The organism is Nocardia sp. 852002-20019_SCH5090214 (genome assembly GCF_001665865.1).
Lineage (GTDB): Bacteria > Actinomycetota > Actinomycetes > Mycobacteriales > Mycobacteriaceae > Nocardia > Nocardia nova.
Genome location: NZ_LZMK01000270.1, coordinates 1 through 52,569 on the forward strand (window position 1 = coordinate 1; position 52,569 = coordinate 52,569).

A 52,569-nucleotide genomic window follows, 5' to 3' on the forward strand; every position below is an offset into this window, starting at 1 on the left:
TCACGCTACCGACCACCGAAGCGTCACCAGGCAAAACATCAACCAGCAACTTGACGAAAACCATAGGGACACCCCCCCGCGCTCATCGAAACACCTTCCATCTTGACTACATCCGTGTCCTGCATCAGGATTCCTTGTGGACACAATCGTTGTCAACAGCGCCGAGACGTGCCCCCGATCAACGGAGACGGAAACGATGACAGACAAGAACCCCGCTCAGCACCCCGCCTCGAACTACAGCCCGGAGAAATTCGAGCAGGCGATGGACCGCAGGATGCTGAAGAAGGCCCCTCCGAAACTCTTCCGCGGCAACCGCTCTCAGGCCGAGCGGGTCTTCACCGAGGACGAGCTCAACGCCAACGCGCGCACGTGGTTCCAGCAGTTCGAAGAGCAGATCGGCTTCTACGAGAAGCTCGGCCACGACCTGCAGTGGGTGGTCGACTGGACCAAGAAATGGTGGTGGTCGTGGCTGGTCCGCGACTTCGACGTCGTAGCCGAGCTCTGCACCCGGGACGTGACCTACAAGGACCCGGTGTCCTTCGGTAAGACCTTGGTCGGCCTGCAGGAGTTCATCGACTACAACGTCGCGTTCTTCGACGCCATCCCCGACTGGCGCTACGACCCGCTGCCGGGCGAATCCTTCCTTCAGGTCAACCCCGACGGCACCGTGCAGATGATGGTCCGCTACCTCGGCACCGGACACTGGGACGGCCCCCTCAAGGTGTACCCCTTCGACGAGACCGCCGCATCATTGCCCGGCAACGGCGCTTTCATGCAGTGCTCGGCAGTGGACCGCTACTACTGGAACGCCGATCACATGCTGTACAAGGGCGAAACCCTGTGGGACGCCTTCGAAGGACTGCAGGGATCCGGAGTCTTCCCGGAGGCCGGTTCGCTGCCGTTCAAGCTGCTCATGAACGCCCTCAGAGTTCCCAACACGGCCGCCCGGTTGCGCCGCAGTCTTCCCGGCGTGCACTGATCGAGCGTGCGGGCGCGCGTCCACCTCATGCTCCGTGCGCAGTCGCCCACACCGTGCTCGACCTCCACTTTCACGTGGCTCATGGCGAGACCAACCCGAGAGACCCAGCCGGAGAACAGCTCCGGCGTCGATCTCCTCAGCGAAACCGAGATGAAGCGTGCCGATCGAGAAGCATGTCACCTACTGCCGAATCTGCGAGCCCCTCTGCGGCCTGATCGCCACCGTCGAAGACGGCCGGCTCCAGTCGCTCAGGCCTGATCCCGACCATCCGCTCTCCCGGGGGCAGGCCTGTCCCAAGGGCATCGCCTTCACCGATATCCAGAACGACCCCGACCGGGTGCTGCACCCACTGAAGCGCAACGCGGCGGGCGAGTTCGAACGGGTCGCCTGGGAGCAGGCGCTCGACGACATCGCCTCGCGGCTGCGCGGGATCCCGCACGACGAGATCGGAATCTACTTCGGGAATCCGGCCGCCTTCTCCTACTCCCACGCCCTGTGGGCGATCGGCTTCGCCAAGGGGCTCGGGACCAAGCATCTGTACGGCCCGGGTTCCCAAGACACGAACAGCCGTTTCGTGGCCAGCAGCCTGCTCTACGGCAGCGTGGTCCAGCTGCCGTTCCCGGACCTGCCCCGCACCGACTTCCTGCTGATGGTGGGGGCCAACCCGCTCGTCTCCCACGGCAGCGCCGTCTGCGCCCCGCGCATCAAGGACCACCTCTCCGCGATCGTGCGGCGTGGCGGGCGGGTCGTCGTGGTCGACCCGCGACGCACCGAGACCGCGCGCGCCTACGAGCACCTGGCCGTGCGCCCCGACGGCGATGCCTGGCTGCTGCTGTCGCTGCTACACGTCGTATTCGCCGAGGGCCTGGCCGACGAGGCGGCGATCGCCCGCCAGTCGACGGGGATCGACCTGATCCGCACGGCGGCCGCTGCGTACTCCCCGGAGGACACCGAGGCGATCACCGGCGTCCCCGCCGACGATGTCCGCCGCGTCGCCCGCGACTTCGCCGCGGCGCGCAGCGCGGTGGCCTACGGACGCACCGGATCCTGCCTGGGGCGCAATGCCACCCTGGTGTGCTTCCTGATCGACGTGCTCACGCTGGTCACCGGCAATCTCGACCGGGCGGGAGGCGCGCTGTTCTCGCGTGGCGTCATCCCCGCCGAGGACATCGCCGAGCGCGCCGGTATGGCGAGCTACGCCGGCGCGAAGTCGAGGCTGGGCGGCTTCCCCGATGTGCTCGGCGCCTTCCCGGCCGCGCTCATGGCCGACGAGATCACCACACCGGGCAAGGGACGGATGCGCGCGCTCATCGTGACCGCCGGCAACCCGGTCCTGTCGGTACCCGACGGCAAGGCCCTCTCCGAGGCGTTCGGCCGGCTCGATCTGATGGTGTCGATCGACATCTATGTCAACGAGACCAACCGGCACGCCGACTACGTCCTGCCCGCCACCACGTGGCTCGAGCGCGAGGACTACCCCATCGGCGTCTCCTCCGCTGCGCCCACGACATTCATCCAGGCCACCGAGGCCGTCGTCCCGGCCTATGGTGAGGCCCGGCCCGACTGGCAGATCATCGACGACATCGCCCGCCGCGCCGGCATCGGCATGTTCCATATCGGTCCGCTGCGTCGCCTGGCCGGCCTGACCACCAAGGTCCCGATCCGGCTCACGCCGCGGCCGATGATCGAGACCCTCCTCCGCCTGGGTTCGTACGGCGACCGGTTCGGCCTGCGCCGTGGTGGCCTCAACCCGCGGAAGCTGCGGGAGAATCCGCACGGCATCGTGCTCAGCGAGCATGCCGCGACCGGCCGGATCAATGATGCTGTGCGCCACCGCAACCGGAAGGTCCGGCTCGACCCACCCGAGATCGCCGCCGAGCTCGCCCGGCTCACGCCGTATGTCGACGCCGACTTCCCGCTCAAGCTGATCGGCATGCGCGAGCTTCGCTCCCACAATTCCTGGCAGCACAACGCGCCCACCTTGATGAAGGGTAAGCGCCGGCACGCCGCCCGGATCAATCCCGCCGACGCGTCGGCGGCCGGCATCGTCGACGGCGCGCCCGTGCGCATCCGCTCCCGCTACGGAGAGATCGAGACGGTGGCGCTGCTCACCGACGAGGTCGGGCCGGGCACCGTCGCCGTGCCCCATGGGTGGGGACATGAGGGCGGCTCGTGGAAATTGGCCAACAAGTCCGGCGGCGCCAACGTGAACCAGCTGATGTCGACGGCCATCGAGGACATCGAGCGGCTCGCGGGCATGGCTCACCTCAACGGTGTGCCGGTGGTCGTGGAGGCCGGTGAGGACCGGCGCGAGCGCTGAGCTCGGCGAAATCCTCTGCGCCGCAGAGGATCACCGATCAGCGCACGCCACCGGCCGAGCGAGTTTCCGGGGGGAGGCCGGTTCAGGCGCCTTCTGTATCGACCGCCGACCGCACCGGCCCCTCACCCGTCAACGACGCCTCGCGATCATCCGGATCCCCTCCCTGGGACGCAGCGTGAAGGTGGTCTCCGCCTCCACCCGGTGTCCCGGAACGAGGTCGAAGACATAACTCTGGCTCAGCATCGCCGTGAGCATGACGGCCTCGAGCAGGGCGAAGTTGCGGCCGATGCAGATGCGCTTGCCGCCGCCGAACGGCAGATACGACGACCGCGGACGATCCCGATCAGCACCCGGCAGGAACCGTGACGGATCGAAGCGCTCGGGTTCGGGCCAGAAGCGCGGGTCCCGGTGAACATGCTCGATCACGATGGCGACCGTCTCGCCGGCCTCGACCGGATGCCCGCCGATGACGTCGTCCTCGACCGCTTGACGAGTGATCATCCACACCGGCGGGAAGATTCTCATCGCCTCTTCCAGGCACGCTGTCGTCCACTGCAGCTTGGGCACGTCTTCCAAGGTGACCACGCGCTTCTGCAGGACGGAGTCGACTTCGTCCAACATCCGCTGCCGCGCATCGGGATTCGACGCCAGCAGGTACCACAGCCAGCACATCGCGTTCGCGGTGGTTTCGTAGCCGGTCAGCATGAACGAAATCGCCTCGGCCCGAGTGCGTTCGGGAGTCAGCGGACCCTCGTCGTCGGCGACATCCAGCAGCAGGTTGAGCAGATCCGGCGAGTCGGAAGGGTTTTCCATGCGCTCGCGCAGGACTTTGTCGGCCGCACCGTCGATCACCCGGGCGACGCGCTGGAAGCGGCTGAACGGCGGCGGCGTCGGAATCCTGCGGCTGTGCATCACCTTCCACGCGGCCCTGGACATCCACTGCGGCGGGTCGACCAGGAAGAAGATCCGCGACAGCCAGGTCCCCTTGCGCAATCCGTCGGTGATCAGCTCCGCGGTGTCGTCGCCGAAATAGCCGCGGAAGCTCTGGCTGAACAGCGAATGGCCCGCGACCTCCAGCGTCAGGTCGGTCATCAGTCCGACCATCTCGATCTCGCTGCCGTCGGGCCGCTCGTCCAGGGCTTCGCAGAAATCGAGCGTCGTACCCACCATCAGCGGCAACAGCGCGTCGACGTGGCGCTTGGTGAACTTGGGGTTGATCATCTTGCGGTGCCGCGACCAGGAGGGGTCGTCATCGGTGAACAGGCTGAGTCCCAGCACGCCCCGCAGCGGCTCGTAATCCGGCGACTTCGGATAGTTCTCCCGGTGCCGGTGCAGGACGTGGTCGATGTCGTCGGGGTGCTGAATGGACACCCAGCGCCGCTGTCCGATGCGCCACCGTGCGAAATCGTGGCCCTCGAGCCGCGCGACCATGCCGTCCTCGCGCCCGAACCCCTTGCGCAGGACGTCACCGGTCATGGCGAGAGTGCCGAACCGCGTCACGGGCACCACCGCTCGTTCGGCCTGCCGCGGTGCTCCCCCACCGTGATCCACTGGACACACCGGCGACTTCGTTGTCGGCTCCGCGCTCATCGAATCTCTCCTCCATCTTGACTACAACCGTGTCCTGTATCAATATCGCTTGTGGACACAAACGTTGTCAACACGACCGCAGATACGCCCCGGCCGATCAACGGAGACGGAAACGATGGCAGATAAGAGCACCGCCCAGCGCCCTACCTCGAACTATTCCGAGGAGAAGTTCCAACGGGCACTGAAGAAGCGGCGCTGGCGGCAGCCGGCGCCGGAATTCGTCACCGGCAATCGCGGCGAGCCGGTGCGCTCGAGGTCCGAGGATCAACTGACCGCCGACGCGGTGCAATGGTTCGCCGAGTTCGAAGCGAAACTGGCGTTCTACGAGAAGCTGGGGGTCGAGCTGAGCTGGTTGCTCGAGTGGACCAAGAAGTACTGGTGGAGCTGGCTGGAACGCGATATGAGCATCAACCACGAGCTCTACGCACCGGACGTGCGATGGAAGGATGTTTCCTCGTTCGGCCGGACCATGGTCGGGATCGACGAGTTCGTGAAATACAACTTCTGCTTCTTCGACGCCATTCCGGACTGGCGTTACGACCCGATTCCGGGGCAGGTGTATCTCGACGTCACACCGGAAGGACAGGTGCGCTTCGCGGTCCGCTACGTCGGCAGCGGGCATTGGGACGGCCCGCTGCGGCTGTACCCGTACGACGACACGGCCCCGGCGATCCCCGGCACCGGCCGATTCGTCCAGGTCTCGGCCGTGGATCGCTACCACTTCGACAGCTCCGGTCGCATGTTCGAGGGGGAAACGCTGTTCGACATTCTGGATGGACTGCAGTCCTCGATGCTGCTGCCTCGCGACGACAGCTGGCAGTTCCACGCCCTGATGCGTACCGCCGCAGCAGGCGCGACGGTACGAAAGACGCTGGGCCGGTTGGGCACTGGGCGGTAGCCCACCACTGCGAACACGCGGGGCGGGTGACCGCATGCGGCCACGCCGGTATCGGTCACCCAGCCGCGCAGTGTCCGAACGACCGGACCACCCGGCGCGGCCGCCGCGGACACGGCCCCGTCATGAACGCGCGACCTTCGACAGCGTTCGGGCGCGCTACCAGACCGTGTGCAGACAGGTTTCGGCCACCGCGGACAGGATGTCGATCTGATCGTCTCTGCTCAATCCGCTGTCGTATGTCACAGACGATTGGATCGCCGCGATAGCGGCGTAGACCAGGGCTCGGGCCGCGGACTCGCTGAGTTCGGGCCGCAATTCCAGCAGCGTCGTCGTCCAGTCCTCGTTGTAGCGCCGCTGCATTCTGCGCAGGCGCCGCGCGTCCTCGGGCTGCAACGCATTCGACTCGTGGCGGTAGAGCTGGACGTGGCGGCGACGATCCAGGCAGAACTCGATCTGACTGCGGATCAGCCGGCGCATCGTCACCGCGCTGTCGGCGCCTTCGGCCAGGATGTCGTCGGCATCGGCCAGCAGTTGCGTCATCGCATCCTCGAGCAGCGATATGAGAACGGCGTACTTGCTCGAGAAGTGGCGATAGATGCCGGAGCCGACGATGCCCGCGGCCTGACCGACTTCGGCCAGGCTGACGGTGTGAAAGCCGTTGGCCGCGAACAGATCCGCGGCAGCGTCGAGAATTTTCGAGGCTCGTTCGGGGTCGCGGACCCGAGTCGCGGGTTCGTTGTCGACGCGCACGGTGGTGAGCTTGGCGCCCCGCGTCCTGCCGGCGTCAGCCACGACGCCCGTCCAGAAGAGACTCGGGAATCTCGACGAACCGGGAGCGAACGTATTCGCCCAAACCCTTCGCCTGCGGGTCCGGACGCGTGGACGCGGCGACGCCGTCGCCGAGCAGGCCGACGATCACGAAGTTGAGCGCGCGCAGGTTCGCAAGCTCGTAGCGGCGCACCTCGAGGCCCGCCGCCTCCGGGACCAACTCGCGGAAGCGCTCGACGTCGAGCCATGACGTGAGCCAGGAGTACACGTCGTCGTCTCGTGTCCACAGACCCACGTTCGCGTTGCCGCCCTTGTCGCCGGAACGCGCCCCGGCCACCATTCCGAGCGGCACGCGGCGGGTGGGGCCCGCCGGTACCTCGCGGGGCCGCGGTCGGTCGGTGGAAGTCGTTGCGCCGCAAGAGGAGTAGCCCAGGGGCGGATCCGCGATCACGTGACCGGTGCCGTCCGGAAGGGTGACGCGATGCTCGACGAGGTCGCGGCGGACCAACGTGGGCCAGTAGACGCCGAACGCACTGGCGGCTGTGGGCGGCGTGGTGGTGTGCAGACCGGGGTAGCCGCCGACCGCCATGGCGGTCGCGACGCCGGAGAACGCGCGACCGGCCACCCGCTCGTCGGAGCTCTTGACACTGACCCGCAGATGCGCCGTGGCCTCGGCGTTCTTGGCGGCATCGGTGTGATCGAACCGCAGCAGGTCGACGTCGACGGCGTCGAACCGGTCTTCGCCGCCGATGAGTTCGAACATCTGCCGGCGCGCCCAACGCGCCTTTGCCTCGATGTCGAGCCCGGTGATCACGAAGGTCATCGTATTCCGGTACCCGCCGAGGAAGTTCATCGCCACCTTGAGCCGGTCGGGTGGCGCCGACCCGCGGACGCCGCTGATCGATACCCGGTCCGGCCCCTGCTGTGTCAGTTCGACGGTGTCGAAATGGGATACGGCGTCCGGCCCGAGATAGGCGGGCGCGCCGATCTCGTAGAGCAACTGGGCGATGACCGTGCCCGTCGACACCATCCCGCCGGTGCCGGGGTGCTTGGTGATCACCGACGAGCCGTCGGCAGCGACTTCCGCGAGCGGAAATCCGGGATAGCGCCGATCGGTTATCTCCTCGTAAAACGGATAGTTGCCGCCACACGCCTGCGGACCGCACTCGATCACGTGGCCCGCCGCCATCGCACCCGCGATCCGGTCGAAGTCGTCCGGCGCCCAGTCGTGCCACCACGCCGCCGGACCCGAAACCAGAGCCGCGTCGGTGACCCTTCCGGTCACCACCACATCCGCTCCCGCCCGCAGCGCGGCCGTGATGCCCCAGCCACCGAGGTAGGCGTTGGCCGTCACCGGGGCATCGGTGCGATCGGCCAGCGGTCTGCCGGTGTCCAGGTGCGTGAAATCCGCACCGGCCGAACGCATGTCATCGAGCCGACCGGCGATGTCGTCGCCGTCGACGTAGGCGATCTTCGGAGAAAGCCCCAACGTCGCGGCGAGCGTGCCTATCTCGTCGGCCAGCACCGCGGGAGCCAGCCCACCGGCGTTCGCGACGATCCGGATGCCACGGTCCAGACATGTTCCCAATACCTCCTCCACCTGCGTGAGGAAGGTTTTCGCGTAGCCTCCGGACGGATCTCTGTGACGCGCCCGGTAGAGAATGAACATGGTGAGTTCGGCGAGATAGTCGCCGGTGAGTACGTCGATCGGGCCGCCCTCGACCATATCCCGTGCCGCCGAGAGGGTGTCACCGTAGAAGCCCGAGCAGTTGGCGATCCGGACGGCGCGCCGTGGCCGGTGGGCAGCGTGCTCCGGTCGCGGTGCCGAAGTGTGGTCCATGTGCACTCCCATCAGCCTCGGGTCGCATCCGCTGCCGGCGCTCGACCGGGTCCGGGCGGCCCGGCGAATATTTGCGCCAGACCGGCGTACTCCGTCGCCACGGGACCTGCGACGGTCAATCCGAGGTCGTCGCGGTGCCGGCGCTGGGTGACCAGCAGGCAGAAGTCCAGTGCCGACCCGCAGATCCGGTCGGCGGCGTCGTCCGGTCCCCACTGCCACCGCGCTCCGCCCGGTCCGTCGAGTTCGAGCCGCAGCTGTCGCTCGGGCTTCGGGCGGCCGTGCACGACGAAACTCCATGCGACCGTGGCATATCCGAGATGCGCGATATGGCGAAGCCGCGCACTGGTCACCGGCGGCAGCCCCAAGGTGTCGCGGATGTCCAGGCCGTGGGCCCACGTCTCCATCAGGCGCGCGGTCAGCGAGCTGGCAGCGCTCATCGGGGGGCCGAACCATGGGAGTTTCTGCGACGGATCGGCCTGGGCCATCGTCGTCAGGAGTTTGTCCCGTGCGCCGGCGAACCAGGTCAGCAGCTCGGCACCGGTCCGGTCGCGATATCGCGCCGCTACGTATTCGGCGAAATCCTCACCGCGCGCGACCAGTTCGTCCGCCTCCACCCGAAAGCGTTCCGGGTCGGTTGCCGCGAGGGTTGCCGCGTCGTCGAAGTAGGCGAGATGGCTGACCTGGTCGGCGATCGTCCAGCCGGTTGCCGGGGTGGCGAGACGCCATTGATCCGGGCCGAGGGCTTCCAGTACGTCGAGCACTACCGCGCCCTCCGCGCGCAAATCCTCACAAAGAACCGTCGAATCCACACTCATCAGTGGCCCTTCTCCTCGATGACGGCGAGCACCGCGCCGCCTTCGACCGTGGATCCGACCTCGATCGGCAGGCTGGTCACCAGACCGTCGTAGGGCGCGGTGACCGTGTGCTCCATCTTCATGGCTTCCAGCACCACCACGACAGCGCCCGCCGCGACCGGATCCCCCACGTCGACGGCCGTCCGGATCACGGTGGCGTGCATCGGGGCGAGCAGCGATCCCGCCTCCTGCGTATCGGCGGGGTCGGTGAACCGGGGTGATTCGATCAGCGTCGACGAGCCCAGTCCGCTGTCGACGTATTCGGTGTCGGCCACGCGAGACGATCGCACCACGGTCCGCACACCGTCGACGCTGAGATCGATTCGCCCACAGTCACAGTCGTGTACCACGACCGTGTGTTCGTCGTCGTCGACGCTGACCACACCGCGCCGCAGGTCGTAGGCGATGCGGTGTTCGGCATCGTCGTCGGTTCGAAACGCCGCCCAGGCGGCGCTGCTCGGCACATTGCGCCATCCGGCCGGCAGCTGAGGCAATATGCCGACGCCGCCTCTCCGGCGCGCCGCTCCGATCAGGGCAGCGGCGATCAGGTGCACGACTTCGGCACGTGGGTCGTTGCTGCGACTCATGGCGACATGGTCGTGGCGGTCCAGATAGCCGGTGTCGATCGCACCGGCCCGGAATTCGGGCTCGCGCAGGATCGATACCAGCAGTTGACGATTCGTGGTCACACCATGCACAACCGTCTCCGCCAGCGCCCGGCCCAGGCGGCGCACCGCCTGCTCACGATCGGCTCCGTGCGCGATGACCTTCGCGAGCATCGGGTCGTAGTGCACGCCGACCCGCGAGCCGGAGCGGATACCGGAGTCGACCCGGATTCCCGGCAGGTCGGGCACCTCGAAGCGGTGCACCGTGCCGGTCGAGGGCAGATAGCCCGCCGCTACATCCTCCGCGTAGAGCCGCACTTCCACCGCGTGTCCGCGCAGCGTCGGCGAAAGTACTTCGGGCGGTAGCGGTTTGCCTTCGGCGACCAGCAGCTGCGCGCGGACCAGGTCGGTCCCGGTCACCGCCTCGGTGACGGGGTGCTCGACCTGCAGACGGGTGTTGACTTCCAGGAAATAGAAGTCGCCGGCCGGATCCATGACGAATTCGACGGTCCCCGCACCTCGGTACCCGATGGCGCGCGCCGCGTCGACCGCGGCGCTACCGAGTTTGTCGCGCAGGCTCTCGTCGACTGCCGACGAGGGCGCCTCCTCGATGATCTTCTGGTAGCGACGCTGGATCGAGCACTCGCGCTCGAACAGGTGCACCGTATTGCCGTGATCGTCGGCGAAGACCTGGACTTCGATATGCCGCGGCCGCTCGACGTAGTGCTCGAGAAAGACCGCACCGTTGCCGAAAGCGGAAGCGGCTTCGCTCTGGGCGCGTTCGACGGCTTCCGGCAGCGACCCGAGCTCACGGACGATGCGCATGCCGCGGCCGCCACCCCCGTATGAGGCTTTCACCAGCAGCGGCAATTCCAGCGCCGCGGCGGCCTCCAGGAGTGGGCGGCCCCCGACCGTCCCGTCGGAGTCGACCACGAGGCCGTTGAGCACCGGTACTCCGGCGGCGGCCATCAGCTCCTTGGCCGCCGTTTTCGAACCCATCGTCTCGATGGCCTCGGGCGGCGGGCCGACGAACACGATCCCCGCCTCGGCGCAGGAACGCGCGAATTCCGCGTTCTCCGAGAGGAACCCGTATCCGGGATGGATGGCATCGGCGCCGGTCCGCTGCGCCGCGCGGATGATGAGATCGCCGCGAAGATAGGTGTCCGCCGGCGCCGAGCCGGGGAGAGCCACGGCCTCGTCGGCGAGCGTGACGAACGGTGCCGCCGCATCGGCGTCGGAGTAGACCGCGACCGTCGCGATATCCATATCGCGGGCGGTACGGATCACGCGCTCGGCGATTTCCGCGCGATTGGCGATGAGAAGTTTGTGAATCATGTGCTCACATCCTGAAGACGCCGTAGCCACGGCGGCCCTCAACCGGTCCGGAATGCGCAGCCGACAGTGCGATACCGAGTACAGTTCGCGTGTCGCGTGGGTCCAGGACGCCGTCGTCGTAGACCTTGCCGCTGATGAAGAAGGAATGTGATTCCGCGGCAATCTGCGCTTCGATCTCCTGGCGTCGACGCGTATCCGCTTGTTCGTCGAACTCTCGTCCCGAACTCGCCGCCGCGGCCTTGCCGACGATCGAGAGCACTCCCGCCAATTGGGCCGCGCCCATCACCGCGAGTTTGGCGCCGACCCAGGCGAACATGAACCGGGGACCATAGGCCCGGCCGGACATGCCGTAGTTGCCCGCCCCGAACGAGGCGGCCATGTTGATGGTGAAATGCGGGACCGTGCTGTTGGTGACGGCGTTGATCATCTTCGCGCCGTCTTTGATGATGCCGCGTTGCTCGTAGGTGGTCCCCACCATGTATCCGGTGGTGTTCTGCAGGAAGACCAGCGGGGTGTCGGTCTGGTTGGCCAGCAGGATGAACTCGGTGGCCTTCTCCGCTTCCTCGCTGAACAGAACGCCGTTGGCGTTGGCCAGGATTCCGACGGGAAATCCGTGGATGGATGCCCACCCGGTGACCAGGCTCGTGCCGTACTCGGGCTTGTACTCACCGAAGCGTGAGCCGTCCACGACGCGAGCGATGACTTCGCGCGGGTCGAACGGCACCCGGAAGTCCGCGGGCGCGATGCCGAGAAGTTCCTCGCAATCGTAGAGCGGTGGGTCGGCGGGCAACGTCGGTCCGGGACCCCGCTTGCGCCAATTGAGTTCGGAGACGATCCGGCGGCCGATGCGGATGGCGTCGTGCTCGTCCACCGCGAAATGGTCGGCGAGGCCGGACACGCGGGCATGCATCGCGGCGCCGCCGAGATCCTCGTCGTCGGCGTCCTCGCCGGTCGCCATCTTCACCAGCGGCGGGCCGCCGAGGAACACCTTCGCCTGCTGGTCGACGAGGACGGCGTGATCACACATGCCCGGCACGTACGCGCCGCCGGCGGTGGAGTTGCCGAAAACCAATGCGATCGTGGGGATTCCGCGGGCCGACAGGTCACTGAGGTCGTGGAAGATCTGACCGGCCTGAACGAACAGATTGGCCTGGTTGGGCAGGTCGGCGCCGCCCGATTCCACCAGATTGATCACCGGAAGGCGGTTGGTGCGCGCGATGTCGAGCGCACGCAACGTCTTCTTCAACGACCACGGGTTCATCGCACCGCTGCGCACGGTCGGGTCGTGCGCGATGATCGCCACCTCGACGCCTGCGACGACTCCGATACCGGTGACGACACTCGCACCGGTGGTGAACTCGGTGCCCCAGGCGGCCAGGCTCGACAGCTCGAGGAAATGAGCATCGCGATCCAGTAGCAACTCGATGCGTTCGCGAGCGAGCAGCCGTCCACGTTCGTGGTGCCGGCGGATGTATCGTTCGCCGCCACCGGCACGTGCCAGATCGAGCTGGCTGTTCAACTCCGCGAGGTTGCGGAGCTGGGCCTCTCGATTGGCGGCGAAGGTTTCGGACGTGGTGTCGAGCCGAGAGCGAAGAGGACTGGTCTCGGACCGCGTGGTCGTGCTCATGTAGCTCCTTCTCCGACGCGGACGTGTACACCGCCACCGGTCCCCACAGTTAGTAAATTGAGATTCACTTCGACAGAAGTTAACACGGATTCAGCGGCCCACACAACAGGCCGTCTCCGCATCGCCGGCAGCTCTCCGCCGCTGTGACGACCCGGCTCTCGACAGCGGTAGCCGGACATCACCGGCGGCTGGAACGACGCACAACACCCTCATCGGCACGTCGAACGGCACATAATCCTCTCTCGTACAATAGAACTCGTTCAAGTGGCGAGGATCAGATGCCGAGCCCGTGTCGATTCGACAAGCCGGGCCGAGAACCAGGGGCGACACCGAGAGCCTCATCACGCTGTCCAAACCCGAGGGCCCGGCACCACGCTCGAGAACCGCAACGACCATTCACCAGAAGGAAGAGGTTTCTCCGCTTCCGAAGTGAATCGAGTCACAACTATACCTATTTGCCCAGCTCAGTCCCCATCGCTGTTACTCCGAGCGATGAGGTCTATCGTTTTTAGTGAATTCGAAGTAACTTACTATTCTGCGGACGACCGGACGGCGACGATGCCCGATCGGCCCCTCGCCGCCAGACCGCCCTCGCCGCGCCCACGCCGTCGACGTCGTCGTCGCCAGGCTCCGGACGAGGCGGCACATCCTCCACCGACCACATCGAAAAGCGCTGGCGCGCAACACCTTTACGGGGACCCAGCGAGTTCCGCCATACCGACTGCGAAGGAGCACTGATGGAATTCATCGAAACCGAACACGAGGCCGCGCTGCGTGCGGGCGTGGCCGCCGTAGTCCGGAAGTTCGGCGGTGACTACTACGCCGAGAAGGCCCGGACGGGCGAGCCCACCACCGAACTGTGGCAGGCGCTGGGCGATGCGGGTTTCATCGGTGTCAACCTGCCGGAGGAGTACGGCGGCGGCGCGGCAGGGCTCGCCGAACTCACGGTGGTGTGCGAGGAATCGGCCGCCGCCGGCTGTCCGCTGCTACTGCTGCTGGTATCCGCCGCGATCTGCGGTGAGGTGATCACCCGTTACGGCACCGATGAGCAGCGGGCGCGGTGGCTGCCGCCGCTTGCCGCGGGGCGAACCAAGATGGCCTTCGCGATCACCGAACCCGACGCCGGCTCCAATTCGCACCGCATCGCCACCAGCGCCGAACGCGACGGCGACGAGTGGGTGCTGCGCGGTACCAAGTACTACATCTCGGGCGTGGACGAAGCCGACGCGATCCTCGTGGTCACACGCACCGGAATCGATCCCCAGAGCGGACGTGGACGCCTGTCGCTGTTCATCGTGGACGCCGACGCGCCCAACCTGGTGTGCCAGCAGTTGCCGGTCGCCGCCCAGTTGCCCGAGAAACAGTTCACCCTGTTCTTCGACGGCGTCCGGGTCGGCGCCGATCGGCTCGTCGGAAGCGAAGGCGATGGATTCGTCCAGGTCTTCCATGGACTCAATCCCGAACGTATCGTCGGCGCGGCGCTGTGCGTCGGCATCGGGCGTTACGCACTGCAGCGAGCGGCCGACTACGCCCGCAACCGTTCCGTATGGGGCACTCCCATCGCGACTCATCAGGGTGTCTCACATGCCTTGGCGAAGGCCAAGATCGAGGTCGAGACTGCCGCACTGATCACCGCACGCGCCGCGTGGCTGCACGACCAGGGTCAACCCGCCGGCGAAGCGGCGAACATGGCCAAATACGCCGCGGCGGAAGCCGCACTGGCCGCCGTGGACGCGGCGATTCAGACCCACGGCGGCAACGGGATGTCGGTGGAGTACGGCTTGATCCCCCTCTGGGGTCTCGCGCGCCTGCTGCGCATCGCGCCGGTGAACCGCGAGATGGTCCTCAACTACATCGCCCAGCACAGCCTGGGCCTGCCGAAATCCTACTGACCCGGCCGTCGAGTCGAACCACACTCACCCCTCGATCCTGGAGCACACCGTGACGCGACCGTCCTCCTCCGATGCTCATCCACACCTGCTGGCCCCGTTGCGGCTCGGCCCGGTCACGCTGCCCAACCGCATGGTGATGGGCGCCATCCACACCCGCCTGGAAACCGTCGATCGGCCGGCGGAGCGACTGGCCGCCTTCTACGCCGAACGAGCCCGAGGCGGGATCGGCCTCATCATCACCGGCGCCTATTCGCCACATCCGGACGGCCGCTTCGACGCCCACGATTCCGGTGTCATCGACGACGCGCACGAGCTCGATACCCACCGTGCGGTATGCACCGCGGTGCACGATGCCGGCTCCTCGATCGTGCTGCAGCTCCTGCACGGCGGCCGCTACGCCAAGGTGCCCGAGTGTGTGGGCCCGTCCGCGCAACGCGCCGCTATCAACCGATACGCGCCACGGGTACTCGACACGGCGGAGATCTGGGAGATCATCGCCCAGTACGTCCGCGCCGCCGAACTGGCGCGCGAGGCCGGCTACGACGGAGTCGAGATCATGGGCTCCGAGGGCTATCTCGTCAACGAGTTCATCTCACCCCGAACCAACGATCGCACCGACGAGTTCGGCGCCGATCTCGACGGCCGGCTCCGATTGCCGGTGGAGATCGTGCGCCGCATCCGCGAGCGTCTGGGCCCCGATTTCCTTCTGATCTACCGCATTTCGGCGATAGACCTCGTCGAGGACGGCATGACCGGTGACGAGATCACCGAACTCGCCCGCCGTGTCGAGGCGGCCGGCGCCGACGCCGTCAACACCGGCATCGGCTGGCACGAATCCACGGTGCCCACCATTGCCGCCGGCGTTCCACGAGCGGCCTGGGCCTTCGCCATCCGGCGCGTCAAGGCCGCGGTGACGGTGCCCGTGATCGCCTCCAATCGGATCAACGACCCGGACGTGGCGGAGACCCTGCTCGCCGACGGGACCGCGGACCTGGTGTCCATGGCCCGGCCACTGCTGGCCGATCCCGCCTTCGCGGCCAAGGTCCGCACCGGCCGGACCGACGAGATCAACACGTGCATCGCCTGCAACCAGGCATGCCTGGACCGGATCTTCACCGACCGCACCGCCTCCTGCATGGTCAATCCGCGGGCCGGACGCGAGATCGAGTTCATCACCGAAACCGCTGCCGTCCGTAAGCGAATCGGGGTGGTCGGCGGCGGACCGGCCGGGATGGCCTATGCCCTCACCGCGGCCGAACGCGGCCACGCGGTCACGCTCTACGACGCGGCCGACGAGCTCGGCGGGCAGTGGAACATGGCCAGGAAGGTCCCCGGCAAATCCGAGTTCGACCAGGCGATCCGCTACTACCGGGTTCGTCTGCAGCGTGTCGGTGTCGACGTGCGCCTGGGCAAACCGGTCGGCGCCGAGGAGCTGGCCGGCGAAGACTACGACCACATTGTTGCGGCCACGGGCGTGACACCACGGCAACCGGATATCCCCGGCATCGACCATCCTCACGTCGTTTCCTACGTCGACGTCCTCACCGGCCGGGTGACCCCGGGGCGGCGGGTAGCCATCATCGGGGCCGGTGGTATCGGATTCGACACCGCCGAATTCCTCGTAGGCAATCCGCAACTCGCCCTCGACGCCGAGATGTTCCTGCGCGAATGGGGTGTGGCCGAAGCCGATTCGGGTCTGCGCGGCGACGTCACGAGCCCGCCGGCGAACCACCGGCCCGCCCACGACATCACCATGTTCCAGCGCACATTCGAACCGATGGGCCGTGGTCTCGGCAAGACCACCGGCTGGATCCTGCGCAGCCGGCTGCGCAAGGCGGGTGTCGCCCAGATCACCGGAGCGCGATACGAGGGGATCGACGACCGGGGTTTGCGTTACCGCATCGCCGGGGAGACCTATGTCCACGCCTGCGACACCGTCGTCGTGTGCGCGGGCCAGGAGAGCAACCGCTCGCTGCATCGCGCGCTCACCGAACGGGGCATCGACGCTCAGCTGATCGGTGGCGCACACGTGGCCGCCGAACTGGACGCCGTCGGGGCCATCGACGAAGCCACCCGCGCCGCGCTGACGGTCTGACACGCCGGGCCGCCGCCACCGAGCGGAGAAGGGCATTTCGGCCCTGTCGACACCCGACAGCGGACGGCACTCTCGAACGAAGAAAGGTCTGTCGGAGCGGGGTGCCGACGCAGAAGAAAGTCGAGGTGCCGGTGATGCTGGGCGAACTGAAGGATTCACAGATCGAGTCGGTGCTGCGCAGCGAGGTGGTCGGGCGTATCGGCTGCCTCAGCGACGGCCACGTGTACGTCGTCCCCGTCACCTACGTCTACGACGGCGAGTGTGTGTACGGGCATTCGGCCGACGGAGACAAGCTGCGCGCGATGCGCGCCCACCCGGATGTCTGCTTCGAGGTCGAGCACGTGGACAATCTGGCGAACTGGCAGAGCGTGATCGCCTGGGGGACGTTCGAAGAACTCAGCGGGCCGGACGCCGAGGCGGGCATGCGATTGCTCGTCGACCGGCTGCTGCCGCTGCTGTCCAGCAGTACGAGTCCACCGGAACACGACGCGGGGTCGGCCGGCGGCGGCCACGCGTCGGTCTACCGAATCCGGCTCGGGCGGCGAACCGGCCGTTTCGAAAAACGCTGACCGGCAACGGCATCGGCGAGGACACCGGGCGTCACTTCAGTGGCAGCGCACCGTCCATACCGCCGACATCGGTGATCTTCCAGCCGGAATTCCGGTCCAGAGCGACGTTGTAGGTGACCGTGGTCTGGCCGCCCTGCGGTGTCTGCACACTGGTGGAGGAGACGTTGAGGAACACGTCGACCTTGTAGACGCCGTTCGACTCCGACATCACCTTCGCGGTGATCGGCTGCGCGGTCGAATTCCATTGCAGCGGGGTGAGAATCGCCTCCAGTTGCGGCGCGGTGGCCTTGAACTTGTCCGCGAGCTGCGCGGAGGTGCCGGCCTGGAGTTTGCCGAGCCAGGCGTTGGCATTCTTGTAGTCGATCGTCGAGGCGCCCACCGCGTAGTCGGAGGCGACCTGCTCGGCCTTGGCACGGTCACTGTCGGCCGCCTCGCGCGCGGAGATATCGCCGCGCGCCGACCACAGGAAGGTGGCGAGGACCGCGATCGCGGCGGCCGCGACCAGGGCGACAACCGCGGTCGCCACCGTGGACAGTCGCAGTGAGACGGTCCGTCGCGTACTCCGCGACGACGCAGCAGGGGCGTCGTCGGGTGTGCCGGTCTTCGGGTCGAGGGTTTCGGTTGCCATTGTCGCTCTGCCTCACTGGATGTATCGATGGATCATTTGACGTCGATGGACAACTTCAGCGACCGGCCGTCGCCGGTGGCGTGCACCGCCTGGCTGATCAGGCTGCCGAGATCGATGCGCGCGGCCACATCGGTGGCATCCGCGACGGCGGGCCGGAGTGCCGGCGCCAGCGCGAGCAGGTCGGGTCCGATCTTCTGGAGCCGGCAATCGAGCTGCGGCAACAGCGGCGCCAGGCCGGTACCGGTGACGTAATCGTCAGGGAACTTCCCGACACGGAAGACCGATTCGACGGTGTCCACCACCTGCTTCACGCCCACGCCGAACTGCCCCCAGTACGGCCCGCCGGCCTTCATGTCCGCGCCCATCCAATCGATGTCGGCACCGAGTGCCTGCAGATTGCTCATCAACGCCCGAAGTTGCGGTGTCCGGCTCAGCAGCGTGGCGGCGAGGAGATCGGTCGATCGTGACAGCTCCGGCACGATCGCCTCGGTGCCGGCCAAACCCTGATGGAAGGTATCGACAAGGGCAGCAAGGGCTTTCGGATCCACCTGAGCGAGCAGATCGGTGACCGCGCGCGCCATCTCCGGGATGGACGGCGGCGCGGTCAGCTTCGCGGTGTCGATGCGCTGTCCGTCGCGCAGATATGCCCCGCCCGCGCCGTTCGGAACGAACTCGACGTACGGCTCACCCAGCGCCGACAGCTGCTCGATGGACACCGAACTCGCTACCGGAATGCGGTAGTCGTCGCGCACCCGCAGGCGGACCTGCGCACCCGTGTTCGCGACCGAGACGGCCGCGACCTCGCCGACCTTCACACCCGACAACAGCACCGCGGAACGCGGAACCAGGCCGGCCGAGTCCGGTAGCGCCATCGTGAAGGTGTCGTACCTGGTGAGCCAGTCGACGCGCACCACACCGAAACTCATGTACGTCGCACCGGTGACGAAAACGGCGGCGATCGCCCCGAGCGACAGCAGCGAACTGGCTTTCACCGGACGGCTCCGATCATGCGCAGGGTGGCCAGGATTCGATCCACCTGGTCGTCGGCGGGGCTCGGCTCCGCGTCCGTGACGTGTACGCCCGTGATGTTCACCTTCGGGCCGTGCTCGACGAAGGGAATGAGGTCGTCGCGCAACACCGACACCAGCCGGTTGAGGTTGGAGGGCGCGGTCAGGTCCAGAGGCCGCGAGGTGAACAACAGGGGGACAAGTGCTTCGGCCGCGGCGTCGCCCGACGCGGCGATGGGCGCGAGCCAGCCGATGCCCTGAGTGATCGAACCGATCGCCCCCAGCACGCCCAGCATCCGAGCGATCGAGGTCGTCGCCACCGTCACTTGCGTCGCGCCTTCCTTCGACAGCAATTCGGCCAGATCGTCACGCACCTGCGTGATCGAATCGACGTCGACCGCCACCGTGCGGCCCAGCGCCGACACCTGGTCCAGATTGGCCGCGAGATCGGTGAAATCGGTTCCCATCAGCCTCGACAGGCCGGCGGTCTCGCGCGGGTCGGCCGGCAGGGTGGCGTTCATCCGATCGACGATGTCCTGGAACTGTGTGACGGCTCCCCCGCCGACGAAGGTCGCCAACCCGCTGAGCAGATCCTCGATCTGCAGCGGCGGGCGGGTTCGCTCGAGCGGGATCAGTCCGTTACCGGGGATCGTCGTGCCGAACCCGTCCGCAGGGGTGGTCAACGCGATGTAGATATCGCCCAGGACGGTACTCTGCCGCAACTGCGCGGTGGTCGACGCCGGTAACCGGACCCCCTCCGAGATGTCCACGTCCGCAACGACATACCCCTCGTGGTTCGCGACCGGGTCGATCACTCGCACACTGTCGAGGCTGCCGACCGTGCGCCCGTTCGCCGCCACCTTGGCATGGGCCGGCAGATTGAGCGCGGTGGCGAACTCGATGTGCACTCGATAGGTGGGGCCCGAGACGGTACTGCCCGGAACCGGGATCGATGTGGGATCGAAGCCACAACCGGCCAACGTGGATCCCGCGATCACCACCACCGCGGACACCGAAAGTCGCATTGCCGAGATCGTGAGTCTCATCGGGCGCCCGCCAGTCCCAGGACGACTCCCGCCAGATTCAGGTCGGCCATCCCGTCACCGGCGGAGGCGCATTTCCCGGGCATGGCCGCGTTCACCGCGGCGCAGAGCCGATCGGCATCGCCTTGCGGCACCGCGACGCGGGGAGCGGCGTACACCACTGTCGGCGCGCCCGTCACCGGATCCGCCGATCTGGTAAACGCCGACACCACGGCCGGAACCATCCCGATCAGTTCGCGGACACTGCCGATATGGGCGGCCAGCAGATGTAGATACGGTGCGACAGCATCGATTCCGCCGAGCAGCGGTCCGCCGTATTGACGCGCGAGACCGTTGATCCACGGCACCAGAACACGGAGTTGCTTGCCGATGACGTCCCCCTCCGACAGGATTTCGTTGTCGGTCTGATCGAACAGCGGGCCGAATCCTTCGAGCGTGGCCTTGATTTCGGGCCAGTTGGCCAGGGCGCTGGACGACAGCGATGCCAGCGCGTCGATGAGTTCGCCGATGTGGCCGATCGCGGCGTCCGGGGAATTCAGGGCCGCGCCGAGTTTGCCGATCAGCTCGTTCATTCGCGGCCCGGTGCCCACGGTGGCGTTGTTCAGGGCGTTCACACTCCCGGAGACCGCACGCCCGCCGTCGGCGTTGAGCTGGGTGGCCAGATCGGTGATGGCGGCGAGCGTCCGGGTCATGCTTTTGGGTGTCAGGGTCTTGGTGACGCAGGTACCGGGATTCCACCGGTTCACGGCTTTTCCGTCCGACAGCACGGCAAGGTTGCGGTCGGCCGCGAGTGTGTCGGAAAAGGTTGTCGCGCTCACCGCGCCTTTGAGCGGATGGTCCCGTTCCACGGTGAAATCCACTCGTACCGTGCCGTTTTCGGGCCGAACGGCGGTGACGGTGCCGACCGTGATACCGAGCATCGTCACGTGATTGCCCGGATAGAGACCGATGGCGTCGGGCATGATCGCGCAATAGCTCTGCATTGCCCGAGGTGGTGCGACCACCGTCAGGTAGGCGGCAACCGCGGCCGCGGCCAACGCCGACACTCCGAAGATCGAGATGAACCCACGCGAGGCGAGAAAGCGGTACAGCATCAGCACCCCTGTCCCGGCAGCGGAATACAGACGGCCGGCAGTGACATCGGCGCCGCCGACCGGTCCACGGTCACGACTCCGGCAGGACCGATCAACGATTGCAGGCGCTGGCCCATCCCGTGCAGCGAAGCGAGCACACCGTCCAGACGTTTTCCCAGCTCCTGCAGTTGCGGCAAGGCGGTGACGAGAGCGTCCGACATGGGCTGCAGCGTGTTCTTCCAGCCCGGTTCCAGGGCCGCCAGCCGCGCGGTCAGGTCGGCGGTGAGGGACAGCGCCTCGCGTATCTCCGCGCGCTTGCCGGCCGCGATGGTCTCGATGCTGCCGATACTGCCGATCAATTGCCCGATCTGTGATTTCACGGAGTCCAGCGCGGCGCCGAATTCGGATGCGACACCGAGCGTTCGCGAGATGTCGGAATTCTGTTGCTGCAGGATCGTGACGATCGAGTCCAGTGCCGCCCCCATCCTCCGAATGCCCTCGGGCGTGGTGGTCGTTGCCTGCTGCAGGGCGGTGAGATTCTCCCGCAGGGTGCCCGCGTCGATATGCGCGATCGGCGCGGCCGCATCCCGGAAGGTCTGCTCGAGGCTGTAGGGCAGCGAAACATGGTCGACGGGAATGGGTTTCGATCCCAGTGCCGTGGCGCCTGCCGGCGCGACAGCGACATAGTGGCCGCCGGCCACGGTGAGCATGCGGATGGCGAGGGTGGTCCGGTCTCCGATGAAAACGTGCGAATCGACGGTGAACGTCATGCGTACCCGATCGTCGAGCAGGTCGAGTGCGCTCACCTCCCCCACCGGGACGCCGGCCACCCGCACACTGTCACCGGCCTTCACCGACCCGGCCTCGGCGAGTTCGGCCCGATAGGTGGACTTGCCCAGCGGAAGCACGTAGACGATGCCGGCGGCGGCCAGAATCGCCACGACCGCAACCAGACCCGCGATACCGAACCGCAGTTCGCGGCGCGCTCGCGCCCGCGCGTGGTCCGCGGGGGGCCGGTTGCGTGCCGCCCTCCCCGTGCGGAGTCTGCTCAGCCTTTGCATACCGAAATCCTTTGTCCTGCGATGAGTACCTGCAGCGCCGCCGGTACCGGCGCGTTCCCTTTCGAACAGGGTGATGGCGCGGCCGAATTCGCCGCGGGCAGTTGATCGTTCAAACTCTGGAGCAGGCCGGGCAGCCTGCCCAGCAGGTTCACCGCCGCTTGCGGGTCCGGGAACGCCGCCCGTAGCGCAGTGTCGAAGTCGGGGTCGGCGCCCGGAGTCAGGCCGAGTGTCGCCGCCAGCTCGTCGAGTGGTTTCAGCACCGGAGGCCCGGTCACCGCCAGCTCGACCACTCCGTCCATCTTCTGCCGCAGCACGACGAAGACATGGACCAGTCCGTCGAGCAGTGTGACCGCCTCCGGGGACCGGCCACCGAGCTGGTCGGCCGCGATGCGCATGTTGTGAATCAGCACCGAGATCACCGCCTGCCGGTCGGTGACATAGCCGCTGAGCTTGTCGATCGCGTCGAGTGCGGGACCTATACCCTCCCCGTCGCCCTGGACGACAGCCAGCATGCTGCTGGTGAACTGGTTCAGCGCCTCGGGTGAGAACTCGGCCAAGACCGGTTTGAGCCCATTGAACAATGTGGTGATGTCGAACGACGGCGTGGTGTGGTCGACGCCGACGGTCGTGCCCGCGGCCAGCCGGGTTCCGGGCCGATCCGGTTGCCGCACATCGACATAACGTTGGCCGGTCAGACTCTGGTAGCGGATGGCCAGCGTGCTGGTGTCGTACACCGGCCGGTCGTGGCGGACGGTGAATCGGACCCGGGCCTTGTTGCCGGCGTCGAGGCTGACGGCATCGACCTTGCCGACCTGCACGCCGAACATGCGGACGTCGGCACCGGACGCGAGCCCGTTGGCGTCGGTGAACAACGCCGTGTAGTGGTCGACCGCACCGCCCACGGGCCGTTGGATGGCCTGCACGATCACCGTCACCAGCACCAGCATCACCGCCGTGAACAGCGCCAGCCGCCAGGTGACAGCCGTGAGTGACTTCATCGCGCACCTCCGCCCGCACCGGGCACGGTGCCGCGCAACGGCTGCGCGAGGCCGGGCACACCACGCAGGGTCACATCCAGATTCAGTACGGGCCCGTTCGGAGACGGCTGGAAGGCCCCGCCGATCGCATCGAGCAGCTGCCGCAGCTCCGCGCCGGAACGCTGTGGATCCGGCACGGTGTGCGCGAGGGCCGCGAACAACGGTGCGAGCATGTCGGTGTAGGGCCCCAGATATCGCTCGGCGGTATCGGCGGTCGAGCCGATGGCAGGGAAGACCTGATCGGACATCAGGCTCACACCGTCGTCGAACCATTGCCGGTCGGTGCGCAATACCTGGATCCGTCCGAAGCTGGTCAGCTGCACCACACTTCCGGACAGCAGTGACGGAATGCCGGACAGGCCCTGCGCATAGTTTCCGAACAGTTCCGAGGGCAGCAGCCGCTGGGTTTCGGCGGCGAGGCGCGTGGTGGTGATCAGCGCTTCGAGGATCGGGGCGAAGGCCTTCACATCGGTGGCTACCTGGGTCAGCAGTTGGGTGAGCTGCGGGGTCATCACACTGGGCAGCACGTCGGACAGCGACCGCAGCAGGGCCCCCATGGTGGCGTCGTGTACTCGATTCGCTTGCGCGCGAGTCAGATCCACGATCGAGCCGGCATGCACCGGGGTGCCGCCCTGGCCACGCGACAACCGGAGCTCGCTGATCCCGAACAGGTTGCTCGGCACATAATCGACAGCCAGGTGATCGGTGAGGCCGGGAATTCCGGAGTCGTCGAGCGCCAGTGTGATTCGCTGCCGACCGGGACCCGCCTCGGCGATATTGCCGACGGCTCCCACCGCTACCCCGTCGATCTGGACGCGCGAGCCGACGACGATGCCGTCACCGATCTGCTCGGTCAGCACATCGACGCGCATCTGTCCGTCGCCGCCGCGCCAGCCTGCCCAGGTCAAGGTCACACCCATTGCCACCGCCGCCACGGCGGAGCCGATCGCGAGCACCCGGCGCCGCGAGGTCGCCATTCCGGGAATTGTGTAATTCGGCATCCGCCCTACCCCGTGAACTCGATCGACGAGTGCACGCCCCACAGCACGATGCTGAGCACCATGTCCAGCGCGATCACCGCGACGAAGCTCGCCCGCACCGCGCGGCCGGAGGCGATACCCACGCCTTCGGGCCCGCCGCCGGCGAAAAAGCCTTGATAACAATGGATCAGGATGACCGCGGTGGCGAACACCAGCACCTTGACGGTCGCGGCGACGACGTCCCAGCCGCTGACGAATTGGAAGAAGTAGTGCTCGTACACCCCGGAGGCTTGGCCGTGCAGGGTGACGATCACCGTCTGGCACGAGAGGTAGCCGAGGATGAGAGCGACCAGGAATGTCGGCACCACCGCCACCGCGCCCGCGACCACTCGCGTGCTGACCACGAACGGAATCGAGCGCAGGCCCAGCGATTCCAACGCGTCGATCTCTTCGGAGATGCGCATGGCGCCGATCTCCGCGGTCATCCGGCAGCCGGCTTGTGCGGCGAATCCGATGCCGGCGGCGATCGGGGCCAGTTCCCGGGTGTTGGCGAACGAGGAGATGATGCCGGTCAGCGGACCCATACCCAGCATGTCGAGCGTGGCGAACGATTCGATGCCCGTCCCGGCTCCCATCGCCAGGCCGAGCACGATCAGCATCGGAACAGTGCCGCCGCCCACGATGATCGAACCGTTCCCCCAGGTCATATCGGTGATGGCACGCATCGTCTGGGCCCGGTAATGACGGGCCGCCAAGGGAATCGACGTCAGGACCTGCCAGACGAACTCGGCCGCGAAACCGAGATTCTCGACCGGGGACGACAGATGCCGCGATCGCGCGAAACGCACGATATGGCCCAGCCCGAGCGGCGTGTAGGAAGTCGCGACCATCAGGCGAACCTCACCGGCAGGAACATCGCGGTGAGCTGGGTGATCACCAGGTTCACCAGCACCAGCGCCACTACCGACAGCACGACCGCGGCGTTCACGCCGTCGGCGACGCCGCGCGGGCCGCCTCTGGCCTCCAGACCACGCTGGCACGCGATGACGGCGACCAGCAGGCCGAACAGCGCCGATTTCGCCAGTGACACAAAGACATCCGCGACGACGGTGAACGACCCGAAGGTCAGCCAGTAACTACCGGAGGTCACCCCCTGCGCGGTCACCGCCACGAAGTATCCGGCGGCGACACCCACGAAGATGATCAGGATATTGAGCAGCGGCGCGATCAGCACCATCGCGACGACCCGCGGAATCACCAGCCGGTGTACCGGATCGACGCCCATCACCCGCAGAGCGTCGATCTCTTCCCTGATGGTCCGCGCCCCGAGGTCGGCCGCGATCGCCGCCGCCCCGGCGCCGCCGAGCAGCAGACCGGTAGCGACCGGCGCACCCTGTTTGATCACTCCCAGTCCACCGGCCGCGCCGATGAGCGAATCCGCACCCAGCTGATGGATCAGATTGCCGACCTGGACCGAGACGATGACGCCGAACGGGACCGCCATCAAGATGGCGGGCAAGGCCGTCACCGAGATGAAATACCAACCCTGATAAAGGCTTTCACGCCACTGAAAGCGCAAGCGTGGGACATCACCCACCGCACCGGACGTGGCCTGCCATCCCAGCTCGACCGTCCGGCCGAAGGTCCGCAGCGCCGAGACGGCGGTCTCGGAAAAGTTCTCCCCGACGATGCGACGGAGCGAAGGGCGCTCAGCGACGGGCGGCATCGCTTCTGTAACCGTGGACATTTCTTTCCTGTACTCAGCGAACGAACCGCGCTGACTCGATCCGGCGAAACAAATTAGTGCTTCATTATTTTTTCTGTGACGGCGGTCATAGTAGCGAACCGGCATGGTCCTGGCTACCCCTGCCCGTGAGCCCCGGTCAGCTTGCCCGCTCCTCGGTTCCTCGTCATGGCATCAGGATGAGCCGGCCGCCGACGCCACCCTTTTCGAGACGGTGGTGTGCTTCGGCTGCTCGCGCAAGGGGCATCGTGTCGGCGATCCGCGCGGTCAGGGTTCGGTCGGCGAGCTTCCGGTTGAGCACGGTCGCGGCGGCGGCCAGGTCGGTGACGGCGGCGTTGCTGATCACGAACCCAGCCAGGGTGATGTCGTGGGTGTAGACGCGGTCGACGGGTAGCGGCACCCGCGCCTGCGGTCCGGCCGCTGTCAGCAGGAGCCGGCCCCCGCGGGCCAGCAACACGACCGCGACGTCGATATCGTGATGACCCGAGGTGTCCCAATACACGTCCAACCCCGCAGGCGCCGCCGCCCGGATCTGCTCGGCCATGTCGGGGTCCCGGTAGTCGACCACCACAGCGGCCCCCGCATCGCGGAGACGCTCGAGCCCGTTCCCGGAGGCGGACGCGATCACCCGGGCGCCGGCGGCGCGCGCCAGGCGGACCGCGGCATCGCCCACGTTTCCGGCACCGCCGCCGATATATACGTTGTCTCCCAGCCCGAGCCGAGCGTGCCGGAACAGCCCCAACCATGCCGTGGCAGCCGGATGTGCGACACCGACCGCCTGGACCGGATCCACCCCGCCGGGCAGGTGGTACAGCCGGTCGACCGGGACAACCGCATACTGCGCGAACGACCCCTGCCGGCCACCGTGGCCCAGACTGTTGCACCACACCGCGTCCCCGACCGCATACCCGGCTACCCCGCCGCCGACCGCCGCGACGTTTCCGACCAGGTCGCGGCCGATGATGAACGGGAAGGGAGTCGGCGTCGCATACGCCCCCGACCGCACGAACGTGTCCACCGGGTCGACCGTGACCGCGTGGACGGCCACCAGCACATCGGTGGGTCCGATTCGCGGGACGGGCAACCGTCCGTAGCGGATCGCATCGGCCGGGCCGAGCGCCTCCACGTAGGCCGCGTACATCACGTCCGGAATCCCGGCCATCGCGCCTGCCTCCTTTCGGCCGATGAGGCGCCGACACGGCGGTCACGGCCTGGGGACTTACTCGATCCCGTACGTTGCGGCCCAAGCCGCCCGCAGCTCGGACTCGGTGGCATGCCCGAACTGGTAGGCCGGTGAGTCCACCGGCAGGGCGCGGTCGACGGTCACCAGTACCGCTTCGATCGCGGGATATCCCGGTCCCTGTGTGGCGAGCAACCAGTCGTGAATCCACTCGAACACCGCACTGCCGGGGCCGTGGAATTCGGCGGTTCCCTTGAACCGGTAGCCGCGTCGTTTGAGGAAGTCGACCACGTTGATTTCCAGTCGGGGATCACGCCGCAAGTTGGCGACCGTGCCCGGCGATGCCTGATTCAGGAACACCAGATGGTCGTCGTCGTACACCCGCACGGTTCCCTTCGGGGAAAGGTTCGGTGATCCGTCCGCGCACACCGTGGCGACGAACCCGAGTTTGGCGCTGTCCACGATCGAGCGCATGTCCTCGTCGATGACACCCATGTCCCGTGCCTACCCCCGGACCTGCCGGCGAATCCGAGCCCGCTCTCGTCACAGCAATCACCAGACTCGTCAGGCGCGCGACGACCACTGCCCCACGTCGCTGACGGACCAGCCCCCAAGTCAGGAGAAGGCACGATTTCAGCTGCGGGGCCGCGCCATCCGGATTGATGCCGACAAAAAGGGGCGACTTACACCAATCGCCGTGGGCCTTCCCTTTTCGCCCGAACCTGCACTGTCACAGCCATACAGCGCCGCTCGCCGACGTCTGTGCACCAGTCGCGGGAAACAGACGAGATCGCCAATTGGCGCTCGTAGTCCAGTAGCGCTCGGTCCGTCCGGCAGCCCCCGGAGCGTGCATGACACGCGGCGTCGCTGTGTGTCACACCCGTGCGCCACACTGAGCTCGGCTTGTCCGAGTGGTTTCCGTGGCCCGGGGAAGGCAGAGACCCAACGGAGGTGGGATGACTATCGAGCCGGATCAATTACTGCAGCTGCTGTGGACGGTCGCGCGCTCACGCGGCTACACCTGTCAGCGGACCGGTCCCGACACAGTCGAGGTCGATGGGCGGAGGTCATTTACGCTGGTGCCCAGCCACCTTCGGCGCCTGGTGGCCACCTATCCGCCACACCAGTGGCCGACGGTGGTAGCCGACCATCTTGACACCATCGCGGTCACGATCGAGGCCGACCGCGACGACCCGCTCGACTACACCGATTTCGCCGTGATGCGTCATCTAGTGCGCACCCGCCTCTACGGCACCGTGCCGATCGGGGTCAACGGAGTCCGGCGCATCATTGCGCCAGGATTGATCCAGCGGGTGGTCATCGACCGAATCCACAGCGCTACCCACGTCACCTACGACATGCTCGCATGGTGGCCGATCGGCGAATGGGAACTTTTCGACCTCGCCGAGTCCAACGTTCGCACCGACGGCGGAGTCCACATCGAACACGACTCCTTCGATGGAGTACCAATGGCCGAAGAGCTCGCGCCGATAGCGCTGTTGACCGGCCCGGAGTACCTGACCGCCCACACCCGGTGGCTTGGAGACCATCCGGTCACCGGACCACGAGGGGCGGTACTGACCATACCGTCGAAAGAATCGATCTACGCCTACCCCGTCACCGGCATCGAGGTCGTGAAAGCCATCACCGTCCTGGCGCGGCTCGCCGCCCTGCACACCGAGGATCCCTGGCCGATCAACCAGTCGGTCTACTGGTGGCGCAATGGCCACCTCGGCCTCGCGGCCACCACCCGCCGCACCGACACCACCGTCGTCATCACCCCCGCCGACGCCTTCTACCGCCACACCGCACACCTAGACCATGAACCGGACGACTGTCGATAGCCCAACCGTTCGACGACTACGAGCTTCAGGCGACGATGTCTCGGCCGCCGAAAGCGTCCATCCGGCCGGCCGTGCCCCGCCATTCCCGCTCCTCGGTCCAATCCGACCCGGGATCCAGCCTCACCGCCCAGCTCCGCAGTCGCGGTGTTGCAGCCGATATCGTTACGCAGTAACCGGGCAGGCTCGAGCAGACACTGCGATGATGTTCGCATCACGGGCCGCACCGGATACCCAGGCGGGGATCTGATCACCGACACCGTCGCCCGGTTGCTGGACCAGCAGCGGTTCGCATTCCGCTTCTATCGACTACCCCGCCCGATACGCCAACCCGATGCCCATCGTCATCGCCATGTCCGGTGACGGTCAGGGCACTGTGCCCCGGTCCTCCGGGCAGGAAGCCACCGAAGACGAGCATGTCATCGGACCACACCGACAGCGCCGCGCGGGGGTCCGACACCGCCCGTCCCCTCGATTCCGCCAGGCCCGGCGAGACCCAAGAGCGCACGGAGACGACGACTCCCGCCGTGCCGGCAGCGCTGCTCCACGACAACACGAAGGGGTACGTGCAGGTACCACCCAAATGCCCTGCGGGCAGGGCCCGATCGACCCTATCGGCCGTGCCGGCCCGAGATCATCGTTGATTGATGGCCGACAATCCAGGGATTTCCAGCATGACCTCCGTGGTCCGTGATCGGATGCGGGTGGTGAACAAGTACGTGACCAACCCGGTCATGATGACCATGGCAGGCCGCGAACATTGGTACGCGGGAGTGGTGCGGCACACCGGCCGACGTTCCGGAAAAGCCTATGCCACGCCCGTGGTCGTGGAAGAGGTGCCGGACGGGGTCATCATTCCGCTGCCGTACGGCACGCGAGTCGATTGGCTCCGCAATGTCCTGCACGAGGGCCGAGCCACCATCCAGGTCCACGGCCACACATTCGACACGATCGATCCCGCGATCATCACCGCCGAGAAAGCAGAACCACGGCTGCCCCCTCGGCATCGACGCACCCTTCACCGACTCAAGGTCGACAAGTACCTCGAACTGCATACCCAGTCGGGCCAGCCCTCCTAGTGGGTGCGCCCGTTTGTTCGTCGGGGGTTGCCAGGCGGTGGGGTCGTTGAGGTAGAGGGCGCAGGCGCAGTCGAGTGTTTCGGCGGGTGCCAGCGGGGCGGCCGTTGGGAAGGATGGAGTTGTGGTAGCCGTCTCGGCTGGCGAGGTAGATAGCGAATCCCCAGGTGGTGGCGTATCCGGTGTAGCGCAGTCGCATCAGTGGCAGTCGGGTGCCGTCGGCGAGTTCGCCGGTGATGTAGGCGAACGCGCCGTGGTATCGGACGTGGACGGCGGCCGGTTGCGGCCAGCGTTCGGCTGCGTGGGCGGCCAGTCGCTGTCGCAGTGAGGTTTTGGTCGATTCCGGCGGTGTGGCCATGGGGTTCAGCCTGTCATGACGGCGGCTGCGGCGTGGCGCGCCGGTTCTCGGTGGCCGGTCGGGCACAGTGTCCCGGTCGTTGATCATGTTGAGGGACAAGGGAATATCGTCGTGCCACCGCGGAGTGTCGGCACGGAGTCCGCATGTTGTCGTCCTGACCGCCGGCCAGCGGTCGCAGTTGGAAGCGATCACCCGCCGCTCCTCGGCACCGATGCGGCAGGTGCTGCGGGCGCGGATCGTGCTCGCAGCACCTGCCGGGCAGTCGAATGCCGGTATCGCCCGCGCCCTCGCGATCACTGCCGACACGGCCCGCAAGTGGCGGAAACGGTTCTGCGGCAATGGGATCGATGGGTTGATCGATCTGCCGCGCAGTGGCCGTCCCCGCACGTTCACCGCGGAGCAGGTCGCCGAGGTCAAGGCCGCTCGGGCGCTGGACCTGTATGCCCGCATCTGGGACGACGAACCACTCGGCGCGGACGACTACGTGCTCTCCGCTGATGAGAAACCAGGTGTCCAGGCACGTCACCGCCTCCGCCGCAGCCTCGGGCCCGCGGCTCGGCGGCCGATGCGGGTCGAGTCCGAACACCAGCGCGGCGGCACTCTGGCCTACTTCGCCGCCTACGACGTGCACCGCGCCCACGTCATCGGCCGCTGCGGGCCGACCACCGGTATCGAACCGTTCGGCCGGCTTGCCGCGCAGGTCATGACCAGCGAGCCCTACCTCAGTGCGCGGCGGGTGTTCTGGATCGTCGACAACGGAGCCTCCCACCGCAACTGGGCCGCAGCGAAACGACTCGACGACGCCTACCCGAACGCGCACATGGTGCAGCTGCCGGCCCACGCCTCCTGGCTTAACCAGGTGGAGGTCTACTTCTCCGTCGTGCAACCCCGACCTGACCGCCGTCGCCGACCGGCTGCTCGCCTTCCAGGACCACTACAACGCCGCCGCCCGGCCGTTCATTCGACTGGACCTTCACCCGCGACGACCTCAACGACCTACTGCACCAGCTCGGCCGCCGCGACCTGGCCACGCCCCTCCCGCTTGCCGCGTGACCCCCGACGAACTAACGGGCGCACCCACAAGTTGCCGTCCACGTCGATCGGATGGGCTGCTGCCGCGACAGCCGTCCGATCTACCGGGTCTTTGCGTTCCGAAAATAACCCTCTTCGTGACTTGACTGCCGTCCTCGACGTGCTTACTTCGCCGCTCCGTAGCCACCGCCCCCTGGAGTCTCCACAATCAAGACGTCGCCGGGCTGCAGTTGCGCGGAATCCGCACCGCGCAACCTCACGATGGTGCCGTCCGCACGCTCGATGCGATTGATGCCCAGTGCTCCGGGCGCGCCGCCGGCCATGCCGTACGGCGGGACCCGACGGTGACTCGATAGTGTCGAGACGGTCACCTGTTCGGTGAACCGGAGCCGCCGCAACGCGCCGTCGCCACCGTGCCAGCGTCCGATTCCTCCGCTACCGGTGCGTATCGCGAATTCCTCCAGTAGCACCGGCAGGCGCCACTCCAGCACCTCCGGATCGGTGAGCCGGGAGTTGGTCATGTGCGTCTGCACCACGGATGTCCCGTCGAAGCCCTCACCTGCGCCGGAACCGGAGCCGATGGTCTCGTAATACTGGCATCGGTCGTTTCCGAAAGTAACGTTGTTCATCGTGCCCGAGCCCTCGGCCTGCGCTCCCAGCGCGGCATACAGCGCCCCGGTGATCGCCTGTGACGTCTCGACATTGCCCGCGACGACGGCGGCCGGCGGACGCGGCGCGAGCATACAACCGGCAGGCACGATGATCCGCAGTGGGCGCAAGCAGCCGTCGTTGAGCGGAATTTCATCGGCGACCAGGGTTCGAAAGACATACAGCACCGCGGCGTTGGCCACCGCATAGGGAGCGTTGAAATTGCCCTCGAGCTGCGCTGACGTGCCGGTGAAATCGATGATGGCGCTTCGGCTTTCGCGGTCGACGCGCACGTGGACCGCGATGATGGCGCCGAGGTCGTTCTCGTAGCGGTATTCGCCGTCGTGGAGGGCCTCGATGACGCGGCGAACCGACTCCTCCGCGTTGTCCTGTACGTGCCGCATGTAGGCCTGCACGACGTCGAGCCCGAAATGCCTGATCATCTTGCCGACCTCTTCGACACCTTTGGCGTTGGCGGCGACCTGGGCGCGCAGATCGGCGAGGTTCGTGGCGGGATTGCGGGACGGATACGGCGACTCGGTCAGTAGCTGGTAGGTCTCCGCTTCCCTGAACCGCTCGTGTTCGACGAGCAGCCAGTTGTCGAAGACGATGCCCTCCTCCTCGATGCGGCGGCTGTCCGCGGGCATGGAACCCGGTGCTGTACCGCCGATTTCGGCATGGTGCCCGCGGGAGGCGACGTAGAACAGCACGCGCGTGCCCGCTGTGTCGAAGACCGGGGTGATGACCGTGATGTCGGGCAGATGAGTGCCCCCGTGATAGGGATCGTTGACCGCGTAGCAGTCACCCGGCCGCATGGTCGTCGTGCGGCGGATCACCTCCTTGACGCTGGTGCCCATCGATCCCAGGTGCACGGGAATATGCGGCGCGTTGGCTACCAGATTGCCGTCGGGGTCGAACAGGGCGCAGGAGAAATCAAGGCGCTCTTTGATATTCACGGATTGAGATGTCGACTCCAGCCGGGCGCCCATCTGCTCGGCGATCGACATGAACAAGTTGTTGAACACCTCCAGCAGCACCGGGTCGGCGTCGGTGCGCACTCGGACGCCGGTGGGTGCGACGGCCCGTTGCATGATCAGATGTCCCGTCTCGTGCACCCTGGCCTGCCACCCCTCGTCGACTACCACCGTGGCGTTGGTCTCGGTGATCAACGCGGGCCCGATGATGGCCTCGGCGGACGTCAATTCGTCTCGGATGTAGAGATGGACCTCGCGCCAGGACCCCCCAGTGTGCAGTCGCACCGTGCGGGGTCCGGTGGTTGTCGATGTCGTGGGAACCAATCCGGAGAGGTTCGGCGCTTCGGTGAGTCCGGTCGTCTCCACCGAGAGCGCTTCCACGACCAGGGGGCGATCCAGGGTGAATGAGTATGTGGCGCGGTGGCGGGCCACGAAATCGGCTGCCATGCGATCGGGTCCGGTGAGTTCGACGGTGAGGGCGGTATCGGTGCCGTCGTAGCGCACCTGGGCACGTCGAACTACCCGGATTCGATGCTCCGGAACGTCTTCGGCCAGCAGTTCGGCACGTGCCGCTGCCTCGAGCGCATCCGCGGTGGCCGTGACCCGCGCCATCGAATCCGGGTGCAGCGGCAGTTCCACCGACTGTTCTCGCATCGCGGTGGTGTCGGCCAGACCGATGCCCAGTGCAGACAGCACCCCGGCCAGGGGAGGGACAAGAATGGTTCGGATGCCGAGCGAATCGGCCACCGCGCACGTGAGCTGTCCGCCCGCGCCGCCGAAGGTGGTCAAGGCGTAACGGGTAACGTCATGCCCCTTCTGCACCGAGATTCGTTTGACGGCGGCGGCGATGTTGGCGACCGCGATCCGGAGATATCCCTCGGCGACCTGTTCCGGTGTGCGGTTGTCGCCAGTCTTCGCGCGGATGTCCGCGGCCAACTCCGCGAATCGCGTGCGAACCCACTCGGCGTCCACCGGCTGATCGCCGGTCGGACCGAAAACCGCGGGGAAGCTGTCGGGTTGAATCCGCCCGAGCATCACGTTCGCGTCGGTGACCGTCAACGGCCCGCCGCCGCGGTAGCACGCCGGTCCCGGCACGGCGCCTGCCGAATCGGGGCCGACCCGGTAGCGGCTGCCGTCGAAATGCAGCACCGAACCGCCCCCGGCGGCAACGGTGTGGATATCGAGCATCGGCGCGCGTAACCGCACCCCGGCCAGCTGCGTTGTGAACACGCGCTCGAACTCGCCCGCGAAATGGGAGACGTCGGTAGACGTTCCGCCCATATCGAAACCGATGACCCGATCGAAACCTGCCAGCCGAGACATCCGTGCCATGCCGACGATGCCGCCGGCCGGTCCGGACAGAATGGCGTCCTTGCCGCGGAATTGCCCCGCCGCGGCGAGTCCGCCATTGGACTGCATGAACAGCAGCCGAACACCGGCGAGCTGATCGGAAACGTGCCGGACATAGCGGCGCAGCACCGGCGACAGATAGGCATCCACAACGGTCGTATCGCCGCGCGGCACCAGCTTCATCAGCGGACTCACTTCGCTGGACAACGAAACCTGGGTGAATCCGATGCGGTCGGCGAGCAGGCCGATTTCGCGTTCGTGATCGGGATAACGGTACGAGTGCATGCACACCACCGCGATGGCACGAATACCGCTGTCGTACACGGCTTTCAGCTCATCCGCCACAGTATCGGCATCCAGCGGCGCCAGCACCGTGCCGTCGGCGGCGATCCGTTCGTCGACTTCGATCACCCGCTCGTACAACAGTTCCGGCAGGATGATCTCGCGGGCGAAGATCTGCGGGCGGTTCTGATAGGCGATGCGCAGCGCGTCACGAAAGCCTGTGGTGATGACCAGCGCCGTGCGGTCACCCGTGCGCTCGAGCAGCCCGTTGGTGGCGACCGTGGTGCCCATTCGGACGGCATCGATCCGCGCGGATGCGATATTTTCGATACCGGACCGGTTCAGGATCTCGCGAATGCCTGCTATCGCGGGGTCGAGGTAGCGCGCCGGGTTCTGCGATAGCAATTTGTGGCTGATCAGCTCCCCGTCCGGGCGGCGCGCCACCACGTCGGTGAATGTGCCGCCCCGATCGATCCAGAACTGCCAGCCGACCTCTCGGCCGGACGAAAAGGAATTCGCCAACCACGCCTCCTCGGCTCCGCGACGGCCTGCAGCATGGACCGCTCGCAATGTGATCGGTATCCAAGATGCCAATTGAAGTATCCATGCACTGTGCCCGGTGGTGCCAGCTTTTGCCGGTGCGATGTCGGCGCACGTCAACGCAGGTCACGCCGCGCGCCTGACGTCGGTTCGGGGATATACGGCATATGGGGTCCACTAATTCAGGGGAGCCCCGCCGACGCCCGCTCGTATCCGGCTCGTGTTGTCAGCTCGGTTCCGGGATGCCGATCTCTTCGCTGGGTTCCGGGGCGAATACGACCATCACGTCGTCGACGCCGAGCCAGAAGTTGTAGCCGGTTCCGGAGGGGCTCGATGCCGCCGAGGTCGAGTCGAAGGACCTCGGACATCGGTTCGCGGAAGATCTCCATCCCGTATTCGGTGAAGGCATCGGTGGTTCTTGCCGAGTAGCGCCGGCCGCTGTCGGTGATCAGTTCGACGCCCATCCGCGGTTCGTCCGGGCTTGGACACGATGACATCCTTGGCGGCGACCGGCAATTCGCTCTCTGTTCCGGGTGCCCCCTCATGAAAGGCGTCGCCCACTTCGTAGAAGGTTCGGAACGACTCGCCATGTCGCGGCAAGTCGATTCCATTGGGGCGCAGGGCAAATCGTACGAACACTACAAGCGTGCAGACCTCGCGAGCGCGGGGAGTAGTTCGTTCAGTGGGTCCACCACCTGTGCGGCGGATAGTTGGCCGTGATGCCCCGCTGGACGTCCCCGATGATCAGTGCTGTATTCACGATTGACCCATCTTGCCCCGACTTCGTGGGCGGGAGGCGGAAGGAACACGCCCGCGCATGCCGGGTTCTCGACGAGATTCTGGCGTGCGAGCTCTGTTTGTCGATAGTCGCCAGACTCATGGTGCTTGCTCCCCTGAGGCCTGAATCGCACCGGGATGTCCGGAGAACATCATCATCTCCGGACTCACCGGGGCGGTTCAGTGCCGGTGGGATCGAGGGCCATGATGGCGAGGTAGACGCATTTCAGTGCGGCCTGCTCGTTGGGAAGTGCCCGCGAGCACGGACCGCCCGACGAATGCGGGCGTTCACGCTCTCGATCGCGTTGGTCGAACACACCACTCGCCGGATCTCTGTGTCGAACGCCAGGAACGGCACGAACTCCGCCCCACGCGTTCTCCCAAAGCCGCACGATCGCAGGATATTTCGTCCCCCATTCCCACGGAACTCGCAGAATCGTTCCAGCGCAGCGGCTTCGGTGGGTGCGGAGTAGACCGGTTTCAACGCCGCCGCGATCGCCGGTCGGCGCTTGTCAAGCCGTTGTGTCAAGCCATCGTCGTTGTTTTACGCGCGATTACTACCGGAACCCCCGGATAGGAGACCGGGAAACCGATAACTTCCGGCAACTCGGCGGCTATTGGGCAGTCCGCCGATTCACGCTTCGACTCGCTTCCGTAAACCGTTGAGCGTGCTGTTCACCAGCCCTTTGATCACCCGCTTGCGGATGAAGCCGGGTAGCGGCAAGTTGTGGTGGATGGTCAACTGGTAGGTGACCGATGTGGTGTCCGGGCCGGCATCTTCGAGCTGGTACCGGCCTTCCTGACCGGTCTGCAATCGGCCTTCCACCATCGACCAGCTCATGCCGTCGTCACGATGCCGGTAGGTCAAGGTGTAGGTGTCGGTGCCGACCGTCGCCGACGCCTTGAACCGGGCGGTCACCGGCAGCCCGGTCGGCTCGTCGACCTCGAGCACGTCGGCTTCGAGGATCTCTGGAATCCACTCCGGCTGATGTTGCAGGTCGCGGATGGTCTCGAGCACCCGCGCCACCGGCGCGTGCAGGCGCACGGTTACGGCGGCGCTGTCAGTGGGCACGGCGGCCATCCCCGGCGTCGTTCACTGCTTCGGATCCGGTATCGATGTCGGTCATGAGATCGGTCTCTCCTCGCGGTGGAGATGTCGGTGCTGCTCTGGCCGAGGGTGTCTGCTCGTGACAGTACTCTCACGTCGCGGCGCCGCCAGGGGTCATGTCCCGGCGGCTGTCGGGCCCTATCGGACGCTGGTCGATCGCGCGTTCGAACTGGCGTGAGGACGGGCTCGCCCGAGCCCCAGCTCCGGTCTCCGGTGATGCGGCGGTTCATCGCCCGCGCCATCCATCCGGCCTGCAACACCGCCCGCGCCGGAAACGGGCCGGAATGCCGTTGCTCGACGGTCTCGATCCACAGCGCCAGCCAGCGCTGGAAGTGAGCGGCCGTGAGCGGATGCTGCTCGTGCAGGCGGAGGTGGACGGCGAGGGCGGCGGTAAGACTTGGTACCGAACAGCACCGTCTCCCAGAAGTCGCACATCACGGGCAGGTGCGATTCCAGACCGGCCTCGCGGAGTTCGGTGAACGGTTCCGCGAGCAGCTCATCGGTCAGTGCCCGGCCGTAGAAAAAAGCCGTGTCCAGGCAGTGCCTGGACACGGCATCGAGGGCACACATACCCGATAAAAAGGCGTCCGGAGGGGGACACATCCGCTGAACACACGGGTCTACCTGCGGAGATGATCTATCGGCCAAGCGCGCAGTCCGGGGAGGGCACTTCGTTTTCGGCACCGCATTCTGCTGACCGGATCGGTCGCACCCCAGGGAACGCGTTACGGACGGTGAATCAGCCGGTGCCGGAGGTGGGAGGTGTGCGGTACCAGGTTTGAACGTCGGAGAGGGTGGCGGCGGTCGCGTTGACCAGTGGTGCGCCGAATTGTTCGGTGTCGCCGGTGGCAATCACGAACCGGGCCGGCGCGGAGCCGGTGACAACGAGGGTGTAGGTGCCGGCCTGCGCGGCCGAGGCGGTGTCGGCGAGGGTTAGGTACGAGGTCTGGGTGAACGGTTCGAAGAAGGGGGCGCGCGCGGTGTTATCGAGAGTGGTCACGGCTCGGTCGGGGCCGAGGATCGACAGTCGGGGCAATTGCGGGACGGGTAGCTCGTTCTCGGGGGCCAGATCGGGAATGAGGAGCTGAGCATGGAAGGGCTCGCCTCTGGAGAGTTGGATGCGGACCGCGCGTGTGTCGCCGACCGCGCTGGTTCGGCCGTAGAAGGCGAACGAGACGGTTCCGATAGGGGCGAATGGACTCGTGTCGAGGGCGTCGACGGTGTCGTCCGAGCCGAGCAGGACCGGGGTGTGCGCGGCAGCCGGAGCGGCAAGGCCCACCAAGGCCAGGGCGCTCGCGACGACAGTGAGAATGCGCCGCCGCGGTGCGCGTGGTCGAACTGTTCTCGGTGTGTCACGATCTGCGTGATCGCCTCCTCGACACCGGTTCCGATGCTGGTCGGCCCCGGGATATGGGCATCGCGCGGCAAAAGACGGACCGCTGGTCATCGACTCATCCTCCCGGCGCTGGCAATGTTGTGCAGGCACCTCGACGAGCACGCTGCATCCATCGGCCAACGGAAACGCACCAATTCCGTCAACGCGCCACCTCGCAGTCTCGACGAATGCGCCTGCTTACCCCCACCGCCTGGTTCCTGCACCAACCCAACCCAACGGACGCTATCGATGCCAGGCGGCCTCCACTGGTAAATGTCCTCGCGGCCGCCGATCATTGCACAGGGCCGAAAGCCTCACAGCAACAGGACTTCAGCACCGAAACCGGTCGAGGGCCAGACCGGTAGGGCGGTTACCTCGGTCGCCCGGGACCACTGCTCGGGCCCCCTTTCCGACACACCTCGAGACGCTCACCCAGCGCAGTCGGTCAGCCGGAAGAATTGATCGCCGACGGGTGCGTCAGATTGGGGTCTACCCCAAAAAGACAGCTCACATGCATCCAGAGGGGTCGCGCTGGCCGCCGGTTCGGTCAGCACGGTATGCGGCATGACGGTGCGTTGGTCGATACAGTCGCGCGGTGGGGAATGAATGTCTTATCTGCGAAAAGCATGGTGGCATAGGCCGCTTGGTCGGCCCGGTGATCTACGCCGATGATTTGGTTGATCGCGGCATGCTACTGGCGACGATCCAGCGACCGTCGCCAGGCATCGGTGTCGGCAGACAACAGTAAGGTGACGCGGGTAACGGCGCTGCATTGCCGTCGCGGCGTGATCAGCCGTGCGCGTACACCCGCTCCACGTACTCCGCGATTTCTTCGTCCTGGAGGTGTCGTGCGATGTCAGCTTCGCTGATCATGCCGACCAGCCGTTTGTTCTCGATGACCGGCAGCCGTTTGATCTGGTGCTCTTCCAGCTCCTTGAGAACGTCGCGCGCGTCGGCGTCGGCGTCGATCCAGCGGGGAGTTCCTTCGCAGAGATCGGCGCATGTCGTCGTCGCCGGGTCATGGCCCAGGGCAAGGCATTTCACGACGATGTCGCGGTCGGTGACGATTCCGCACAGCCGCTCGTGCTCATCGCTGATCGGCAACACTCCCACGTCGAGTTCCCGCATCGTGCGGGCCGCCTCCTCGACCGTGTTCGCACGTGACATCCAGGTGGCACCCGAGTGCATGATCTGTCTCGCAGTTGTCATCTCGTCCTCCTGTTCGGCCATTTCGATCCTTCTCACCATCGCCCCGCCGGTACGCGACCGGAAGGGGCGAAGGTCCCCGGCCTCCTCCACGCGGCAGGTGCCCGGCGGCCGGACGGGTCGGTTTCGGGTGTGGTGGGCGGTGTGGGCCCAACGACCCTGTTGGCAGACCCTCCGAATGACCATGATCGTCGGTGAGGAGGTGCGAGAAGATGTATGCGAAGCCCGGAGATTGGCTGGTCGTGGAGGGGCATGAGGTAGGTGGCGCGGTACGCCACGGGTTGATCGAGGAGGTGCACGGGAGTGAGGGAGCGCCTCCGTACCTCGTGCACTGGACCGATACCGGCCACCGAGCGCTGTTCTTCCCCAGTACAGATGCCTACGTTCTGACCGTTGAGCAACTGCGCAAGCAGGAAACTGTTGCGGCGGAACGCTATTCGTCCATGCAGCACGTGCCGGGCGCACACGGCGCCGGACCGCGACATTGATGGCAGCGCGCACAGAGGCACGCATGGCCAGGAGGCCTCATGAGTAGACGCGCGAGCGGTCCGCCGGCGGGGACCCCGCCGGCGCTGGTGCCGCCGCCGTCGGGCAAAGCGTGGCTGTGGTGGCTCGTCCCGGTCGGTGCGCTCGTCGCCGTGCTGGTGGCGTCGATATGGCTGCCCGGACTGGAGAAATCGAAGCCGTCTCCGCGTCAGCTCGGCTACAGCGAGTTCGTCTCGGATGTCGATGCACATCAGATCAAGACTGTCACGCTCCAGTCGTCCGGACGGGCCTCGGGCACGCTGGGCGACGGCCACGACTACACCACCGTCATTCCCGCTCAGGCCGGGCCGCAGCTGCTGGACCGCCTCGAGAAGGCGGGGGTTTCGGTGAGCGCATCACCTCCGGCCGCCACCCGCTCCGGGGCATCGCAAGTGTTGACGTGGGTGCTGATGATCGCACCCTTCCTGCTGCTGTTCTGGTGGCTCCGGCGGGCCGGAAGCCGGGCCTCGAGTCAACTCGGCACCACGATGGGCGTCGGGAAGTCGAAAGCCAAGGTGTTCGATACCGAGCGGCCGGGAACCACATTTGCCGATGTCGCGGGCTATACCGGCGCCAAAACAGAGATCGCCGAGGTAGTCGATTTCCTGAAGGCGCCACAGCGATATCGGCGCGCCGGAGCGGTAGCGCCGCGGGGAGTCCTGATGATCGGCCCGCCCGGTACCGGCAAGACCCTCTTGGCGCGCGCGGTGGCCGGTGAAGCCGATGTCCCCTTTCTCTCGGTGGTCGGTTCGAGTTTCGTCGAGATGTTCGTGGGCGTCGGCGCGGCCCGGGTTCGAGATCTGTTCGCCGAAGCCCGCAAACGAGCCCCAGCGATCGTGTTCGTCGACGAGATCGACGCGATCGGGTCCCGGCGGGGATCTGCGACGGCGGTAGCCAACGACGAACGCGAACAAACCCTCAATCAGCTGTTGGCGGAGATGGACGGGTTCGATCCTGCTGTCGGCATCGTCGTGCTGGCGGCGACCAACAGACCCGAAATTCTCGATCCGGCGCTGCTGCGACCGGGCCGCTTCGATCGGCAGGTGACGATCCCGTTGCCGACGCTGCAAGAACGGGCAGCGATTCTGGGAGTTCACTGCCGCGGTAAACACCTCGAATCCGACGTCGATTTGCAGCGCGTGGCGCGCAGCGCCCCGGGGTTCTCCGGCGCCGATCTGGCCAACCTGGCCAACGAGGCCGCGATCTGCGCAGTCCGCGACGATCGATATACGATCCGAGCCCTCGACTTCGACACCGCCCGCGACCGGATTCTGCTCGGCCGCCGCGAGGGATCGAATGTGTTGCTGCCCAGCGAGAAGCACGCCGTGGCAGTCCATGAGGCAGGCCATGCCCTGATTGCCGCGCTGTGCCCACACGCGGACCCCATCGCGAAGGTGACGATCCTCCCGGCCGGGCAGACACTCGGCACGACCGAACAGCTACCGCTGGTCGAACGCCATCTCTACAGCGAGGACTACCTTCTCGACACCCTCGCCGTACGGCTGGGCGGCCGAGCCGCCGAATTGACCGTTTTCGGTCAAGGATCCACCGGAGCCGCGAACGATCTGGCCCAGGCAACGGAACTCGCTACAAAGATGGTGCGCGAGTTCGGGCTGTCCCCGGCCCTGGGCCCGGTCGGATACCCCCGGGGCGGATCGGTCTTTCTCGGCGGCAGCGGAACACAGATGTCGAGCCGGCCGTTTGCCGAAGCCACGCAGGCGATGGTGGACACCGACGTCGCACGCCTGCTGCGTGAGGCGGAGCATCGCGCCATCGACCTGCTCGAGTCCCACCGCGACGTCCTTCAACATCTGGTCGACCTGCTGTTGGAACACGAAACCGTCGACGGCGCAAAGGTTTACGACCTGTTGGGAATCGCTGTCCCGACCGACCGCTGCGAACCCGTTCCCGCCGCCACGGTTGCGCCACATCCTGGCGTCCGTCCGGCCGTCGCAGAGCCGGAGCTCCCGAGAGATGGCCGCACCATCCCCGGCCTCGGCGGCTCGCGGACGACGCGGTGAGCAGTCCATGGCGCCGACGGTCGGCTCGGGTCAGGTGACCGAGGTCGGATTTCAGATGCCATTCGCCTCTGCCGTCGAGCGCTGCCCGCGCGCGATCCTGAGGAAGCGACGCAGCCGATCCAGGGGCCAGGTGTTGATCACTTCGTCGCGCTCCACCCAGCCGCGCTGGGCGGTGGCCACTCCGAAGCGGATGTGGTCGAAATGGCGGACGGCGTGGGCGTCGGTGTCGATGGCGAACACCACCCCGTACCGGCGAGCCCGGCGGGCCAGTTCGTCGTCGAGGTCGAGCCGGTCGGGAAACGCGTTGATCTCCAATGCCGTTCCGGTACGGGCGGCTGCGGCGAATACCGCATCGGCATCGAACTCGACCGGTGGCCGGCGGCCGAGGATGCGAGTAGTGGGATGACCGATGATCTTGACGTACGGATTTTCCATCGCGGTGATCAGCCGGCGGGTGAGCACGTCGGGCGGCTGGTCGAAATGAGAGTGCAGCGAGGCGACGAGCACGTCGAATCCGGACAGGAACTCATCGTCCCAGTCGAGACTGCCGTCGGCGGCGATGTTCAACTCCGAACCGTGGAGCACGGCGATGCCGGAATGTTGTGCGAGCGTGCGTAATTCGGCGCGTTGAGCCAGGGCCTTGGCGCGGGTCATGCGCTGCATCGCCAGCGCCGGGGCGTGATCGGTGATGGCACAGTATTGATAGCCGCGTGCCGCGGCCGCGGCGACCATGTCGGCGGCCGAGGCCAGGCCATCGGTGAGGTCGGTGTGGACGTGCAGATCGCCGACGATATCGCAGACCCGCACCAGTTCGGGCAGCCCGCCGGCGGCCGCGGCCTCCACCTCTCCGCGGTCCTCGCGCAGGGTGGGTGGAATCCACGGCAGTCCGAGGGCGGCATAGATCTCCTCCTCGGTACCGGCGGCCACCAGCCGATCGTCGTCGACCCGGAACAGCCGGTACTCGCTGAGTTTGTATCCGGCGTGCACGGCGCGTTCGCGAATGCGGATGTTATGGGCCTTGGACCCGGTGAAATACAGCAGCGCGGCCCCCCACGTGTCGTCGGGAACCACCCGTAGATCCACCTGAATACCCGCGGTGGTAACCACCGACGACTTCGTCGGACCGTGCGCTAGCACCCGATCGGTCAACGGCAGGCCGCAGAACCGGTTCATGACCTCAGGCGCGTCGGCCGCGTCGGCCGCCGCCAGCAGATCGACGTCACCCACGGTGTCGCGCATGCGACGCAGCGACCCTGCGTAGGCGGCGCGGCACACCCCCGGCATGGCCGACAGCCGGGCGCGGAGGTCCTCGGCAAGGTCGAGCGCGACCGCTATCGGGGTGCGCTGCCCGGTTTCGCGCATGCTCCGGATAGCACGCGCGAGATTGCGCTCACTGATCTCACCCCATCCCTTCAGCCGGGCCAAATCGCCGGCATGCAGGGCGGTCACCAGCTCGGGCATCGACGATATGCCCAGTTCCTGGTACACCTGGTGTGCCCGTTTGGGTCCGAGCCCGGGAACACCGAGCAGAGCGCGCAGGCCCGCGGGCAGCTGAGCGTGCAATTCGTCGAGATCGGCGATGTGGCCGGTACGGCGCAACTCCAGCAACCGGTCGGCGGTGTGGGCACCGACATCGGCGATGGCCAGCAGGCCCTTGCGGTCCAGCGTATCGAGTTCGACGGGACAACCGGCCACCGCGCGGGCTGCTTTCTCGTAGGACCGCACCCGGTACCGATCGCCGCCGGAGATCGCGATCAGATCCGCAATCTCCCGCAATTGTTGTGCGGCAACATCGTTCGACCGCATGACAGCCTCCTGCCGCGAACCCGGGTCATCGACGTGCCTGTTCCGCCGGCCGGGCTGCGCCATCTGTGTTCATTCGGCGGTGAGTAGTCCATAGTGACCGTCGTAGCGGTGGTAGAGGATGCAGCCGCGGTGACGGTCCTGGTCGGTGAAGAACACGAACGGCCACCCGGTGAGCTCGAGGCGTTCGATGGCGCCGGTGGTCGTCGTCACCGGCGGGGGTGCCGGGCTGAGCGTGATCGGTACGCTGCCGCGTGTGACGCTGTCGGGCCGCGGGTCCACCTGAGCGAGTCGGTAGCCGTCGCCGCTGCGGTAGAGCACGCTGTCGACGCCGCTGCCGGACTCGGTGAACAGGTGGAAGTCGTAGTCCGTCATCTCCATATCGAAGGCGGCTTCGTCACACGTCTCGTCGGCCAGCGCATACGACTTGTGCCGCACCACCTCGCGTTCTTCGGCCGGGCGCGGGAAGTAGGGAAGAGGGGTGCGGGGTGGGGCGTCGTGCCGCCATTCGTGCGGGTCCGGCTTCGGTTGCCGGCCGCGAATGCCTTCCCAATGCCGGGCCAGGCGTTCGAATCGCTCCTTCAACCGGGCCTCGAGCAGGTCGATCGCTTCCCGGACGGTGTCGGCGGTGACCTGAACTCGTATTCCGTGTCCGTTCACATTCACGTTGGCCTGGGCGATGCTCGGTTTCGTGGCCGCGGGATCCGCGCGCTCGCTCAGGCGAACGCGTGCGGACAAGATCGGCTCGGGAGCGAAAGTGAGTGCGTGGCCGATCTTTTCGCGCGCGTAGTCGACCGCGCCGGCCGAAACGTGGTGGCCGCTCGAAACCTGCAGCAGGGAATCGGTGCTCGTTGCTCGTGGACCTCTCATGTCTGCAACCTGCCTTTGTCTCATGAAGTCCGTATCGGATGGCGGTGGCGATCAGTGCTCGACGAGACCGACCGAGGACTTGTCGGAACTCCTTCGGCTCGGCTCGCACTTCCAGCACATCGTGCGGAGCTGGTGTCCGGCCAGGGGCGAAGTTCCTCGGTCCTGCCCACCGAAGTCCTGACCGGTGAGGTATGCGGGGAAGGCCTGCGGCAGCCCGCCCCTGGTGCGGGACCGAAGTCCCGCGTGGCGGGTGGACTACCTTGCGGTTGCGCGTGCCGATGCGGGAAGAGGTTCGTCGTTGTGCAGGGCTGCGACGGCGTCGGCGAGTAGCGGCGCGATCGAGCACACCTCGAATTCGGGTGGGAGGTCGCGGTGGGCGACGGTGTCGGTGAGGAGTATGCGTTTCAGGCCGAATCGACGCAGGTGGCCCACCGCGCCGTGGGTGAACACGCCGTGCGTGGCCGCGACGATGACGTCGGGTGCGGCGTGGCGACTGCGTAGCAGCCCGAGCGCGGTGCTGATCGTGGCGCCGGTGGAGATCATGTCGTCGACGATCACCGGCAACCGGCCCCGCACGTCGCCGATCAGCTCGAGTGCGGTGACCTCGGTGCCGCTCAGGCGGCGTTTGCGCACCACAGCAAGAGGGTTCGGCGACACTTGGGCATAGCGCTCGGCCAGTTTCACCGCGCCCTCGTCGGGCGCGACGACCACACGGTCCGACAGGGCGATCTCGCGGCCCAGGACGGGCACGGCGGTGAGTATCTCGACCGGAACAGGGCAGATCGCCTCCAGGGCCGAAGTATGCGGATCCACGACCACCAGGCGGTCCGCACCCGCGGCGGCGATGGCCCGGGTGAACACCGCGACTCCGACGGCTTGCCCGGCACGGATGCGTCGGTCCTGGCGGGCGTAGCCGAGGTAGGGCATGACTGCCGTCACCCGCGCCGCGTGGGCACGGCGGCAGGCGTCGAGCAGCAGCAGCAATTCCGCGAGGTGGTCGTTGACCGGCGGCGGGGTCGGTTGCACCAGGTACACGTCGCTGCCGCCGACGTTCTCGACGGTCGGGAGCAGTTCGCCGTCGGGAAACCGTTCCAGCACGGTGTCGGGCGGGCCCACGCCCAGCAGGTTCGCGAGTGCACCGGCCAACTCCGGATTCGCACTGCCAGTGATGATGCGCAGCGTGGTCATGATCGCGTCGTGTCCTTCCCGGTCGCGGTCTGTCCTGCATCGTTCTCAGATATGTACGGATGGCCGGCTCATCCGCAGGTGGGCCACGAACCAGCCCCGGGCGAGGTCGGCGACGCTCTCCAGTGCATCCGGTTGCGTGAACAGATGGTCGGCGCCGGGCACCACCGTGACGGTGCTCGCGCACAACATCGTCGCTTGCGCCCGCTGGTTCGACTTCAAGGTGAGCGGATCATCGCCACCGGCGATGAGCAGGGTAGGTGTCCGCACCCGCGTCATGGCGTCGCGAGCCAGGTCGGGCCGGCCGCTTCGGGATACCACGGTGGCGATGTCGACCCGGGGGTCGGTAGTCGCCCGCAGCGCTGCCGCAGTCCCGGTGTCGGTTCCGAAGTACGCGATCCTCAGGCCCTCGGTGTGTGGTTGGTGGGTGAGCCAGTCGGTGACGTCCACCAGTCGGTCCGCGAGCAGGTCGATATCGAAAACCCGGGCTCGGTGAATCTCCTCGTCCGGGGTGAGCAGGTCGAACAGCAGGGTGCCGAGTCCCTCCTGCTGGAGTACTGCGGCGAGGTAGCGGTTGCGGGGGCTGTGGCGGCTACTTCCGCTGGGGTGCGCGAATACGACCAAGCCGATCGGGTCGGCGGGGATGGTGAGATGCCCGCGCAGTTCGATGTTTCCGGTGATCACGTGCACGTCGTCGTCGCGCAGCGGGGGCGGTCCGGGCTCGGCGTGCGGCGGTTCGGGGGCACCTGTGGCCGCGCGGTCCAGCAGTTCGGCAATGTCGTCGTCGGAGGGCCGCGGGAAGCTGCGGTACCACTGGCCCACGGTGTGCGACCATGCCGGGGTTTCGAGGCAGATCACCTCGTCGGCCTCGCGTTTCAGGGTGTTCACCGCCTCGCGGGCGGCGACCGGTACGGCGAGCACCACCCTCGTTGCGCCGTGGGCGCGGGCGATCCGGCAGGCGGCGCGGGCGCTGGCTCCGGTGACCATCCCGTCATCGACGATCACGGCGGTGCGCCCGGCCACGGGGGTCGGTGGATGCCCGTGCCGGAATCGAGCGGCCCGGCGGGTGATTTCCGCCCGCTCGCGATGCTCGACCTCGGCCATCTCGTCCACGGTGAGTTGCGCTTGCTCGACGATGAACTCGTTGATGACGCGGACATCCTCGCCGATGGCCCCGAAAGCGAGTTCGGGTTGGTGTGGCACGCCGAGCCTGCGTACCGGAATCACATCCAGCGGTGCCCCGAGCGCTGTGGCGACCTCGAATGCCACCGGAACGCCGCCGCGGGGGATCCCGAGCACCACCATGTCCTCACCGTCCAAGGACTGCAATGGCACTGCCAGCCGTCGACCGGCGTCGCCACGATCGATGAACAACATGAGATCACCTCCTCGAGATCCGGAACGGTGTACACGTCGTCAGCGACCTGCCCTGTGCCCACCCGTTCAGCAGTGGACCGACGCGGCCTGTTTCGCGGCCTCGGCCGTAGCGGGCGGCAGCTGCTTCGGTTCCCTTCCCGTGGTGGCCGTGGTTCGCCGGAGCCGATCAGTGTCCGGTGGATGGGGTGGTCAAATGCTCGCGCATGAGGAGGCGGTGAGCCTGCTGGGCTGCGGCCGATCGATGCTCCTGGCCGGTGGTCGGTAGCTCCTCGAGGCCGCGGGCGAGTACCGCTACCGCATCACCGAGCAGTTGCAGGCGGTGTTCGAGGGCGTCCATCCGGCTGCCGTCGCCGGGCCCCGCCGGCCTCGCGGTGTGCCGCGCACCTTCGGGGTAGCCGCGCAACAGCTCTCTCATCGGTGCCGGGAGCACCGCGAACAAGCCGTCGAACTGGCCGGAGGAGCAGCGTTGCAGCATCACCTCGGTCACCGCGCCCACCAGGCCGGGCACCTGGTCGCGGGGGACCCTGGCTTCATGAGCGAACTGGGCGAGGAATTCGTCGGTGCCGTGCCGGACCGGTACATGGCCGGGCACCCAGTCCTCGTAGTAGACGCCGCGCAAAATTTCGGGCAATTGCGCGGTCAGACGGGCCGATGCCGCGACATCGAGGCGATCGCGCACAGTGTGCAGCCAGGCGCACACCACACGGTAGGTGAAGGCGCGGTCCTCGGTGCCGATCCGGTCGGCGACCGCATGGAGCCATTCGTGGGCGGTATGAACTGCCGGTGCCAGGGGATCGTGCTGCAATGACATGCATCCAGCGTCGGACCGCAGGCGGCGCGCAACAAGGGTCCGATGTCACTTCACAGCAGGCGACGATGCGGTATATCCGCCACCGGTTCATGCCGGCCGGGTAGCGATGGCCCGCGCGCAAGGCCCCGCCACGTGTGAGCCCGTCGCCGGCTGCTGTGATCAGCATCGTTGCCGCATCCCGGCGTGGGGGCAATATCGACAATGATTCGCACGAGCGGCTGGGGGCCGCATCGACGACGTCATGAACGTTTCCGGACACCGAATCTCCACGGCCGAAGTGGAATCCGCGTTGGTCAGCCACCCGGCAGTCGCTCAATCCGCAGTCGTCGGCACCGCAGACGACACCACCGGACAGGCGATCGCCGCCTTCGTCGTACTCCGCAACGGCAACGAGCACACCGTCGACGAACAGCTTGCCTCCGAACTCCGTTTGTTGTTCTCCCGCTTGCACCGAACTGGAAGCTCCGCCGCACCAGCAGTTCTGGGCTCGTGCTGCTGACCGGGCCAGGGCCGGTCGTATCTGTCCTGGATCCTTGGATTCGAGACGGCCGAGGCTGGCGGTCGAGGATCACTGATCCAGCAGGTCCCGAAATCTCAGATTCTGATCTCGATCTCGCGCGCGGCCGGACGGAGTGACCGCCACGCTGCTGGTCTTCGATAAGTGGGAAGTATAGGAACCCAAGCGCCGCAACAGTTCCGGCCCTCGTCGTCGCCCGTGGCGGTACAGTCACGATGTCACATTCGCGGCGGCGTCTGCGATGTGCTGCTGACCGGGCTTATGAGCCGCAGAGAGCAGAAGCGCACTTCAGTGACTTCGGGGCCGTGCCGGGCCATGATGATGTGCCACCGCTGGATGTCCTGCGGACATACCTGGCCGGCTGCTGTGTCGAGTACGAACGCGAGCCCCTGCTGCCACGCGATCTGTCCGACGAGAACTGACCCACTGCGCCCGAACGAGCCGGGCTTCACGGTTCCGTAGTGCCGGAAGGTTTCTCGCTGTTGCGGTGGCCGGTGCGCGACCACGGCAACAGCGTCTCGAGGACCTCGAGCGCAGCCTGTCGCTTGCCGGCGTCATCATTGGCGTACGCGGCGCGCGCCGTCGGAGCGACGATGAAAATCACGACGGCCGCGGCGAGGAGCAACACCGCGAGGACTACGACGACCACCCCGACCGGGAGGACGTACCCCGCACCGCCGATAGCCGCGAAACCGCCGGCCTTCTTGGCGAAGCTGACCAGATCTGTCATGGCCGCGCACCATAGGGACGGGGGTGCCACCGCCCTCGGGACCGAGGACCCAGCCGTCTGGGTGCAGCGCGCCGGAACAAGCGAACATGTTGATCATCAGCATTTCCATCAGGCGTTGATCGTTTCCCAGACCCGGCCGCACCGGAACTGGTGCGCTTGGTGCGTTTCGGTGCATTTTGGTGCGCTTTGGTGCACTGTCGTCCGTCTTGAAACCTTGGTTTCGAGACATCTGGAGGGCACGCATTGCAGACGGCCGGATTGTCGTGGTCCGCAGTCTCGGGATCTGTCTGACAAAAGCGGGTCACAACGCAAACCGCCGACGGCGAGGACGGCGCCGGCCGACAGGTGGAGGGTCGTGGACTTTCGGCACTTCCCGGGTGGTGCTCTCGGTGTGATCCTGGATTGCACCGGGCACCCTCCCGGTGTCTGCTCGAGACGGTGGCTCAGTCTGCAGATTCGGCCCGAGCCACTGCAAGAGGTGAAACGTCGGATTCTCGGTGGTGCCTGACCGACGCAGGCTCGTCCTCGAACGGGCATAACCAAATAAGCGCAATGCTCGTCGTGTCGTGACAGCGGCGGGCATTGCCGCTTATCCAGGCAGCGCGCTCAGCCCGCGGTTGCCCGGCGGCGCAAGCCGTCCCGCGGGCAGCAGGGCACGTCGCCTGTGATCTTCGACGTAGTGACCTGGGTTGGGTCATCCTGGCGGTGGTGGATTCCGCGAATATCCTTGCGTTGCTTGCGGTCTCCGGCGGCTGTTGCCGTGATCGTGGTGGGAGTCGCGCTACTGGTCATCGGTATGTCGGTGCGCGGGTTCCTCCGCCCACCGATGTCGCTGCCGGCGCATCACGATCTGCACCCGGTCGCGGCCAGCGCGCTCGGTCTGATCATCTGGACGACCCAGTCGCTGACCTCGGCACCGTTCTACGGCGCCATCGCCATGATGGCCGACGAGACCAATACCTCGCGCCTGGGACTGTCTACGGTCTTCGTCGTGATCGCGGTCGCGCCCGTCGCCGGGCTCACGGTCGCGCTGTTGCTCTGTCCCACCGAGGCCGGACATCGCATGCTCGCTCACCTGCAGGCAGCACTGCCCATGACATCGCGGGTGGTCGCGGCCATCCTCATCGTCGCCGCCGTTGTCGCAGCCACCATCGGACTGACGATCATCCTCGGATAGCTGCGCGGGCTCGGACAGCCATCAACGGGTCGGAAGGCTCGATCTGTGATGTCGGAGATTCATGGGCGGACCGGCCGCGGATCTCGCCGGCCGACCTCGACGAGGATTGGCCAGTCGGCTTCCGGGTCGCCCCACCAGGTGCGGTCGTTGTCGACGATGCCGATGATTGTCGGCTCCGACGCGTGCTCGGCCAGGATCAGGTTCGCCGTCCACGAGTTCTTCATCGAGATCGACGAGAAGCGCAAGCGCAAATAGTGGCCTTTACCCTGGCGAGAAGTCTGATTTCGCCCGGCGACCACGGTCGGAAGGAACGCTTGGGTGGTGCCGAGCATGTCCGCGGCCCGGCCCATCGTGTAGGCGGGGTCGTCGTCGGACTTCTCGTTCACGGTGGGCGATTCAGAAATCGTGCGGCCTCCATACGCCGAAACGCCCCGGTGCCATGGGACACCGGGGCGCTGAAAGGGGGAATGTACTTACGTCTTCCGACATGTAACCGAAGCGTCGGAGATCACACGGACCACATGTGCTTCCGAGTGACCCGACGGGCAACTCCTCCCTTCTCCTCACGGGTTAATTCAACTTTCCGTTGCACTTCATTTCTTGCCCGGCGGGCGGCGAGACCGTCGTACTTGCTGGTCCCGCGCCCGCCGTCCTTCCTCTCACGGGCAGTTCATCATCTCCCGTGCCATCTGGACACTTTCTTCGCTTCCGACAAGACAGAAGCTACCGCACCATCCGATGGATGTCTACTGTCGCCACTACAGGTTTTCTGGTCCGCCTCGGCGGGGCATCCCGCTGAGTCATGGGGTGTGGCATGGTGGAGTGCGGGTACGGGTTGTTGCAGTGATCGCCCGGCTCGCAACAGGAAGTTACGAAAAGTACATGTCACAAGGCACCGTGAAGTGGTTCAACGGCGAAAAGGGCTTCGGATTCATCGCCCAGGACGAGGGCGGCCCCGACGTTTTCGTCCACTACTCCGAGATTTCCGGCTCCGGCTACAAGTCCCTGGATGAGGGCCAGCGAGTCGAGTTCGAGGTCGGCCAAGGCCAGAAGGGCCCGCAGGCCCAAAGCGTCCGCGCGATCTAGAGCCGACAGACAGTGAAGCCCGCACCATCGGTGCGGGCTTCCTCGCTTTCCGGACCCGGCACCGGCGGCTCACGCCGGGCGGATCCGACCGGCGCGGACCGTCCCGACTCGGGTAGGTGGCTGTTGAACGGCAGGAGTGAGCAGCTGCAGCGGCCACCGATACGGGTACGACCCCGGCGCGGCCGGTTCTGTGGGCGCCTCGCTGGGATACTTCCAGTCATGGGGATCGAGGCTGTGCAGGGGACCGGCCGCAGGGGACACACACCACGCGGGAACCACGCCGACAGGCTGGCGCGGTCAGCGCCCGGCGCGGCCGTGCCCGACCGGGCCGCTACCGCAACCCGCACGTCCACGGCTATCACAGCACCTCGCCCACGCCGATCCTGGCTGTCCTCGGGGCGCTGGTGGGTGGTGTGGTCCTGCTCCTGGTGGTGCTGGCTCTCACCCATGCCCACACCACCCGCACCGGCGACGACACCACCCCCGGGCAGGTGAGCACCGCGCCCGCGGTGGCGCCACAACGAGTCCAGCCGACGACGGAGGCCGCGCCGGCGCGGCCGTGCTACCCGTTTCAGCCCTGCTGATCCGCACGACCTCGCAATTCCGCCCAGGTCGCTGAACGCTGAGTTCAGGCCTGGATGCGCGGCCTATCGGCGGTATAGGTGACCGGCCAGCGGGTGACTCCTGGCGAATGTGGTTGGCCGGTGCCGTATTCGATGGTGGCGGGCGATTCGCCGGTGCGGGCCAGGGCCGAGGTGACGTTGAGGCGGATCAC

At 66.7% G+C, this 52,569-nt stretch carries 43 protein-coding genes and 3 pseudogenes; 15 read left to right on the top strand and 31 right to left on the bottom strand.

The features are described 5' to 3' along the window. The first annotated feature begins 196 nt into the window (after positions 1-196). The gene (locus A5780_RS20650; RefSeq protein WP_064909319.1) at positions 197-979 is read left to right on the top strand and encodes a nuclear transport factor 2 family protein; all 783 of its coding nucleotides are present in this window, start codon (positions 197-199) and stop codon (positions 977-979) included. A 157-nt stretch (positions 980-1,136) separates the two neighbouring features. Next, entirely contained in the window at positions 1,137-3,299 is a 2,163-nt protein-coding gene (locus A5780_RS20655) for a molybdopterin-dependent oxidoreductase (RefSeq protein WP_064909320.1), read from the top strand. A gap of 129 nt (positions 3,300-3,428) precedes the next feature. On the opposite strand, the gene A5780_RS20660 is transcribed toward A5780_RS20655, so the two are convergent. Beyond that, entirely contained in the window at positions 3,429-4,805 is a 1,377-nt protein-coding gene (locus A5780_RS20660; RefSeq protein ID WP_181068603.1) for a cytochrome P450, read from the bottom strand. Positions 4,806-5,004: 199 nt separating this feature from the next. Here A5780_RS20660 and A5780_RS20665 point away from each other — a divergent pair, with 199 nt between their 5' ends. Then, the gene (locus tag A5780_RS20665; protein ID WP_064909321.1) at positions 5,005-5,787 is read left to right on the top strand and encodes a nuclear transport factor 2 family protein; all 783 of its coding nucleotides are present in this window, start codon (positions 5,005-5,007) and stop codon (positions 5,785-5,787) included. 156 nt (positions 5,788-5,943) lie between these two features. Here A5780_RS20665 and A5780_RS20670 read toward each other — a convergent pair whose 3' ends face one another. Genes A5780_RS20670 through A5780_RS20690 form a run of 5 tightly spaced genes read right to left on the bottom strand, consistent with a single transcriptional unit; the run spans position 5,944 to position 12,816 of the window. Next, positions 5,944-6,579: a TetR/AcrR family transcriptional regulator gene (locus tag A5780_RS20670; RefSeq protein WP_082976609.1), complete on the bottom strand. Its 636-nt coding sequence runs from the start codon at positions 6,577-6,579 to the stop codon at positions 5,944-5,946. Next, positions 6,572-8,395, bottom strand: coding sequence for an acyclic terpene utilization AtuA family protein (locus A5780_RS20675; RefSeq protein ID WP_064909350.1), 1,824 nt, complete (start codon positions 8,393-8,395; stop codon positions 6,572-6,574). The genes A5780_RS20670 and A5780_RS20675 overlap by 8 nt, the downstream gene beginning before the upstream one ends. A gap of 11 nt (positions 8,396-8,406) precedes the next feature. After that, positions 8,407-9,210, bottom strand: coding sequence for a TIGR03084 family metal-binding protein (locus A5780_RS20680; RefSeq protein WP_064909322.1), 804 nt, complete (start codon positions 9,208-9,210; stop codon positions 8,407-8,409). After that, entirely contained in the window at positions 9,210-11,189 is a 1,980-nt protein-coding gene (locus A5780_RS20685) for a biotin carboxylase N-terminal domain-containing protein (RefSeq protein ID WP_064909323.1), read from the bottom strand. The genes A5780_RS20680 and A5780_RS20685 overlap by 1 nt, the downstream gene beginning before the upstream one ends. Before the next feature lie 4 nt (positions 11,190-11,193). Then, the gene (locus tag A5780_RS20690; protein WP_064909324.1) at positions 11,194-12,816 is read right to left on the bottom strand and encodes an acyl-CoA carboxylase subunit beta; all 1,623 of its coding nucleotides are present in this window, start codon (positions 12,814-12,816) and stop codon (positions 11,194-11,196) included. Between the two features lie 737 nt (positions 12,817-13,553). Between A5780_RS20690 and A5780_RS20695 the strand changes: the two genes are divergently transcribed. The 3 genes from A5780_RS20695 to A5780_RS20705 all read left to right on the top strand — a co-directional run bounded on the left by A5780_RS20695 (position 13,554) and on the right by A5780_RS20705 (position 17,372). Next, the gene (locus A5780_RS20695; RefSeq protein WP_064909325.1) at positions 13,554-14,708 is read left to right on the top strand and encodes an acyl-CoA dehydrogenase family protein; all 1,155 of its coding nucleotides are present in this window, start codon (positions 13,554-13,556) and stop codon (positions 14,706-14,708) included. 49 nt (positions 14,709-14,757) lie between these two features. Further along, positions 14,758-16,803 (top strand): NADPH-dependent 2,4-dienoyl-CoA reductase, encoded by a 2,046-nt coding sequence (locus A5780_RS20700; RefSeq protein WP_064909326.1) that lies wholly within the window; start codon positions 14,758-14,760, stop codon positions 16,801-16,803. A 101-nt stretch (positions 16,804-16,904) separates the two neighbouring features. Continuing rightward, positions 16,905-17,372, top strand: a complete 468-nt coding sequence (locus A5780_RS20705; protein ID WP_231983032.1) for a pyridoxamine 5'-phosphate oxidase family protein — start codon at positions 16,905-16,907, stop codon at positions 17,370-17,372. Positions 17,373-17,403: 31 nt separating this feature from the next. On the opposite strand, the gene A5780_RS20710 is transcribed toward A5780_RS20705, so the two are convergent. The 11 genes from A5780_RS20710 to A5780_RS20760 all read right to left on the bottom strand — a co-directional run bounded on the left by A5780_RS20710 (position 17,404) and on the right by A5780_RS20760 (position 27,620). Next, complete coding sequence (locus tag A5780_RS20710) at positions 17,404-18,000, bottom strand: hypothetical protein (RefSeq protein WP_064909327.1); 597 nt, start codon at positions 17,998-18,000, stop codon at positions 17,404-17,406. 32 nt (positions 18,001-18,032) lie between these two features. Beyond that, positions 18,033-18,992 (bottom strand): MlaD family protein, encoded by a 960-nt coding sequence (locus tag A5780_RS20715; protein WP_064909328.1) that lies wholly within the window; start codon positions 18,990-18,992, stop codon positions 18,033-18,035. Next, positions 18,989-20,032, bottom strand: coding sequence for an MlaD family protein (locus A5780_RS20720; protein WP_064909329.1), 1,044 nt, complete (start codon positions 20,030-20,032; stop codon positions 18,989-18,991). Before A5780_RS20720 ends, A5780_RS20715 begins: the two co-directional genes overlap by 4 nt. A 17-nt stretch (positions 20,033-20,049) precedes the next feature. Further along, positions 20,050-21,144 carry an MlaD family protein gene (locus A5780_RS20725; RefSeq protein WP_064909352.1) on the bottom strand — a complete coding sequence of 365 codons (1,095 nt, stop codon included), beginning with the start codon at positions 21,142-21,144 and terminating at the stop codon, positions 20,050-20,052. Further along, on the bottom strand, positions 21,144-22,184 hold the full coding sequence (locus A5780_RS20730; RefSeq protein ID WP_064909330.1) for an MlaD family protein: 1,041 nt from the start codon (positions 22,182-22,184) through the stop codon (positions 21,144-21,146). Before A5780_RS20730 ends, A5780_RS20725 begins: the two co-directional genes overlap by 1 nt. After that, positions 22,172-23,182, bottom strand: a complete 1,011-nt coding sequence (locus A5780_RS20735; RefSeq protein ID WP_064909331.1) for an MlaD family protein — start codon at positions 23,180-23,182, stop codon at positions 22,172-22,174. Before A5780_RS20735 ends, A5780_RS20730 begins: the two co-directional genes overlap by 13 nt. Beyond that, complete coding sequence (locus tag A5780_RS20740; RefSeq protein ID WP_146102255.1) at positions 23,179-24,198, bottom strand: MlaD family protein; 1,020 nt, start codon at positions 24,196-24,198, stop codon at positions 23,179-23,181. The genes A5780_RS20735 and A5780_RS20740 overlap by 4 nt, the downstream gene beginning before the upstream one ends. Before the next feature lie 29 nt (positions 24,199-24,227). After that, positions 24,228-25,091: an ABC transporter permease gene (locus A5780_RS20745; protein WP_064909333.1), complete on the bottom strand. Its 864-nt coding sequence runs from the start codon at positions 25,089-25,091 to the stop codon at positions 24,228-24,230. Then, the gene (locus A5780_RS20750; protein WP_064909353.1) at positions 25,091-25,927 is read right to left on the bottom strand and encodes an ABC transporter permease; all 837 of its coding nucleotides are present in this window, start codon (positions 25,925-25,927) and stop codon (positions 25,091-25,093) included. The genes A5780_RS20745 and A5780_RS20750 overlap by 1 nt, the downstream gene beginning before the upstream one ends. Before the next feature lie 184 nt (positions 25,928-26,111). After that, positions 26,112-27,107, bottom strand: a complete 996-nt coding sequence (locus A5780_RS20755) for an NADPH:quinone reductase (RefSeq protein WP_082976613.1) — start codon at positions 27,105-27,107, stop codon at positions 26,112-26,114. Between the two features lie 57 nt (positions 27,108-27,164). Further along, positions 27,165-27,620: a pyridoxamine 5'-phosphate oxidase family protein gene (locus A5780_RS20760; protein ID WP_062967967.1), complete on the bottom strand. Its 456-nt coding sequence runs from the start codon at positions 27,618-27,620 to the stop codon at positions 27,165-27,167. Between the two features lie 461 nt (positions 27,621-28,081). Between A5780_RS20760 and A5780_RS20765 the strand changes: the two genes are divergently transcribed. From A5780_RS20765 to A5780_RS42000, 3 genes and pseudogenes are all read left to right on the top strand, one after another. Then, positions 28,082-28,969 (top strand): hypothetical protein, encoded by an 888-nt coding sequence (locus A5780_RS20765; RefSeq protein ID WP_064909334.1) that lies wholly within the window; start codon positions 28,082-28,084, stop codon positions 28,967-28,969. A 671-nt stretch (positions 28,970-29,640) separates the two neighbouring features. Then, entirely contained in the window at positions 29,641-30,045 is a 405-nt protein-coding gene (locus A5780_RS20770; RefSeq protein WP_231983033.1) for a nitroreductase family deazaflavin-dependent oxidoreductase, read from the top strand. 566 nt (positions 30,046-30,611) lie between these two features. Then, a pseudogene (locus A5780_RS42000) lies at positions 30,612-31,241 on the top strand (helix-turn-helix domain-containing protein); the annotation flags it as partial. Between the two features lie 355 nt (positions 31,242-31,596). On the opposite strand, the gene A5780_RS42005 reads toward A5780_RS42000, so the two are convergent. The 7 genes and pseudogenes from A5780_RS42005 to A5780_RS20800 all read right to left on the bottom strand — a co-directional run bounded on the left by A5780_RS42005 (position 31,597) and on the right by A5780_RS20800 (position 39,695). After that, the gene (locus tag A5780_RS42005; RefSeq protein WP_064909337.1) at positions 31,597-35,208 is read right to left on the bottom strand and encodes a hydantoinase B/oxoprolinase family protein; all 3,612 of its coding nucleotides are present in this window, start codon (positions 35,206-35,208) and stop codon (positions 31,597-31,599) included. Positions 35,209-35,408: 200 nt separating this feature from the next. Next, on the bottom strand, positions 35,409-35,690 hold the full coding sequence (locus A5780_RS20785; protein ID WP_063018006.1) for a hypothetical protein: 282 nt from the start codon (positions 35,688-35,690) through the stop codon (positions 35,409-35,411). A gap of 539 nt (positions 35,691-36,229) precedes the next feature. After that, positions 36,230-36,532, bottom strand: a complete 303-nt coding sequence (locus A5780_RS39245) for a transposase (protein ID WP_082857384.1) — start codon at positions 36,530-36,532, stop codon at positions 36,230-36,232. Positions 36,533-36,637: 105 nt separating this feature from the next. Next, a complete protein-coding gene (locus tag A5780_RS20790) occupies positions 36,638-37,075 on the bottom strand; it encodes an SRPBCC family protein (RefSeq protein ID WP_064909355.1) in 438 nt (145 codons plus the stop codon). A gap of 245 nt (positions 37,076-37,320) precedes the next feature. Then, a pseudogene (locus tag A5780_RS43175) lies at positions 37,321-37,681 on the bottom strand (group III truncated hemoglobin); the annotation flags it as partial. A gap of 169 nt (positions 37,682-37,850) precedes the next feature. Beyond that, on the bottom strand, positions 37,851-38,390 hold the full coding sequence (locus A5780_RS20795) for a hypothetical protein (RefSeq protein ID WP_064909338.1): 540 nt from the start codon (positions 38,388-38,390) through the stop codon (positions 37,851-37,853). Positions 38,391-39,275: 885 nt separating this feature from the next. Then, complete coding sequence (locus A5780_RS20800; RefSeq protein ID WP_063011779.1) at positions 39,276-39,695, bottom strand: CBS domain-containing protein; 420 nt, start codon at positions 39,693-39,695, stop codon at positions 39,276-39,278. 209 nt (positions 39,696-39,904) lie between these two features. Here A5780_RS20800 and A5780_RS20805 point away from each other — a divergent pair, with 209 nt between their 5' ends. Together A5780_RS20805 and ftsH are read left to right on the top strand one after the other, a co-directional pair. Further along, entirely contained in the window at positions 39,905-40,180 is a 276-nt protein-coding gene (locus tag A5780_RS20805) for a DUF1918 domain-containing protein (protein WP_063910706.1), read from the top strand. A 39-nt stretch (positions 40,181-40,219) separates the two neighbouring features. After that, a complete protein-coding gene (gene ftsH / locus A5780_RS20810; protein ID WP_082976614.1) occupies positions 40,220-42,238 on the top strand; it encodes an ATP-dependent zinc metalloprotease FtsH in 2,019 nt (672 codons plus the stop codon). A 51-nt stretch (positions 42,239-42,289) separates the two neighbouring features. Here ftsH and polX read toward each other — a convergent pair whose 3' ends face one another. The 5 genes from polX to A5780_RS20835 form a co-directional block, all read right to left on the bottom strand. Further along, on the bottom strand, positions 42,290-44,044 hold the full coding sequence (gene polX / locus A5780_RS20815) for a DNA polymerase/3'-5' exonuclease PolX (protein ID WP_156769584.1): 1,755 nt from the start codon (positions 44,042-44,044) through the stop codon (positions 42,290-42,292). A gap of 69 nt (positions 44,045-44,113) precedes the next feature. Beyond that, positions 44,114-44,911 carry an HPF/RaiA family ribosome-associated protein gene (locus A5780_RS20820; protein ID WP_064909340.1) on the bottom strand — a complete coding sequence of 266 codons (798 nt, stop codon included), beginning with the start codon at positions 44,909-44,911 and terminating at the stop codon, positions 44,114-44,116. A gap of 255 nt (positions 44,912-45,166) precedes the next feature. Beyond that, positions 45,167-46,099 carry a ribose-phosphate pyrophosphokinase gene (locus tag A5780_RS20825; protein ID WP_181064122.1) on the bottom strand — a complete coding sequence of 311 codons (933 nt, stop codon included), beginning with the start codon at positions 46,097-46,099 and terminating at the stop codon, positions 45,167-45,169. Between the two features lie 45 nt (positions 46,100-46,144). Then, positions 46,145-47,473 (bottom strand): phosphoribosyltransferase family protein, encoded by a 1,329-nt coding sequence (locus tag A5780_RS20830; protein ID WP_064909341.1) that lies wholly within the window; start codon positions 47,471-47,473, stop codon positions 46,145-46,147. A gap of 166 nt (positions 47,474-47,639) precedes the next feature. Further along, positions 47,640-48,284, bottom strand: a complete 645-nt coding sequence (locus A5780_RS20835) for a DUF2267 domain-containing protein (protein ID WP_064909342.1) — start codon at positions 48,282-48,284, stop codon at positions 47,640-47,642. A gap of 223 nt (positions 48,285-48,507) precedes the next feature. On the opposite strand from A5780_RS20835, the pseudogene A5780_RS20840 reads away from it, so the two are divergent. Next, positions 48,508-48,714: pseudogene (locus tag A5780_RS20840) on the top strand (acetyl-coenzyme A synthetase); the annotation flags it as partial. A 535-nt stretch (positions 48,715-49,249) separates the two neighbouring features. Here A5780_RS20840 and A5780_RS20845 read toward each other — a convergent pair. Further along, positions 49,250-49,531, bottom strand: a complete 282-nt coding sequence (locus A5780_RS20845; RefSeq protein WP_064909344.1) for a hypothetical protein — start codon at positions 49,529-49,531, stop codon at positions 49,250-49,252. A gap of 736 nt (positions 49,532-50,267) precedes the next feature. Here A5780_RS20845 and A5780_RS20850 point away from each other — a divergent pair. Then, positions 50,268-50,708, top strand: coding sequence for a hypothetical protein (locus A5780_RS20850; protein ID WP_156769585.1), 441 nt, complete (start codon positions 50,268-50,270; stop codon positions 50,706-50,708). A gap of 59 nt (positions 50,709-50,767) precedes the next feature. Here the strand turns inward: A5780_RS20850 and A5780_RS41165 are convergent, their stop codons facing one another. Beyond that, positions 50,768-51,094: a hypothetical protein gene (locus tag A5780_RS41165; protein ID WP_064909346.1), complete on the bottom strand. Its 327-nt coding sequence runs from the start codon at positions 51,092-51,094 to the stop codon at positions 50,768-50,770. 496 nt (positions 51,095-51,590) lie between these two features. Between A5780_RS41165 and A5780_RS20860 the strand changes: the two genes are divergently transcribed. Then, complete coding sequence (locus A5780_RS20860) at positions 51,591-51,794, top strand: cold-shock protein (protein WP_063019649.1); 204 nt, start codon at positions 51,591-51,593, stop codon at positions 51,792-51,794. 404 nt (positions 51,795-52,198) lie between these two features. Further along, the gene (locus A5780_RS20865; protein WP_064909347.1) at positions 52,199-52,378 is read left to right on the top strand and encodes a hypothetical protein; all 180 of its coding nucleotides are present in this window, start codon (positions 52,199-52,201) and stop codon (positions 52,376-52,378) included. The last annotated feature ends 191 nt before the right edge of the window (positions 52,379-52,569 follow it).

Coding starts and splice junctions, on each gene's coding strand:
- ftsH (WP_082976614.1), top strand. CDS start 40,220: ATGAGTAGACGCGCGAGCGGTCCGCCGGCGGGGACCCCGCCGGCGCTG.
- A5780_RS20760 (WP_062967967.1), bottom strand. CDS start 27,620: ATGGGTGTCATCGACGAGGACATGCGCTCGATCGTGGACAGCGCCAAA.
- A5780_RS20830 (WP_064909341.1), bottom strand. CDS start 47,473: ATGTTGTTCATCGATCGTGGCGACGCCGGTCGACGGCTGGCAGTGCCA.
- A5780_RS20805 (WP_063910706.1), top strand. CDS start 39,905: ATGTATGCGAAGCCCGGAGATTGGCTGGTCGTGGAGGGGCATGAGGTA.
- A5780_RS20690 (WP_064909324.1), bottom strand. CDS start 12,816: ATGAGCACGACCACGCGGTCCGAGACCAGTCCTCTTCGCTCTCGGCTC.
- A5780_RS20680 (WP_064909322.1), bottom strand. CDS start 9,210: ATGAGTGTGGATTCGACGGTTCTTTGTGAGGATTTGCGCGCGGAGGGC.
- A5780_RS20665 (WP_064909321.1), top strand. CDS start 5,005: ATGGCAGATAAGAGCACCGCCCAGCGCCCTACCTCGAACTATTCCGAG.
- A5780_RS20800 (WP_063011779.1), bottom strand. CDS start 39,695: ATGACAACTGCGAGACAGATCATGCACTCGGGTGCCACCTGGATGTCA.
- A5780_RS20650 (WP_064909319.1), top strand. CDS start 197: ATGACAGACAAGAACCCCGCTCAGCACCCCGCCTCGAACTACAGCCCG.
- polX (WP_156769584.1), bottom strand. CDS start 44,044: ATGCGGTCGAACGATGTTGCCGCACAACAATTGCGGGAGATTGCGGAT.
- A5780_RS20845 (WP_064909344.1), bottom strand. CDS start 49,531: ATGACAGATCTGGTCAGCTTCGCCAAGAAGGCCGGCGGTTTCGCGGCT.
- A5780_RS20745 (WP_064909333.1), bottom strand. CDS start 25,091: ATGGTCGCGACTTCCTACACGCCGCTCGGGCTGGGCCATATCGTGCGT.
- A5780_RS20710 (WP_064909327.1), bottom strand. CDS start 18,000: ATGGCAACCGAAACCCTCGACCCGAAGACCGGCACACCCGACGACGCC.
- A5780_RS20750 (WP_064909353.1), bottom strand. CDS start 25,927: ATGCCGCCCGTCGCTGAGCGCCCTTCGCTCCGTCGCATCGTCGGGGAG.
- A5780_RS20785 (WP_063018006.1), bottom strand. CDS start 35,690: ATGGGCGTCGAACTGATCACCGACAGCGGCCGGCGCTACTCGGCAAGA.
- A5780_RS20720 (WP_064909329.1), bottom strand. CDS start 20,032: ATGCGACTTTCGGTGTCCGCGGTGGTGGTGATCGCGGGATCCACGTTG.
- A5780_RS20695 (WP_064909325.1), top strand. CDS start 13,554: ATGGAATTCATCGAAACCGAACACGAGGCCGCGCTGCGTGCGGGCGTG.
- A5780_RS20770 (WP_231983033.1), top strand. CDS start 29,641: ATGACCTCCGTGGTCCGTGATCGGATGCGGGTGGTGAACAAGTACGTG.
- A5780_RS20860 (WP_063019649.1), top strand. CDS start 51,591: ATGTCACAAGGCACCGTGAAGTGGTTCAACGGCGAAAAGGGCTTCGGA.
- A5780_RS20820 (WP_064909340.1), bottom strand. CDS start 44,911: ATGAGAGGTCCACGAGCAACGAGCACCGATTCCCTGCTGCAGGTTTCG.
- A5780_RS20740 (WP_146102255.1), bottom strand. CDS start 24,198: ATGGCGACCTCGCGGCGCCGGGTGCTCGCGATCGGCTCCGCCGTGGCG.
- A5780_RS20675 (WP_064909350.1), bottom strand. CDS start 8,395: ATGGACCACACTTCGGCACCGCGACCGGAGCACGCTGCCCACCGGCCA.
- A5780_RS20725 (WP_064909352.1), bottom strand. CDS start 21,144: ATGCTGTACCGCTTTCTCGCCTCGCGTGGGTTCATCTCGATCTTCGGA.
- A5780_RS20685 (WP_064909323.1), bottom strand. CDS start 11,189: ATGATTCACAAACTTCTCATCGCCAATCGCGCGGAAATCGCCGAGCGC.
- A5780_RS20765 (WP_064909334.1), top strand. CDS start 28,082: ATGACTATCGAGCCGGATCAATTACTGCAGCTGCTGTGGACGGTCGCG.
- A5780_RS20755 (WP_082976613.1), bottom strand. CDS start 27,107: ATGGCCGGGATTCCGGACGTGATGTACGCGGCCTACGTGGAGGCGCTC.
- A5780_RS20835 (WP_064909342.1), bottom strand. CDS start 48,284: ATGTCATTGCAGCACGATCCCCTGGCACCGGCAGTTCATACCGCCCAC.
- A5780_RS20730 (WP_064909330.1), bottom strand. CDS start 22,184: ATGCAAAGGCTGAGCAGACTCCGCACGGGGAGGGCGGCACGCAACCGG.
- A5780_RS20825 (WP_181064122.1), bottom strand. CDS start 46,099: ATGACCACGCTGCGCATCATCACTGGCAGTGCGAATCCGGAGTTGGCC.
- A5780_RS20735 (WP_064909331.1), bottom strand. CDS start 23,182: ATGAAGTCACTCACGGCTGTCACCTGGCGGCTGGCGCTGTTCACGGCG.